Source organism: Streptomyces diastatochromogenes, from assembly GCF_002242805.1.
In the GTDB taxonomy this organism is placed as follows: Bacteria; Actinomycetota; Actinomycetes; order Streptomycetales; family Streptomycetaceae; genus Streptomyces; species Streptomyces diastatochromogenes.
The window spans coordinates 55,685-113,355 of record NZ_MCGQ01000007.1; the positions used below are offsets into that span (position 1 = coordinate 55,685).

Genomic DNA, 57,671 nt, shown 5'->3' on the forward strand with positions numbered 1-57,671 from the left:
AACAGCACGCCGCGCTCCTGGAGGTTCGTCATCGCGAACGCGGTGACGGCACCGGCGCGGTCGGCGACCAGCGAGCCGTTGTTACGGGTCTGCAGGGTGCCGAACCACGGCTCGAAGCCCTCGTGGATGGAGTGGCCGATACCGGTGCCTCGGGTCTGGGTCAGGAACTCGGTACGGAAGCCGATCAGACCGCGGGACGGCACCACGAACTCCATGCGGACCCAGCCGGAGCCGTGGTTCGACATGTTGTCCATCCGGCCCTTGCGGACACCCATGAGCTGGGTGACGGCGCCCATGTGCTCCTCGGGCACGTCGATCGTCATGCGCTCGACGGGCTCGTAGGTCTTGCCGTCGACCTGCTTGGTGACGACCTGGGGCTTGCCGATGGTCAGCTCGAAGCCCTCGCGGCGCATCTGCTCGACCAGGATGGCGAGCGCCAGCTCACCACGGCCCTGGACCTCCCAGGCGTCCGGGCGCTCGGTGTCGAGCACGCGCAGCGACACGTTACCGATCAGCTCGCGGTCCAGGCGGTCCTTGACCTGGCGGGCGGTGACCTTGCGGTCCTTGACGGCCGACTTCGCGTCGGCGCCCTTGCCGGTGCCGCCACGGCCGACCAGCGGCGAGGTGTTGGTGCCGATGGTCATGGAGATCGCGGGCTCGTCGACCGTGATCAGCGGCAGCGGGATCGGGTTCTCGGTGTCGGCGAGGGTCTCGCCGATCATGATGTCCGCGATACCGGCGACGGCGCAGATGTCACCCGGGCCGGCCTTCTCGGCGGGCTTGCGGGTGAGGGCCTCGGTCATCATCAGCTCGCTGATGCGGACATTGCTGATGGACCCGTCGCGCTTGATCCAGGCGACCGTCTGGCCCTTGCGCAGCTCGCCCTGCTCGACGCGGAGCAGCGCGATACGGCCGAGGAAGTTGTCGGCGTCCAGGTTGGTGACGTGGGCCTGGAGCGGGGCCTCCTCGTCATAGGTCGGGGCCGGGATGTGCTCCAGGATCGTGGAGAAGAACGGCTCCAGGCTGGTGGAGTCGGCCGGGACCGTGCCGTCGTCCGGCTTGGTCAGCGAGGCGATGCCGTCGCGGCCGCAGGCGTAGACGATCGGGAACTCGATCTGCTCCTCGTCCGCGTCCAGGTCGAGGAAGAGGTCGTAGGTCTCGTTGACGACCTCGTCGATGCGCGAGTCCGGGCGGTCCGTCTTGTTGATGCACAGGATGACGGGCAGGCGCTGCTGGAGCGCCTTGCGCAGCACGAAGCGAGTCTGCGGGAGCGGGCCCTCGGACGCGTCCACGAGCAGGACCACACCGTCGACCATCGACAGACCGCGCTCGACCTCGCCGCCGAAGTCGGCGTGGCCGGGGGTGTCGATGATGTTGATGGTGATCGGTTCCCCACCGTCCTTGGGGTGGTACTTGACCGCCGTGTTCTTGGCGAGGATCGTGATGCCCTTCTCACGCTCCAGGTCGTTCGAGTCCATCATGCGGTCGTCGACGCCTTCGAGCTGGTGCGCGGCGAAGGCGCCGGCCTGCTTCAGCATGCCGTCGACGATGGTCGTCTTGCCGTGGTCGACGTGGGCGACGATGGCGACATTGCGGATGTCGTGGCGCGTGGCCATATTGCGACGTACTCCCGGGATGTGAGGAAGGCCCTCTCGTACGTCCGTGTGACGCGGGCCCTGCCGGGCTTGACATGCCACGGCCTCACCCCATGTTACGTGGCCCCGAGCGGGTCGGCCTCCTCAGGGCCACGGAGGTCTCAGCTGGCGGACGGGCTGGGCGAGACCTTGGCCCCCTTCTTCAGGAAGCCCATGTCCTCGTAGACCGGTGTCTGGAACCCGAAGGCACCCGCGTTGACCAGGTTGTTCCGTGCGCCGACCAGCTGCGGCCGCTGGTAGAGCGGAAGGGATCCCGCCGCCGCCCAGATCCGGGAGTCCGCCTTGCGGATCAGGTCCCGTGCCTCGTCCTCGTCCAGCGTCGAGGCGGCCTGGTCGAAGAGCTGGTCGACCTGGTCGGTGCCGACCCGGGTGAAGTTCTGCTCGACGTTCACCGAGCCGTCGGCGGCCGGGACCGGCTTGGCGTAGATCGGCCGGGCGTCGGTCGCGGGGAAGGCGGAGGAGGGCCAGGAGTACAGGGCGAGGTCGTAGTCGCCGGCGGCGACGTGGTCCTTGAAGTAGCTCTCGTCCGAGACCTTGGTGATCGTGGTGCGGATGCCGACCTTCTCCAGCATCGCCGAGATCCGCTCGGCGACGGAGTTCAGGGTCTCGGAGCCGGGCCCCGAGGGGAGCACGAAGCGCAGGGCGAGCGCCTTGCCGTCCTTGGCCAGCGGCCCGGTCACGGCACCGGCCGGGGCGGCGGTGCCCTTCGGGGCGTAGGCGCCGGGTGCGCCGCCCTGCCCGCCGGAGTACTGCTTGCCGTCCCGGGACAGATGCTTGCCGCCCTCGTCGCCCTTCTCCCCCTTCTCCGCCTTCTCCGTCTTCTCCTCGGCCGACTCGTGGTGCTTGCCCTTGTCGTCCCTGCCCTTGTCGTCCTCGCCGACGATGTACTGGCCGTCGTCGCCGCCGTCGGACTGGTCCTCCTTCTTCTTGGTGCTCTCGGCGCCGGCCGCCTTCTCGGCCTTCTTCTGCTCCTTCACCGGGCCGCCGAGCACCCAGCCGGCGTCCGCGAGCAGCGCGGCGGCCTCCTTGGTGTCCGGGCCGCCCAGGGCGCCGCTGTTGTCGGCGTAGTCGGCCTGCCCGGACAGGGCGAGGTGGCTGCCGACCGGGACGGCGGGCAGGCCGAGCGGGGTCAGTACGAGCTTGGCCAGTTCCGTGCGGTCGATCGCGCGGGCGACGGCCCGGCGGACCCGCTCGTCGGTGAGGGGGCCCTCGGCGCCGTTGAGGGCGAGCTGGGTGTAGGCGGGCTCCAGCGACTTGCGGACGTCGAAGGCGTGCAGCTTCTCCTGCTGCTCGAGGTACCGGGTGATGGCCCGGCGCAGCTTCTTCTTGCCGACCTTGACCTCGTCGGCGTCGAAGCCGTGCGCGAGCGCCCAGGAGCGCAGCTTCTTGGCGGAGGTCTTGCCGGCGCCCTGCAGCGGGGTGCCGGTGCCGCCCTGGCGGGAGGCGAGGTTGATCCGCTCGGCCTCGGCCGGGTCGATGTCGGCGAGGTCCACGGTTCCGTCGGCGAGCGCCGCCGCCCGCTTGTCGCGGTCCACGGCGTGCAGCACGATCTCGTTCAGCTTGGCCGGCTTGCCCCACCAGCGCGGGTTGCGGGTGAGGACGATGTCCTTCGTGGCGGTGTCGACCTTCTCGACCTTGAAGGGGCCCGCGGTGACGTTCAGCTTGCGGCGGGCGCCGTCGTTGAAGGCGTCCGGGGTGCCCATGACGTCCTTCGGGTACAGCGGGGAGAACAGGGACTTCCAGTCGGCGTAGGGGCGGGAGAAGGTGACCCGGACCTGGAGGTCGTTCGCGCCGCGCTCGATCTTCTCGATGCGGTCGTAGCCGGCGTTGCGGGCGGTCCAGTAGGCGCTGTCCCGGCCGGACAGGGCGCGCCACTGGGCGACGAAGTCGGCAGCGCCGATCTCCCGGCCGTCGCTCCAGACGGCCTGCTGGTTCAGCTTGTACTGCACGACCTGGCGCGGCTCGGTCTCGATGACCTTGGCGGACTCCAGGTAGGCGGGGTTGGCCACCGGACGCCCGGCGGCGTCGAGACGGAACATCGACGGCAGCACGGCCTGGGCGACCCGGGTGGTGCCCGCGTCGGCATCGGCCTGGAAGGTGTTCAGGGTCTCCGGTACGGCGTCCACGGCCCACTTCAGGGTGCCGCCCTCGGCCACCTTGTCCCGGGCGACGAGGTCGATGTCCTGCCCGGCCAGCGGACGGCTGGCCTCCTCGTCGGAGCCACAGCCGGCGAGCAGGGAGACCGCGAGGGCGCCCGCGGTGAGGAAGGCGGCCGAACGCAGGACCGCGCGCGAACCGACGCCGTCGTGGGACATCTCTGCTACCTCCGGGAAGCCGCGGGCGTTATGATCACTTTTGGCCGTATATGGAGCTGATCAGATCTATGCGCCCAGTGAAGAGGAAAGGATCCGGCAACAGCGGGCGACACGGCGACGACGCAAAGTAAGCCACCCGTGCGGCGCAACACACCCGGAGATGCACCCGTGCGCCTCGGCCAATCGGTGCACATGTCTTCACAGCGACAGGTGTGACGCGCAACACTCCAAGGCGCATGAACGTTGCCGCCCAGGGCCCGTAGGACCCGTGGAAGTGAGGGCAAGTCATGTCCGTGCACGACGAACTGACAACCGTCCAGCGCAGCCTCGACGATCTGTACCGGTCGCTCGGGCGCCTGGAGAAGCAGCTGGGCAGCGGTGGCCTGGAGATGCGCCGGGTCCGGATGGACGCCGACCATCTGCGCGAGAGCCTGGCGCTGCTGCGGGACGCGGCCAGCAGTCCGGCCGCCCCGAACCGGCCCGACCTCGTCACCATCTCCGACACGCCGTACGACATCAGCCTGTGGACGGACTCGGACGACGAGGGCCTGGGCGCCCGCGACCGGCACGCACCCTGAACCGACCGGAGTCCTCCCTTGGCGACTGGTACGGAACCCCAACAGAACAGCGGCGGCGTACGGTCCCGTACGCGCGCCGCGATCGCCGCACCGCATCTGCGGACCGACCGCTGGTGGCTGGCGCCCGCCGTCACCGCGGCCGGTCTGTTCGCCTTCGTCGTCTACTCGACCTGGCGGGCCTTCGCGAACGCGCACTACTACGCGGCGCCGTACGTCTCCCCGTTCTACTCGCCGTGCCTGGCGCAGAACTGCGCGACCATGCACGCGGGGCCGAACGCCGACCTCTTCGGGAGCTGGTGGGCGATCTCCCCCGCCATCATCATCCTGATCTTCCCGCTCGGCTTCCGGCTGACCTGCTACTACTACCGCAAGGCGTACTACCGCAGCTTCTGGGCGTCCCCGCCCGCCTGCGCGGTGGCCGAACCGCACCGCACGTACACCGGTGAGAGCCGCTTCCCGCTCATCCTGCAGAACATCCACCGGTACTTCTTCTACGCCGCCCTGCTGGTCGCCGGCGTGCTGAGCTACGACACCGTGCTGGCCTTCCGTGACCAGCACTACCGCTGGGGCCACATGGGCCTCGGCACCCTCGTCTTCCTGGTCAACATCGTGCTGATCTGGGCGTACACGCTCTCCTGCCACTCCTGCCGGCACATCGTCGGCGGCAAGCTCAAGCACTTCTCGAAGCACCCGGTGCGCTACCAGGCCTGGCAGTTCGTCGGAAAGCTCAACGCCCGGCACATGCAGCTCGCCTGGGCCTCGCTGCTGAGCGTGGCGTTCGCCGACTTCTACGTCTATCTCGTCGCGTCCGGTGTCTTCGACGATCCGCGCTTCTTCTAGTGAGTCAGTGAGGACTGATAGATGTCCGTGGTGGACCGGCAGGAGTGGGACGTCGTCGTGGTCGGTGCCGGCGGCGCCGGGCTGCGGGCCGCGATCGAGGCGCGCGAGCGGGGCGCCCGTACGGCGGTGATCTGCAAGTCGCTGTTCGGCAAGGCGCACACCGTGATGGCCGAGGGCGGCATCGCGGCGGCCATGGCCAACGTCAACGAGCACGACAACTGGCAGGTCCACTTCCGCGACACCCTGCGCGGCGGCAAGTTCCTCAACCAGTGGCGGATGGCCGAACTGCACGCGCAGGAGGCCCCGGAGCGGGTGTGGGAGCTGGAGACCTGGGGCGCGCTGTTCGACCGTACGAAGGACGGGAAGATCTCGCAGCGCAACTTCGGCGGCCACGAGTACCCGCGGCTCGCCCATGTCGGCGACCGTACGGGGCTCGAACTGATCCGCACCCTCCAGCAGAAGATCGTCGCCTTGCAGCAGGAGGACTTCAAGGAGACCGGGGACTACGAGTCCGGGCTGAAGGTCTTCCAGGAGTGCACGGTCACCCGTGTCCTGAAGGACGGTGACCGGGTTTCCGGGGTCTTCGCCTACGACCGCGAGTCCGGCCGCTTCTTCGTCCTGGAGGCGCCCGCGGTGGTCGTGGCGACCGGCGGGATCGGCAAGTCGTTCAAGGTGACGTCCAACTCGTGGGAGTACACCGGCGACGGGCACGCGCTGGCGCTGCTCGCCGGGGCGCCGCTGCTGAACATGGAGTTCGTGCAGTTCCATCCGACCGGCATGGTCTGGCCGCCGTCGGTGAAGGGCATCCTCGTCACCGAGTCGGTGCGCGGCGACGGCGGGGTGCTGCGCAACTCCGAGGGCAAGCGGTTCATGTTCGACTACATCCCCGACGTCTTCAAGGAGAAGTACGCCGAGTCGGAGGAGGAGGGCGACCGCTGGTACGAGGACCCGGACCACAACCGGCGTCCCCCGGAACTGCTCCCCCGCGACGAGGTGGCCCGGGCGATCAACTCCGAGGTGAAGGCGGGCCGCGGCTCCCCGCACGGCGGGGTCTTCCTGGACGTGTCGACGCGCATGCCGGCGGAGGTCATCCGGCGCCGGCTGCCGTCCATGTACCACCAGTTCAAGGAGCTGGCGGACGTCGACATCACGGCGGAGGCGATGGAGGTCGGGCCGACCTGCCACTACGTGATGGGCGGCATCGCGGTCGACTCCGAGACGGCGGCGGCGCGCGGGGTGCCGGGGCTGTTCGCGGCCGGTGAGGTCGCCGGCGGTATGCACGGCTCCAACCGGCTGGGCGGCAACTCGCTCTCCGACCTGCTGGTGTTCGGGCGCCGGGCCGGCTGGCACGCGGCCGAGTACGCGGCCGGCGTGGCCGAGCGTCCCGAGGTCGCCGAGGACCAGGTCAACCTGGCGTCCGCGGAGGCCCTGCGGCCCTTCGCCGCGGAGACGGAGGGCGAGGCGGGCCCGCCGGAGAACCCGTACACCCTGCATCAGGAACTCCAGCAGACCATGAACGACCTGGTCGGCATCATCCGCCGCGAGGGCGAGATGGAGCAGGCCCTGCAGAAGCTGGCCGAGCTGCGCGTGCGGGCCCGGCGGGCGGGTGTCGAGGGGCACCGCCAGTTCAATCCGGGCTGGCATCTCGCCCTCGACCTGCGGAACATGCTGCTGGTCAGCGAGTGCGTCGCGCGGGCCGCGCTGGAGCGCAGCGAGTCGCGCGGCGGGCACACCCGCGAGGACCATCCGACGATGGACCGCGCCTGGCGCAACGTGAACCTGCTGTGCTCGCTCGCCGATCCCACCGGAGGCCTCGCGGCGACCGATCCCGCCCGCGGCCAGATCCGGCTCACCCGCGAGACCACCGAATCCATCCGCCCGGACCTGCTCGCCCTCTTCGAGAAGGAGGAGCTGGTCAAGTACCTCGCCGAAGAGGAGCTGTACGAGTGAGCAGCTACGAGGCCCGCTTCAAGGTGTGGCGGGGCGATGTGCAGGGCGGTGACCTGGAGGACTTCAAGGTCGAGGTCAACGACGGCGAGGTGGTGCTGGACATCATCCACCGGCTCCAGGCGACCCAGGCGCCCGATCTCGCCGTGCGCTGGAACTGCAAGGCGGGCAAGTGCGGTTCGTGCTCGGCGGAGATCAACGGGCGTCCGCGGCTGATGTGCATGACGCGCATGTCGGTGTTCACCCGGGACGAGACGATCACCGTCACCCCGCTGCGCACCTTCCCGGTGATCCGCGACCTGGTGACCGACGTCGGCTTCAACTACCAGAAGGCCAGGGAGGTTCCGGCCTTCGTACCCCCCGCGGGACTGGGCCCCGGCGAGTACCGCATGTTCCAGGAGGACGTGGACCGCTCGCAGGAGTTCCGCAAGTGCATCGAGTGCTTCCTGTGCCAGAACACCTGCCATGTCGTGCGCGACCACGAGGAGAACAAGCAGGCGTTCGCCGGGCCGCGCTTCCTGATGCGGGTCGCGGAGCTGGACATGCACCCGCTGGACGCGGCGGAGGAGACCGGCCTGGACCGCAAGCGCACCGCCCAGGACGAGTACGGCCTCGGCTACTGCAACATCACCAAGTGCTGCACAGAGGTCTGCCCGGAGGACATCAAGATCACGGACAACGCGCTGATCCCCCTGAAGGAGCGCGCGGTCGACCGCAAGTACGACCCGCTGGTGTGGCTGGGGTCGAAGATCAGGAGGCGGTCTTCGTAGCGTCGCGGCCGGGGCGCTGGGCGCGGACCTGGATGATGAATCCGGCCAGGAAAAGCGCCAGATAGCCGAAGAACGCGACGCCGCCGATCCCGGCGTCCTCGAACGGGCCCAGCAGGAGGAGCAGGCTCAGCCCGAGCGCCGTCACCAGGGTGCCGTACCCCCACAGCCGCGGCCGCACCACCCGGCGGCGGGCGGGCCACGGCACCCAGTCCGCCACGACGGACGTGAGGCCGGCCGCCACGAGCAGCGCCACGGCCAGCCATGCGGCCACCACCAGGTACATGTGCATGCCGGTCATCGTCCCACCGGAGTGCATGCCGGGGAAGTCGTCCACCCAGTCCTTCCGGTACGCCCGCCAGTCCCCCTCCGTCGCCGCGAAGTCCACGTACAGGGCGACGCCGAAGCGGGTGCGGTCGGCGTCGGTGCGGGACAGGCCCAGACGGACACCGCGTACGGAGGCCGGGACGGTCTCCGCGTGGGCCCAGTGGCCGAAGCGGTTCTCGTGGTAGAAGGGCAGGCCCATCAGGAGGTCGGTGGTGTCCGGGGTGACCTCCAGGGCGAGGCTGGTCTGCTGGGCCACATAGCCGCCGTACAGGCTCTCCAGCGGCTGCATCGTGTCGTACGACATCACGGCGATCTGGTCCACACGGCGGGCCACCTGCCCGAAGTAGGCCTGAGACCACCACTTGGGGTGGCCGGTGGTCGCGCCCCAGAAGGAGTGGAACGCGGGGAGCGGGTCTATCTGGTGGGCGGCGACCGAGAGCAGGGCGTGGTGGGCGTGGGTGAGGGCGCGGAGGTCGTCGAGGAGGGAGAGGTAGTCCTGGTCGCCGGAGTGCAGGGGCTCCAGGTCGAAGTGGGCGCCCTCGAAGCCGGCGGCGAGGATCCGGCGGGCCGAGGCGACGACGGCGGTCCGGGTGGCGGCACGCTCCAGGTGCAGGCCGTCGGGGCTCTCGCCGGCGAGCTTGTCGCCGAGCCAGGCCTGGACGCGGATGCCGGGCGCCGCGCTGTGCAGGGCCGATATCAGCCAGCGTGCCCTGGGGTAGGCCGACGCCGGGAGCGTGCCGTCGTGCTCCAAGGGACCCGCGTGGACGTACAGGTCGCGGATCCCGGTGTCCTTCAGGCGGTGGGCGAGGGCCTTGACGTCCTTGTCGGTCTTACGGCCGTCGACCCAGGCGTGACCGAGCCAGAGGGCGTCACGGTCGCGGGTGTGCGTGCCCGGTGCGGGGGCGCCGGTGTAGTTGAGGCGGAGGGCCGTTTCCGCGGTGAGGACGGGGAGGAGCAGGAGGGCGAGACCGACGAGGGCATAGCGAAGGAAGCGCCGGGTACGCCCGGGTGGCTTCCTGCTCTCCTCATCCTTCTTGGTCTCCTCGCTCTTCTCGGTCTCCTCGTTCATTTCTGCCCCCTGTCTTCCTCGTCCCCCAGCCGTATCCGCCCCACTCGCGAAGGCGCCTACCTGCCCATACGCTCCAAAATGTGACGTCTTCCCTGATCCGGAGCCGGCCCCGGCGTGCCAAGGCGCACATACGGGTGCGGGTGGCGCATGCCGTGCTGGGTGCGCTCGTGGGGGCCGGGTGGCTGGTGTTGCCGGTGATGACGGCCGGTGAGCATGATCCGGTTCCCGTCGTCCCGGCCGGGCCGGTCGCGAGCGCCGCCGCGCCGGAGCAGGACGGGACGTCGGTCACCGACCTCCTCATGCCGCTGGTCGCCGTCGGTGCGGCCGGGGCACTGGCCGGATACGGGTATCTGCGGCGCACCCGGCGGGCCCGGACCCGGACGACGCCGGGCGTGGTGTCGGCCGCGCCGCCCGTGCCCACGCCGGTCGAGACCGAGCGGCAGGCGCGCGCCGCGCTGGTCCTGGCCGACGACTGTGTGCGCGGCAGCGGGGAGGAACTCTCCTTCGTCGAGGAGTTGTTCGGGCGCGAGGCGGTCGAGCCGTTCACGCATGCCCTGCGGGCCGCGGAGACCGAGCTGTCGGCCGCGTTCGCGATATGGCGGCGGTACGAGGAGGGGGTTCCCGGGGACGCGAGTGCCCGGCGGCAGGCGCTGGTGGGGGTGGTCGGGCGGTGTGCCGAGGCGGGACGGCGGCTGGACGGCGAGGCGGAGGAGCTGGACCGGCTGCGGGGGCTGGAGCAGGGGGTGGGTGCGGCGCTGGAGGTCGCCGAGGCGCGGTTCCGTGAGCTGGCCGCACGGACGGCCACGGCCCAGGCCACGGCGGCGGAGCTGCACCAGCGGTACGCGCCCTCGGCCGGGTCACCCGTCACCGGGTATGTCGAACAGGCCAAGGACCGGCTGGTGTTCGCCACGGCGCAGCTCAACGAGTCCCGTCAGGCGGCCGATACGGGAGACCGGCGGCGGGCGGCCCGCAAGCTGCGCGCGGCCGAGGGCGGTGTCGCCCAGGCCGGTGTGCTCGTCGGCGGGGTCGAGCGGCTCGCGGCGGACCTGCGGGAGGCGGCCGAACTGGTGCCGGCCGCGCTGACCGGCGCAGAGGCAAAGATCGCCGAGGCGCGGCGGGACGGCGCGCGAGCCCTTCTGGCCCCAGGTGAGCTGCACGCGCGGATCGCCCACGCCGACGGGGTGCTGGCCGCCGTACGCGCGGAGCTGACCACCGGCCCGTACGACCCGCTGGACGCGCTGCGGCGCATCGCCCGGGCCGTGGAACGGCTGGAGGTGGGACGGTCCGGGGTGGTGGAGGCGGCCGCGCGGCTCGTGTCGCGCAGCGCGGTCGGCGGAGCGGAGGACTTCGTCTCCGTGCACCGGGGAGCGGTGGGCGCGGAGGCACGGGCCCGGCTGGCGGAGGCGGAACGGGCACTCGGCTCGGATACCGACCCGGACGTACCCGCCCGAGAGGCCCGCGACCTGGCCGAACGCGATGTACGCGCCCACGGCAACCCGTACGCCGACGGTCACGCCACCGGCCTCGCGGGCGCCGTCCTCGGCGGCATCCTCCTGGCCGAGGACCCGGACGGCGGCCCCCCGACAAGCTTCGGCGGCCCGGAGACGCGGGGCCGCCGCCATCTCCCGTAACCGCGGCCCCGGCGAAGGTCACCTACGACAGTGCCCTTCCAGCCGACCGAGTCGGGTGGATGGATGGGAAACGGGGGTCTGGGGGCGGAGCCCCCAGGTCGGGGCGTCAGAAGAGGCTGAGCAGCGCCTCCGCCGGGTCGGTGAGACCGTTCTCGCCTCCGGGAAGCGGGAGTTCGAACCAGACCGTCTTGCCGCGCGGCGTACGGCGCGAGCCCCACGCCGCGCTGAGCAGACCGACCAGCTGCAGACCCCGACCCCCCTCGTCGGTGTCCCGGGCACGCCGCCGACGAGGCTGCACCAGCCCGGAGTCCCAGACCTCGCAGACCAGAGTCCGGTCCAACAGCAACCGCAGCCGGATCTCACCCTCGCCGTACCGCAGCGCATTGGTGACCAGCTCGCTGACCAGAAGTTCCGTGGTGTCGACCAGCGGCTCCATGTCCCAGCTGAGCAGCTGCGCACGGGCGTACTCCCGGGCCCGCCCCACACTGCGCGGCTCACGCGGCAGCGTCCAGTCGCCGACGGACTCGGCCGGCAGCCCCTGGACCCGGGCCATCAGCAGGGCGATGTCGTCCTCGCCGTGGTGGGTGTCGAGGGTGTTGAGGACGTGGTCGCAGACGTCCTCCAGGGGACGGGAGGGGTCCGTGAGCGCCCCTACGAAGGCCTGGAGTCCCTCGTCCAGGGGATGGTCGCGGGACTCGACCAGGCCGTCCGTGTAGAGGGCGAGCAGCGCGCCCTCCGGGAGTTCGACCTCCACCTCCTCGAAGGGCTCGCCGCCCACGCCCAGCGGCATCCCGGGCGGCACGTCGAGCATCAGCGCCGCCTCGCCGGGTTCCACCAGCACCGGAGGCAGATGGCCGGCGTTGGCGAACGTACAGCGTCTGGTCACCGAGTCGTAGACCGCGTACACGCAGGTGGCGAGGTAGACCTCGGAGAGGTCGGCGTCGCGGGGCTGGCGGGCCGCCCGGGTGGCCTGCTGGACCCCGCCGGGCGTGCCGAGGCCGCGGGCGATCTCGTCCAACGCCGAGAGGACCTCGGCCGGTTCGAGGTCCAGCAACGCAAGCGTCCGTACCGCCGTACGGAGTTCGCCCATCGCGACCGCCGCGCGCAGACCGCGCCCCATGACGTCGCCGACGACCAGCGCCGTACGGTGACCGGGCAGTTCGATCACGTCGAACCAGTCACCGCCGACCTCGGTCGCCGCGTTGCCGGGCAGATAGCGGCAGGCGATGTCGAGACCGGACGCCTCGGGGTCGCCGGGCGGGAGCAGGGACCGTTGCAGGATCAGCGCGCGCTCGTGCTCGCGGCGGTACAGGCGGGCGTTGTCGATGCAGACGGCGGCCCGCGCGGCCAGCTCCACCGCGAGGTCCCGGTCGCGGTCGCCGAACGGCTCGCTGCCCTTCGTACGGGCGAACTGGGCGATGCCCACGACAGTGTCGTGGGCGACCATCGGCACCGCCAGCGTGGACTGCACGAGACCGCCGTCCTCGGCGGGGACGTGCTGCGGGCGGGCGGTGCGCAGGGCGTCCGCGCAGGGCGAGTTGAACGGGAAGTGGTGGACCGCGCCGACCGCGACGGGTTCGCCGGAGCCGCCGAAGGGCGCGTCGGAGACGGCGCTGGCGAAGGCGACACGGCGCAGTTCCGCACTGCCGTCGGCGAGGCCGGGCGGGGTCTCGTCGCCGGCGAGCAGGCCCTGGTAGAGGTCGACGGTGGCGAGGTCGCAGAACCCGGGGACGACGACGTCGAGGAGTTCGCGGGCCGTGGTCTCCAGGTCCAGGGAGTTCCCTATGCGGGCGCCGGCCTCGTTGAGCAGGGCGAGGTTGCGCCGGGCGGCGGCCGCCTCGCGGGCGGCGGCGCGGCGGGCCGTTATGTCGGTGCCGAGCCAGGCGATACCGATGGGCCGGCCGCTGCCGCTGTGCACCCGGTAGAGGTTGACGGACCAGTGCCGGCGCTCCTCGGAGCCCGGGACGAAGCCCGTGACATGCATGTCGGTGATGGAGTCGCCGGTCTCCAGCACCCGGCGCAGGGTGGCCGAAACCCGCTCGGCCTCACCGCGCGGAAGGTAGTCGTGAACTCCCTTGCCGCGGTGGTCGTCCGGGCTTCCGCCGAAGATGGAGGCGAAGCGCATGTTGGCGCGGCGCACCCTGAGGTCGATGTCGATCAGCAGGAAGCCGAACGGGGATTGACCGAAAATCGCCTGCGAGGCGGCGAGGTCGGTCTCGATGCTGCGCAGGGTGCGGACGTCCACCACTATGCAGACGGCGGCCTTGTCCCCCCCGTCGGTCCGGGTGGGCATCACATAGACCTCGGCGAGCCCCTCCTCGCCGCGCAGCCCGTCCGGCCGGTCCGGCATCCGGAAGGGGACCACTCCGGTCCACTCCCGCCCGTCGAGGATCTCGGCCATCTTGTGCTGGCCGCGCTCGCGCAGATCGGGGTCGATGAAGGCCTCGATCGGGTCCATGCCGACGGCGCGTTCGGCGGGGATGCCGAAGAGTTGCTCGGCGCGCAGGCTCCACTGGTCGACCACCCCGCCGGGGCCGATGGAGAAGGACGCGACCCTGATGTAGTCGTAGATCGAGCCGGGCGGACTGCTCTGCCACATGGCGTCGCCGGGCGCCGCGGTCTGTGCGGCCTGGTTCCTCGCGCCGCCCGACGGGTCCTCGGACTCCGTGGCCTTCGCTGGTATCTCGCTCACGCGAACCGTCCCCTCCAGCTCACCGCGCCCGGCACCGGTCACCGGGGGCGGCTGCCCGCAGTATCCAGCACTACGGCGCCGCACGACACGGTGTTCACGATCACAGCTCGGTCCAGGCGTTTTTCGGACCGGACTGCGACAACACATCCAGTCTTCTAACCAGGGAACACGCCCTCGAATCACGCATCCCCATCCCCACCCCGGGCGCGCATCGCTGCATGGACGGCGCACGGCGGCCTGTACACCGGCTCACCCGGGCACCGCCAGTTCGAACCAGACGGTCTTTCCGGTGCCGCCGGGCCTGGTGCCCCAGCGGCGCGAGGAGCCGGCGACCAGTTGCAGGCCGCGGCCGCTCTCGTCCTCGGGGTGGGCGACACGCTCGCGCGGCGGGTCCGGGAGCGGGTCGGAGACCTCGACCAGCAGCGTGTCACCGAGCCCGGCGGGGCGTACCAGCCGTACGCCGATGGGTCCGGTCGCGTGCCGCAGGGCGTTCGTCACCAGCTCGCTGACCAGCAGCGCGGCGAGATCGGCGAGGCAGTCGAGGTCCCAGCCGTGCAACTGGCCCCGGACCGCGGCGCGGGCGGCGCGCACGGCGCCGGGTTCCGCGGGAAAGGTCCACTCGGCGCAGTCGCCTTCGGTGTCGATCACGCCGATCACTTCCCAGGCCAACGAGCCCACCCATGTCCGGTTTCGTGGGGTTAATGGGGACATACCCGGTATCTGGGAAGCATTACCGTGCGGAAGGGCGCACGGTGGCACGAACGGCGTACGAGGCGCTCCGCGCAACTGACGTGACCGCCGGGCTATGCCCAGCCGGGGAGCACGGCCAGAGTCTCAATTTCCCGCACCGCCGCCACATCCTGGTCCAGCCACGCCACGTCCCAGAGCTCGTCCGGCGTCAGCCAGCGCAGGTCGTCGTGGTCCTGGAGGGGACGGGGGGCGGCGGAGCCGGGGCACAGACGGGCGGTCCACACCTGCAGGACGTAGGGGGATCGCAGGGGCCACTCCCCCGGCACGCGCTCGACCGCCTCGGTCTCGACCCCGAGTTCCTCGCGCAGTTCGCGCACCAGGGCGTCCTCGGGCCGCTCGCCGGTCTCGACCTTGCCGCCGGGCAGCTCCCAGCGCCCGGCCAGCTCGGCGGGCGCGCTGCGCCGCGCGGCGAGCAGCCGGCCGGCGTCGAGCAGGGCGGCTCCCACCACCACGATCCGTTCGGTCATGGGGCGGAGCCTACGGGAGCGCGCCAGTGGTCAGTTGAGCGCTCCGAGGGTCAGTTGTGGGTGCCGTCCCCGTTCTGGCCGATGCGTTCGACCCAGTAGAGCTGTTTGTGGCCGTGGTCGTCGAGGCTGTCGGCGATCTTCTGGGCCTCGGCCCGGGTCGCGTACCGTCCCACGCGGTAGCGATTGCCGTTGTCGTCCTGCCTTATGACGATCCAGGGCAGGGCGACCGTGCCCTCACTCATCGCCCCCACCGTTCCTTCTCGCACCGCCCCACCCGCTTCCCCTCTCGGGCCCCCACCGTGCCCCGCCTAAGGAAACCGCAATCCGCATATGCCCGAGCGTACGCCCTACCTTCACGGAGCGAATACGCCTTTTCACAAAGAGGTACGCAACCAGCCAGAACACGGGGGGCGCACGATGGCGAACGCGCCGTCTTACCCGCCTCTGTCGTGGGTCGGGGGCATTTCGGACGGACCCTGGATCACCTGGGAGAACGGCCGGATTGCAGCGTGCCGCCGGGGGCCGGGAGCCGGGTTGTGGGGTGAGGGCGGCCGCCCGGGGGGCGTGCCGGGGTGTGCGCTACTTCACGGGCAGGTGGTACGCGACCCGGTAGCGGTCGGCGGGGATCACGACGTCGGCGGTCTCCACGGGGCGGCCGGAGGCGTAGTAGGTGCGCTGGATGACGAGGACCACATGCCCGGGGACGCCGCCGAGGACGTGCAGTTCCTCGGCGAGGCCGGGGCGGGCGCCGACCTCCTCGGTGACGTTGTCCACGATGACGTCGATGGCCCGCATGCGCTCGACGACGCCCATGCCGCCGAGCGGGCCCTCCTCGGGCAGCATCACGGGCGTGCGACCGGTGACGGCGAGGGGTTCCCAGGAGGTGGAGAGCATCATCGGCTCCCCCGCCTCCCGGAACAGGTACCTGGTGCGCATGACCCGCTCGCCGGGTTTGAGGGAGAGCCGCTCGGCGATGGCGGCCCCGGCCTCGGCCTGCTCGCTGCTGGACTCCCAGGTCCCGCGCACCGAGGCGTCGGCCTGCTCCTGCCGGAAGGGTGTGGCACCGGAGGGCGGCCGGAACCCGGAGCGGGCCACGCCCCGGGGCACCGGGCGCTCGCGCACATACGTGCCGGAGCCGGAGCGGCCCTCGACCAGGCCCTCGGCCATCAGCACCTTGCGGGCCTCCAGCGCGACCGTGTCCGAGACGCCGTACTCCTCGCGGATGCGGGCCTGGGAGGGGAGCCGCGTGTGAGGCGGCAGTGAACCGTCGACGATCTTCTTGCGGAGATCACCCGCGACACGCAAGTACGCCGGCTGCTCACCGAAAGTCACTGGCCGCTCCCATCAGGTTGTACAGACAGCAACAGCCTGGCAACCGTGGGTTGTGCCATGCAAGCAAAGGCCAGAGAATCACTCGATGTGATGACATGGGGCCCGGGAGGGCTTTACCCAGGCACTTTCTCTCCGTTATAGCCCTGTCCACACCTCACCGCGATCATGCCCTGCGCGATCACACCGCCAGGGCGCCCCCGCTCCCGCCGCCGGAGTCACCCGAGCCGCTGTCACCACCGTCGCCGCTGCCGTCCGGGGGCGGGGTGGTCTCCAGGCCCAGGGCCTTGCGCGCGGGGACCGCCTTCTTCGGGTCGAGCAGTTTGAGCCCGGTGTCGTAGTGCTGGTAGAAGGCGTCCAGGCCCTTCGCCTGCGCGGCCTTCGCCCACTCCACCCGTGCCTTGTCCAGGTCGGACGTGAGCACGCTGATCCGCCCCACGGCGTCGGCGGACCAGCCGTTCGCGCGCAGCATCCGGGCCTGTTCGGCCAGCGCGGCCGACACCCGGCCCGCCCACTCCTTGTGCCCCGGCAGGTCGTCCTCGACGTACTCCGTGTCGGGGGCGGTGGCGAGGGCCGCGTTGAGGACGTGAGCCGCCTTCAGATAGGCGACCTGGTCGGCGTCCAGGACCGTCTCGTCGTTGCGCAGCGAGCCGGTGAGGTTCCCGCCCTCGGTCACGCTGCCGAAGACACAGGTGACCTCCCGGTCCCCGGCCGACCAGCTGTCCTCGGTGGGCGTGAGGTAGTACACGTCGACGTCGTCGGGCACGGCCCAGCCGTCCATCGCGTAGGAGTCCTGGAGGCCGTAGCAGCGCTCGTCGGCGGTGTCGCCGACCTTGTCGTCGCCGGGGTAGGACCCGTCCTTCAGCCGGAAGGTGGCGAACACCTCGCCGTCGTGCTCGCCGGAGCAGGGGACCTTGTCGACGTCGTACGTCTCGCCGCTGAGCTGTCCGCCCGGCGCGTCGAAGCACTCGCCCTTGACCAGCGAGATGCTCGCGCCGTCGCGTGCGCCCTCCTTGACGCCCTCCCAGAAGTCGGACGCGCCGCCCGTGGCGAGCATCAGCACCCACACCGCGAGCCCGAGCCCGGACAGCACCGAGCCGCTGATCGCCAGCCCCTTGCCGCGCTCGCCCCGCCGGCCGATCTGCCGCAGCGCGACCAGCCCGAGCACCAGGCCCACACCAGGCAGGCAGCACAGCACGCCGAACACGAGGGAGGCGATGGCGAGGCCGTTGACGGGCGCCGGCCGGTTGTAGGGGCTGTAGCCCTGCGCCCAGGGCTGGTACGGCCCGTAGGGGTTCTGCGGGCCCTGTGCCTGCGGGTACGGCGGCGGCCCGTACGGCCCCTGCGGGTACTGCGGGGGTGGCTGGTACGGCCCTTGCGGCTGGTGGGGGTCGGGGGGCGGGGGTATGGACACCGGTACCGTGCTCCTGGGTCGGGCGGGGGGAATGGTTCAGACGGGCCCTGGGGCCGACGACTGGACCGACGTACGACTGGGCGCATGGTAAGCGGGGCACGAGTGGGGGCGGAATGAGGGTGGAACACCGGGCGGACAGCCGGGTGGGGAACGCCACCGTGGGTGCGGTGAACGGGCTCACCGCGCGGTGGGCGGCGGCAGCGGCACCGGAGGGTACGGCGTTCTCGGCGGCCGGGGTCTGGCCCCTGCTGGCCTTCCTGGCGGACGGCGCGACGGGCGCCGCGCGGGCCGAGCTGGCCCAGGCGCTCGGCGTGCCCGCGGAGCAGGCGGCCGCCGCCGCACGGGAGTTGCTGGCCGCGCTGGAGCCGGTGTCCGGCCTGGACGCGGCGCTCGGCCTGTGGACGCACCGGACGCTGCAGCTGCGCGAGGAGTGGCGGGCCGGGCTGCCGGCCGGGACGCACGGGGTGTTCGGGGAGGACCTGGTCACCGCGCAGGAGCGGCTGGACGCCTGGGCGGCCGAGCGGACCGGCGGGCTGGTGGAGCGCATGCCGGTGACGCTGACGCGGGAGGCGCGGATGGTGCTGGCCAGTGCGCTCACCCTGCGCACGGACTGGCGGCAGCCGTTCACCGAGACCATGCTGCGCCCGGACTCCGGTCCCTGGCAGGGCCGTTCGCTGCTCGGGCTGCACCGCCGGAGCGTGCGGCCGGACCGGGTCGGCGTGACGAGCACGCCCGACGGCTTCGTGACCGCGCTGACCGTGCCCGGCGACAACGGCATCGACGTCCATCTGGTGCTCGGCGAGGAGCGGATGACACCGGGGCAGGTCCTCACCGCCGGGGTCGGGGTCGTGCAACGCGCGCTCGCGGTCACCGGGGGCGGGCAGCTGCCGTTCGGGCATGTCGGCCCCGGCCTGCACGTCGAGCAACAGCCCGCCCTCGCGCCGGAGCCGATCACGCTGGACGTGCGGACGGTGGCGTACGAGGTGCGCGCCGACCACGATCTGCTGGCGCTGCACGCCCTGTTCGGGCTCACCACGGCCCAGGACGACCGGCAGGGCCACTTCCCCGGCGTCAGCGCCATGCCGCTGGCCGCGGGGGCGGCCCGGCAGTCCGCCCTCGCCCGGTTCGGCGCGCTGGGCTTCCGGGCGGCGGCGGTGACGGCGGTCGTGCCGTACGGCGCCGGTGGCGTCCCGCAGTACCGCTACGAGACCACGGTCGTGCGGGTGGCGTTCGACCGCCCCTTCGGGTTCCTCGCGGTCGACCGCGAGTCCCGGCTGGTGCTGATGGCGGGCTGGGTGACGGATCCGGCGCCGTATCCCGCCATGGGCCGTTAGGAGCGCGGCACCTGGTGGACCTCGGCGGCGGTTCCGAGGACTCCCGCCAGGGGCGGGGTGGTCAGCGGGGCCGTGCGGGGGCGGGTCAGGGTGACGTACGCGGGCACGGGCAGGGCCAACGACAGGTCCAGGCGGGCCGCGTTGAAGTAGATCCGGTCGTGGGCCAGCAGGGCGGTGTCGACGACCAGTTCCAGGTCCGGGTGGAAAGTGAACGGCACGACGCAGCCGCTCACGCAGCCCGACAGTCTTTCGGCCACCTCCCGTGCGGCGAAGGCGGCGTCCGTGCCGCCGTACAGCTCGCACACCCGGGTCATGTCCAGACGGCGGTCGCCGGGTACGACGGCCAGGACGTAGCGGCGGCTGCGGCGGCCGGTGCTCACCCGCACCACCAGGCACTTGGCCGCCTGGTCCAGCGGATGCCCGCGCAGCTCGGACGCGAGGTCCGTACGGCCCTCGGGTGCGTGCGGGATCAGGCGGTAGGGGACGCGGGCGTCGTCCAGCAGCGACAGCAGACGGTGGGAGGTGTCCGGGGGCAGCAGGTCGAGGTCGCGGGGCACGGTGAGGCCTCTCTGTGAAGGACGGGCGGCGCTCTCACCGTGCCGGGGCGGCCTATATTTCTCCGCTGCGCTCCCTCACCACGCGGTTCCCCGTGCGGCCGGCTCCCCGGCGATAACCCGCCAATAACGCCCCTCTCTAGCTTCGGAAACCGTAGAGATGGCTGGCCGCACCAGAAGGGGGTGGTGTCCCATGGAGTTCCGGGTCCTTGGGCCAGTGGAGGCGTGGCGAGGGGGTGAGCGCGTTGCCCTCTCCGGTTCGAAGATGCACACGGTGCTGGCGACGATGCTGCTCGCACAGGAGCGGGTGGTGTCCGACAGCAGGCTGAGCGCGCTGCTGTGGGGGTGGGAGCCGCCGGCGACGGCGAGCGCGCAGATCTACACGTACATGTCGCGGCTGCGCAAGCAGCTCGGCGAGGAGGTCGAGATCGTACGGCGGCCTCCCGGGTACGTGCTGCGCGCCCCGGGTGCCGTCGTGGACCTCGTGGAGTTCCGCCGACGGGAGCGGGACGGGCGGCGGGCGCTGGCGGAACGGCGCTTCGAGGAGGCCGCCGACCTGCTGCGCGAGGCACTCGGGCAGTGGCGGGGAACCGCGCTGGCGAACGTCACCGAGCACATGCTGGACGCCGAGCCGGCACCGCTCGAGGAGGAGCGGATGCTCGCCCTGGAGTCGCGCCTGGAGGCGGACCTCGAGCTGGGGCGGCACGAGCAGGTGATGGCCGAACTGACCGCGCTGGTCGCCGAGTTCCCGGTACGGGAGCGGCTGCGGGCCCAGCTGATGACCGCGCTGTACCGGTGCGGCCGGCAGGCCGACGCGCTGCACACGTACTACGAGGGCCGCAAGGTCCTGGCCGAACAGCTCGGCATCGACCCCGGTGAGGCGCTGGGCTCCACGTACCAGGCCGTGCTGGGCGGTGAGTTGGGGCTCGGGCCGCGGCGCGGTACGCCGCCGGCCGGGCGGCCCGTGCCGTCGATGCTGCCCGCCACGGACGGCGAACTCGTCGGCCGGGAGCGCGAACTCGAGGCGCTGCGGGGGCGTCTCGGCCAGGGCGGCGGCGCGCCGCGGCGGATCCTGGTGACCGGCATGGCCGGCCTCGGCAAGACGGCGCTCGCGGTGCGGGCCGCGGCCGAGAGCGGCGGGCTCTTCCCCGACGGGCTGCTCTTCGCGGAGCTGTGCGGTCTCGACGGCGCCCCGCGGGCCCCGCGTGCGGTGCTCGCCCAGTTGCTGCGAGCCCTCGGCGAGAGCGACCACGCGCTGCCGGCCGGCGATCTGGACGAGCTGGTACGGCTGTACCGGGCGCGCACGGCCGAACGGCGGCTGCTGCTGGTGCTCGACAACGTCAGCGGCGACCGGCAGCTCGCGCCGCTGCTGCCGGCCGGTGACTCGGCCGTGCTGATCACCAGCCGGAGCCGGCTGGCGCGGGTGGCCGGCGGGGACACGCTGGCGCTGCCGCTGCTGGACGACGAGGCGTCGCTGGAGCTGCTCGCCGCGCGGGCGGGCCGGCAGCGGCTGGACGACGACCCGGACGCGGCCGACGATCTGGTGGCGTACTGCGGCGGGCTGCCGCTAGCGCTGTCCATCGCCGGCGCCCGCCTGGCCGCCCGTCCGCACTGGACCGCGGCCCGGCTCGCGGCCCGGCTCGCCGACCCTGCCGCACGGCTCGCCGAACTCTCCTTCGGCGACCTGGACCTGAGCCGGGTCCTGCGCTCCTCCGTCGATCCGCTGCCGCCCGCGGTGCACGACGTCCTGGCCGGTCTCGCGGATCCGGAGCTGGGCGGCGAGCCGTTCAGCGCCCGGCGCGCGGGAGAGTGGCTGGGGCTGACCGAGGACGCGGCGGAGAACGCCCTGGAGACCCTGGTGGACACCGCCCTGCTGGACCTGTCGGGCCTGGACGACCAGGGCCGCCCGCAGTACCGCTGCCACGAACTGGTACGGCTGCTCGCGGCGACCCTCGACGGCTCGGGCCTGCCGGCCGTGCGCGCGGGGCGGTGAGGAACCCCGTTTCCCACCCGCCCACCCGTCTCGGTAACTCGAGAAGCCGGACTTGAAAGGCCAAGCAATGCCGAAACGCCGACGCCCCGCTTCGCCGCCCGCCCAGTCGGGTGGGCGGGTCGGCCTGGCCGTACCGGTGCGAACACCATGCCCGACGACCCCGGCCTGTCGGCCGTCCTCGCTGGGCGGTGAGAGGGCCGCGCCGGTGTGGTCACCAGGAGCCGCGGGCGCGGGCGTAGGCCTGGCCGGCCGGGGCGATGATCTCCTGGGCCACCGCCCAGGCGTCGGAGACCACGCGCTCGCGCGGCGGGCGCGGGGACTGGGCGACGGCCTGTGCGGTGACCGCCCAGACCGCGGCGACGGCGGCGGTCGCGCGTACGTCCACGGTGGGGCGGGCGGGGCGGACGCCGTTGCCGCAGACCTCCAGGCGCAGCCCGAGCGCGGCCGCCGTCGCGTCGCGCACGGTACGGGCGACACGGGCGTCGGGGTGCGCGAACACCCGGGACGACAGCGGGTGTTCGTAGGCCTGACGGACCCAGGTGCTCAGCCGCAGCCGTTCGCGGGCCTCCCAGCCGCCCGGGGCGGAGGGGCCGGGGTCGATGCGGTCGACGGCCTCGGCGAGGGTGTCGAAGTAGGCGATCAGGTCACGGGACGTGAGCAGAGGCGCCGCGGCGGGGGCGGCGACGGTCTGTGCGGTCATGGTGGGCTGATTCCTTTTCTGGTCGGTGAGTTGACTCGGGGACGACGCCCGGTGGCAGCTCAGGAGGGCGGGTGCGGGTGCATGCGTCCCCGGGTTCAGACGGGTGGGTGCAGGTGTACCGCTCCTCGGGAGGCCGGGCCCGCAGGACGGGCCAGGGCTACCGCGAGGCGGTCGGAGAGGTGGAGGTCCTGGACGGTCCAGGCGGTGGCGTGGTCGTCGGTGTGGTGGGTGACGCGGACCCGGCCGGTCCGGTCGGGGCGTGTCTCCAGGCGGCCCAGGTCGGTGCCGGCCAGGCCCACGCCGACCGCCTTGACGACGGCCTCCTTGCGGGTCCACACGCGGTGGAACGCGCACTGCCGGGCGGTACCCTCCGGGACGTCGCGCAAGTGGCCGCGCTCGGCCGCGGTGAGCACCGTGTCGGACAGCAGCGCCTCCCGCACCGGCCGCAGCGCCTCCGCGTCGACGCCGATGGCGGTGCCCGCGCCGACCGCGAAGACACCCCAGCCGGCCGTCCGGCTCAGGCTGATCGCGAGCGGTACGGCGGGGCGCAGCACCTGCGGCGGGCCGTGGCCGTCCGAGCCGCAGCCCGGGCAGCGCCGGCGGCCCAGGTCGACGTCGGCGGCGGCGGTGCCGAGGAGTTGACCGAGCGCACGCCGGGCACCGGCCCGGGTGTGCACGAACTCGGCCGCGTCCCGCTCGGACAGCATGCCGAGCGCACGCCGGAACTCCCCCGTGGCCAGCAGTCGCAGATCGGCCGGGTCGACCCGGCCGGGTGAGCGCCACCACCACACATGGGCCTCGCCCCGGGCGATGAGCCGGTCCACCTCGGGATACACCTTTTCCTCGCCTCCTTGACGCATCAGCACCACTCCCGCGTTTTCTCAGAGACGTCGGACGGACGCCGTCCGGAACATGTGTCGGACTTCTGCGGGGCCAGGTTCCGCCCGCCCGCTATTGCCGCCCTATACAGCGTTTACGGCCCTTTTCCATAGGGCCGCGATAGGCGCTGCCCGGAAGCTTTTCCGAGCAATGCCGTCGACCTGAGGACAACGCTGTGACGCAGATAGAGATTCTGGCTCCAGCCGCCGAGAGCACGGTGACCGCGCACGAACTCACCGCGGCGGAGAGAAACGGCCTCATCACCGTGGCCGGCCGGCTGACCGGCCCGGCGCACCCGCTCATCGACTCCCCGGACTGGCTGGGCGCGGCCCGCGAGGCGACCTCGCTGCTGCCCCGGCAACTCCTCGGCACCCTGCGCGCGTTCCGGCACGATCCGGGCGCGGACGGGGTGCTGCTGCTGCGCAACCTGCCGGTGACGGCGGGCGATCCGCTGCCGCCGACGCCGGGCGTGCCGAATTCCGTGGAACGTGTTCCGACCACGGCCGCCTCCGTCATCGTCTCGGTGATGCTGCAACTCGGTGAGGTCATCGCGTTCCGTAACGAGAAGAGCGGTGCCCTGGTGCAGAACGTGGTGCCGGTTCCCGGAAAGGAGGATTCCCAGAGCAACGCCGGTTCCGTGCTGCTGGAACTGCATGTCGAAAACGCCTTCCACGACAACCGTCCGGATTATGTGGGCCTGTTGTGCATGCGCGAGGACCCGACCGGGGACGCCAAGCTGTGCACCTCGTCCATCCGTCGGGCGCTGCCGCTGCTGTCCGAGGCGACTCGGCGGGTGCTGGCCGAGCCGCGGTTCCTGACCGAGCCGCCGCCCTCCTTCGGTTCCCTGGGCGGGGTCCGCTCGGCGCACCCGGTGCTGCAGGGCGACCTGGACGACCCCAACGTCCTGGTGGACTTCGCCGCCACGCATCCGCTGGACGAGCGGGCGAAGGCGGCGATGGCCGAGCTGCGGGAGGCGTTCGTGGAGACCATGGCCGCGCACCGGCTGCGCGTGGGTGACCTGGCCGTGGTCGACAACCGGGTCGCGGTGCACGGCCGTACCTCCTTCACCCCGCGCTACGACGGTGAGGACCGCTGGCTGGAGCGGGTGTACGCCCACCTGGACAACCGGCGCAGCCGGGTGGACCGACTGGGCGGCGGCGCCGTCCTCAACTGACGGACACCGCAGACCGGTTGAAGGGCCGGCCCCCACGAGGGGCCGGCCCTTCAGGTGTGGTCACCGGTCACTGCCGGGAGCCGATGACGTCCGCGGGACGTCCGGTCAGCGCCAGCCGGCCCGGCACCACGGTGGCCAGCAGGGCCAGCAGCCCGCCGAAGCCGAGGACGGCGAGATAGGTCCCCGGTGCCACGGAGGGCGCCGCCGAGCCGGTCATGCCGATGCTGAACGCGGTGAGCACGGCGTAGGCGATGCCGGTGCCGAGCGCGGCCGCGACCAGGACGACGATGCCGGCCTCGATGCGCAGCATGCCCATCACCTGGCGGCGGGTGGTGCCGACCAGGCGCAGCAGCGCGAACTCGCGGAGCCGGTCGGAGACCGACATGGCGAGCGTGTTGACGACGGCGATCGCGGTGAAGGCGATGATCAGGCCCATGGCGACGTAGTTGACCTCGGCGTTGTTCTGCTGCACCTCGGCCTGCAGGTCCTCGACCTGGGCGCGGTCGAGCACCCCGATGCCGGGGAACTGCCCGACGGCCTTCTGCAGTTGCTCGCGGCCCGCCTTGCCGTCACCGCTGGTGCGGACCAGGACGGAGGAGGCGAGCGGGTTGTCGACGTGCCGGGAGACCAGCGCGTGGCTCATGGTGAGGTCGCCGAAGCCGAGGCCGCGGGAGTAGACCGCGGTGACCTTCAGGTGGACGACGGTGCCGTCGCCGAGGGTCACCTTGAGGTCGTCGCCGACCTTCTTGCCGAGGTGGTCGGCGGCGACCTCGCTCATCGCGACGCTGCCGTCGGCGAAGCCGTTCAGCGTGCCCTTCCGCACGTCCGGGTCCCAGGTCTCGCGCAGCCCCTGGGTGGACAGGCCCTGCGCCGGGTACTTGTCGAGCCCGATGCGCACGGAGGTCCGTACGACCTCGGTGACGGCCGTGACGCCGGACGTCTGCCGCAGGGCCGCGGTCGCCCCCTCCGGCACACCGGGGCCGGCCGAGGCCACCACCCAGTCCGCCTTGTTGCCCTCGCGGGCCTGGGCGGTGGCGGCGTCGCCCATCGTGGTCTGCACGAAGAACACCGTGCAGGCCATGCCGATCAGCAGCGCCAGCGGGGTGATCGCGGAGGCCATCCGCTTGGTGTTGGCGCGGACGTTGGCGGTGGCGAGGTGGCCGGCCACGCGCGAGGCACGCAGCGGGATGCCGAGCAGGGCCACGGCGACCCGGGCGATGAGCGGGCCGAGCAGCGAGACCGCGACCGCGAGCACCACGACCGACAGGAACGTCACCGGCGTGGACGCGGGCTCGGTGTCCAGCACGCTGAGCACCACGAGCAGCACGATCCCGCCGGCCAGCGTGAGGATGCCGGCCAGCGTCCGGCCCCAGGCGAACCCGGGCCGCTCGACCGCGGACTCGGCGAGCGCCTCGGCGGGGCGGATCCGGGCGGTGCGGCGGGCGGAGATACGGGCCGCGGCCCACGCGCCCAGCAGGGCCGCGCCGACGGCGGCGAAGAACGGGAAGACGCTGAAGGTCACCTGCAGCGTGTCCGGGATCGCCTTGAAGTCGACGAACTTGCGGTGCAGCCAGTACGCGATGGGCAGTCCCAGCAGCGATCCGGTGAGTCCGGCGAGCAGGCCGACGATCAGCGCCTCACGGCCGATCAGCTGCCGCACCTGCTTCGGGGTGGCGGCGATGGCGCGCAGGAGGGCCAGCTCCCGGTAGCGCTGCTGGATCGACAGCGCGAAGGTGCCGACGACCACGAGGATCGCCACGAGCAGCGAGGTGCCGCCGATGGCGCCGCCCATGGAGACCAGCTTCACCCGGGCCTTGGCCGCGTCCAGGAACTCGACCGGGCCGCGGTCGCCGCCGGTGGCCACCTGGGCGGTGGTGCCGGAGAGCGCCTTGCGCACCTGGTCGGCGAGTTCGCCGGTGGACACGCCCTGCTTGGGCAGCACGCCGATCGCGGACACCTGTCCGTCCCGGCCCGAGAGCCGCTTCGCCTCGTCGGCGGAGAAGAACAGCGAGGTCTGCTGCTTGAGGTCGCCGTCGGCGGGGGCCGCGATGCCGGTCACGGTGTAGCTGCGCGGGGCGTCGGTGGACTGCACGGTGAGCTTCGCGCCGGGCTTGAGGCCGGTACGGGAGGCGAGTTCGCGGTCCACGACGACATCACCGGCGGCGCTGGGGGCGCGGCCGGTGACGAGCTTGAACGGGGTGAGGGCGGCGGAGGTCCAGGCGTGCCCGTAGGAGGGCTTGCCGTCGACTCCGGGGACGACCTGTCCCTTGGGGCTCACCGCGTAGGCGGGGAAGGTGACCTCGGGCACGACGGACTGCGCGCCGGGCACGGAGCGCAGCTTGTCGACCGTGGCGGCGGACAGCCACACGCGCTCGGCGAGCGGCTTGGCCTTGTGCTTGACCTTGGTCTTGCCCTTCTTGTGCTTGACGGTGGTCTGGTGGACGTTCTGGTCGCCGCCGACGACGACCGGCGCGGCGGCGTACCGCTCGGTGCCGATGGTGCCGCGCAGACCGGTCTCCAGGAGGATGCCGCACGCGGTGACCAGGGCGGCGGCGCACATCAGCGCGAGGAACGCGCCGATGAAGCCGCCCTTGCGGGCCTTGAGGGTCTGGAAGGCGTAGCGCAGCATCAGGCCCACGCTCCCAGGTGCGTCATCCGGTCGGCGACGCGCTCGGCGGTCGGGGCGTGCATACGGTCGGCGATGCGGCCGTCGGCCAGGAACAGGACGGTGTCGGCGTAGGAGGCGGCGACCGGGTCGTGGGTGACCATGACGACGGTCTGGCCGGTCTCGTCCACGCAGTTGCGCAGCAGGGAGAGGATCTCCTTGGCGGTGACGGTGTCGAGGGCGCCGGTGGGCTCGTCGCCGAAGATGACGTCGGGGCGGGTGATCAGGGCGCGGGCGATCGCCACGCGCTGCTGCTGGCCGCCGGAGAGTTCGGACGGGCGGTGGGCCGCGCGGCCGCCGAGGCCGACGCGCAGCAGGATGTCCTCCAGCCACTGGCCGTCCAGCCGGGAGCCGGCCAGGCGCAGCGGCAGCTCCACGTTCTGCCGGACGGACAGGGCGGGTACGAGGTTGAACGCCTGGAAGACGAAGCCGATGCGTTCGCGGCGGAGCTTGGTGAGCTGGGTCTCGTTCATGCCGCCCAGCTCGGTGTCGCCGATGTAGGCCCGCCCGGAGGTCGGCTTGTCCAGGCCGGCCGCGCAGTGCAGGAACGTGGACTTGCCGGAGCCGGAGGGCCCCATGACGGCGGTGAAGGAGCCGCGGGCGATGTCCACGGAGACTCCGTCGAGGGCCCGGACACCCCGGCCACCGCGGCCGTAGACCTTGGTGACCTCCTCCAGACGCAGGGCGTGGCTCCGGGCTCCCGTGCCGCTGCGCGGCTGTGTGTTGGTCCTCTCGGTCCTCATGCGTGACCAGTCCTCTCCATCCATCGTCGTGGGGGTCGGGACGAACGTGGCCGGACGATCTATATCGGGGCTATGGTCGCGGAGGAGAGCGGGAGTTGAGGGGTGAATTTCGGCCGAGCTGCGACCGGGCTCGCTAACGGCGGCGCAGTCGGCGGTGGACGAGGGCCGCCGCCGTCGCCGTGAGGCACAGGGCGTACGCTGCCACGACCCAGGTGGCAGGGGTTCGGCCCGCCGTGAGGCCGTGGATCACCGCGGTCAGCCAGCCGGCGTACGACGCGCCGTGGAGGATGCGGAACGGGCGGATCCAGCGCCGGGTGGCGAAGACGCCGCGCCAGACGCCGGTGGCCACGGCGAGAAGGAACAGGTAGCAGGCCAGGGTGCCGAGACCGACCAGCGCGTCCCCGCTGCCCCAGCCGAGCGCGGCGGCCGTCGCGGCGACCCGGCCGCCGGCCACCTTCACGCCGATGTGCAGCAGCAGGAAGCCGACTCCGAGCACGCCGAAGGCCCGGTGCAGGTGCTGGGCCGCGGTCCGCGCACGGGGCGGCAGCAGACCGCGCAGCGCGGTCGCCAGCCCCAGCATCACCGCCACCGACAGCGCGACCAGCGCCACGACCCCGGCCATCCGGTCGAGAAACCCCCGCAGCGCCCCGCCCGCCAGCCCGCCGCTCACGAGCACGCCCCCGGCCAGGACGACCCCGGCGACCACGGCGACGGGCCGGGGCGGCGGGGTGTGCGGCGGCCCGGTGCGGACCACCGGTGGGACGGACGCGGTCTCGTCGCGGACTCCCGCGAGGGCCTCGGCTTCGGGGGTGGCCACGGTTCCGTACGTGCTGGGTCGGCTCATGTGTGCTCCCTGGCTGTGGAGGGCTTGTGGCCGGATATGGGGCGGTTCCCGGCCTCCGCCGGGGAGGGCCGGGGGCCGGGAACCGCGTCTCTCGGCGGCCGAGGGGGGATCGGCGCCGAGGGTCTGGGGGATTGCCGTCAGGCCGGGGCGTGGAGGTGCACCGGGCCCAGCGGGGTGGCGGACGAGGGGCGGGCCAGGGAGGCCGACCAGGGACCGTCCAGGTCCAGGTCCTCCACGTGCCAGGTGGTCGTACGGCCTTCGTGGATGTGGGTCACCGTCAGCGGGCCCTCCTGTCCCGGAGCCACGTCCAGGGTGTTCAGGGGCATCCCCAGCAGCCCCAGGCCCACCGCCTTCATCACCGCCTCCTTACGGGTCCAGGCGCGGTGGAAGAGGGACGTACGGGACGGGCCCTCGGGCAGGGCGAGGATCCGCTCGGTCTCGTCGGGGGTCAGGACCAGCTGGGCCAGGGCCTCCGACTCCATCGGGCGGTACGCCTCCACGTCCACGCCCACCCAGTCGCCCGCCCGCACCGCCAGCACCCCGCACCCGTCGGTACGGGACAGGCTGATCGCCAGCGGGACCGGCGGCCGGACCACGGCGGGCGGACCGTGGTCCGCGTCGCCGCAGCCCGGGCAGATGCGCCGGCCGAAGCGCACGGTGTGGGCCGGTACGCCCAGCAGCCCGGCCACCGCGCGCCGCGCCCCCGCGCGGGTCGTCGTGAACGCCGCCGCGTCCCGTGGCGCGTGGAAGCGCCGCATGCGAGCCCGTTCCTGCTCGTCCAGCAGCACGAAGTCCGCCGGATCGGTCGCCTCGCCCAGCGGCCACCACCACACGTGGACCGCACCGCTCTCCCGCAGCCGCGCCACCACCGCGCGTGCCGTCTCGGGTACGTACACCTCGCCGACGTCCGCCGCGTGGTCGATGTGCGCGGCGGCCGTGGCCGGTCGCGTGGTCATCCGTCCTCCTCTCTCTCGTCACGGCCGGTCTCAGGCCAGTCCGTTGAGGCGCAGGAGCAGCTCCTTGACCTCGGTGGCGTGGTAGCGGTCCCGTTCCTGGGCCGGGTCCGAGCACAGCAGCAGCGGCCCGTCCCGGTCCTCCGACGGCAGCCGTCCATGGCTGCCCCTGACCAGGCCGGGATCGAGCGGCACCACGGTCAGCGGTGCGCGCATCCCGGCCTTCTTGCGCAGCACGGTCCACGCCGCCTTGGCCTTCACCGCCGGGATCGACGGGTCGAAGAACAGCTCGGCGGGGTCGTAGCCCGGCTTGCGGTGGATCTCGACGCCGCGCGCGAAGTCGGGTGCGCGGTCGTCGTCGAGCCAGTAGTAGTAGGTGAACCAGGCGTCCGGTTCCGACACGAGGACCAGCTCGCCCGCGTTGGGGTGGTCGATGCCGTAGGCCTCCTGCTGGGTTCGGTCCCAGATCTCGTCGACGCCGTCGACCGCCTTCAGCACGTCCCGCACCCGCGGGATGTCGACGGGGTCGGCGACGTACACGTGCGCGGCCTGGTGGTCGGCGACGACGAACGCCCGGGAGGTGTACGGGTCGAGGTACTCCATGCCGCGCTGGGTGGAGACCTCCAGCAGTCCCGCGCGGCGCAGTGCCCGGTTGATGTCGACGGGCCGGCTCACCGGCGTGATGCCGTACTCGCTGAGCGCCACCACCGTCGTGCCCCGCTCGCGCAGATCCGCGAGCAGCGGGGCGAGCGCGGCGTCCGTCTCCCGGGCCGCGCGCACCGCCTGCGGGCTGTCGGGGCCGTAACGCTGCAGGTCGTAGTCGAGGTGCGGTACGTAGACGAAGGTCAGGTCGGGGCGACGGCGGTCGACGACGTAGCGGGCGGCGCCGGCGATCCACCGGGTGGAGGCGATCGACGCCGTCGGACCCCAGTACTGGAACAGCGGGAACTCGCCCTGTGCCGCGGTGAGTTCGTCACGCAGTCCGGCGGGCACGGTGTAGCAGTCGGGGGACTTGCGGCCGTCGTAGTGGTAGACCGGCCGCGGGGTGAGGATCGTGTCCACGTCGGCGCCCATCGCCCACCACCAGCACAGGTAGGCGGTGGAGTGGTCCGGGTCGCGGTCGCGGGCCGCCTGCCACACCTTCTCGCCCCGCACCAGGGCGTTGTGCTGGCGCCACATCATGACCTCGCCGTGGTCGCGGTGGTACCAGCCGTTGGCCACCGCCCCGTGCTCGCGCGGCAGCAGCCCGGTGGTCAGGGTGGCCTGCACGGTGGCGGTGACGGCCGGGAACACCGTGTCCAGCCGGGCGGTGAAGCCCTGCTCGCCGACCGCCCTCACCTGCGGCATGTGCTCCAGCAGCCGCGGGGTCAGGCCGACCGTGCACAGCACCGCCGTCCGTGTCGTCGTACGACCGCCGCTCATGACGTCTCCCGCCGCAGCCCGAGGGCCGTCAACTCGTCGCGCAGCCAGGTCAGTTCGGCGGCCAGGCCGTGGGCGAGGGTCTCGTCGCGGTGGCCGGGGAGCACGGACCAGGTGTACGTCTCGATCTCGATGTGGTCGGTGACCGCCCGCTCCCCCGCGAGCAGGGCCCGCAGGGTCTCGCGCAGCACGGGCCGGGTGCTCGCCAGCGGCGGACGCGGGTCCTCGTGCAGGGGCACGTGGTAGTGGATGCGCCAGGGCCGGTCGCCGGGCAGCGCGCCGGAGAGCGCGGGGCCGAGGTCGTCGGTGCCCATCAGCCGGCCGCCGGCGGACGGCTCCCGGGTCTGGTGCAGGAAGCGGGGCTCGGCGAAGTCCGCGAGCAGCTCCCGTACGGCCGGGTCGGCCGGGTCGGCGACCTCCAGCGCGGTGGCCGCCTGGAGCTTGACGACCGGGATGCCCGCCTCGCGCAGCAGGCCCAGCGCCTCCATCGGGTCCTCGTGGGCGACCGCGAGGTGGCAGGCGTCCAGGCACACGCCGATCCACTCGGAGTCGGTGCCGGCCAGCGCGTCGACGGCCTGCTCGGTGCGCTCCACGACGCAGCCGGGCTCCGGCTCGATACCGACCCGGACCGTACGGCCGGTGTCGGCGGCGATCTGCTTCAGCCCCTCGGCGAGCGCGTCCAGCTGGCGGGCGGCCATGGCGCGCTGGGCGGACGTCCACACGGTGCGCCAGGCCAGCGGCAGGGTGGAGATGGACCCGCGGGCCCCCTCCGGCAGCAGCCCGGCCAGCACCCTCGCGAGGTCCAGCGTGTACTCCAGGCGGGCCGGTTCCGACCAGTCCGGGTAGTACACGGCCCGTTTGACGACCCGGGCGTGGAAGCCGCGGTAGGGGAAGCCGTTGAGGGTGACCGTCTCCAGGCCGCGCGCGGTCAGCTCGCGGCGCAGCCGGGCCACGGCCGCCGGGTCGGCGGCGAGCCGGCCCGCGGTCTCGGCGGGCAGCCACAGGCCGACGCCGATCCGCTCGGCGCCGGCCGCGACCCGCACCGGCTCGGCGTAGGCGGCGAGCTGGCCGATGATGCCGTCGAGGGTCTCGGCGGGGTGCACATTGGTGCAGTACGCCAGATGGACGGTGCTGCCGTCGGGGTGTCGCACTCGCATGACTGCTCCTCAGCTCCCGCCGCGGGCGATGGAGTTGCCCGCGAACAGGCCCGCGGCCTGGGTGTCGTTGTAGCCGTCGAGGTCGAGCCGGCCGGACTGGCCGTAGAACGCGACCGGGTTGCGCCACAGCACACGGTCCACGTCGTCCTCGTCGAACCCGGCGGCGAGCATGGCCTCGGCGGTGGCCCGGGTCAGCAGCGGGTCGCTGTGGCCCCAGTCGGCGGCCGAGTTGACCAGCATGCGCTCGGTGCCGTGACGCCGGAGGATGGCGACCATGCGCTCGGGGGTCATCTTGGTGTCGGGGTAGATGGAGAAGCCCATCCAGCTGCCGGTGCCGGCCACCTCGTCGACGGTGACCTCGTTGAGGTGGTCCAGGACCACGTACGCCGGGTCGATGCCGGACTCGCGGATCACGTCCAGGGAGCGCTGGGTGCCGCCGGCCTTGTCGCGGTGCGGGGTGTGGACCAGGGCGGGCAGCCCGAACTCCACGGCGAGGGCGAGCTGCGCGGCGAAGGCGTGGTCCTCGGCCTCGGTGACGGTGTCGTAGCCGATCTCGCCGACCGCCACGACGCCGTCCTTGGCGAGGTAGCGGGGCAGTTCGTCGAGGACGGGGGTGCAGCGCGGGTCGTTCGCCTCCTTGGGGTTCAGGCCGATGGTGCAGTGGTGGCGGATGCCGAACTGGGCGGCGCGGTACGGCTCCCAGCCGAGCAGGGAGTCGAAGTAGTCGGTGAAGCTGGCCGGGGAGGTGCGCGGCTGGCCGAGCCAGAACGCGGGCTCGACCAGGGCGCGGACGCCCGCGGCGTGCATCGCCTTGTAGTCGTCCGTCGTACGGGACGTCATGTGGATGTGTGGATCGAAGATGCGCATGGCCGGGGCTTTCCGCTCGGGAGTGGGTTGCGGGTTCGGTCAGTTCTTGGGGGTGGCGATGAGCCACAGGTCGGCGGGAACGGTGCGGGACGCCGCGCGGCGCTCGGCGGCGAAGCCCAGGGCCATGCGGGCGAGTTCGGCGTCGCGGCGTTCGCGCAGGCCGGCGACCGTGCGCAGGGGGATGCCGGTGAACAGGCACTTCAGGACGGCCTGGCGCCAGCGGTACTGGTCGAGGTGGGTACGGGCGTAGGGGCCGAGGGCGGCTGCGATCAGGCGGGTGTCGTTGGTGCGGAGGGCGTCGTCGGTGAGGGGGAGGCCTGCCGCGCCGATCGGGAGGAACGGGAGGGCGCGGAGCACTCCGCGGCGCTCGGCGGCGTCGCCTTCCCAGTAGCGGGCGGCTGCTTCCTCCGCCAGCTCCTCTCCGTTCAGTCGGAGCTTGGTGAGCAAGAGGGCACGGATGCCGTCCTCCACGTGCCAGTCGGCCCAGCCGGGGAGGGGGCCTCGGCCGTAGTGGCGGCCGGCTGCGGGGAAGCGGGGGTCGAGGGCCTGGGGGCCCTGTTCGGCTGTCGCCGCGGTGTCTTCGGCGAGGCGTTGGCGCTGTTGCTCTGTCAGGACGGAGAGGAGGGATTCCTTCAGGGTGCGCAGGGTCAGGGCGTCGTGGACGGGGGCGGGGGCGAGGGTGGGGGCGAGGGTGGGCGCGGTCATATTGGGGCGACCTCCTTCGGGGCGAGTGCGGGTGGTGTGTGGGCGGGCATCCGGCCTTCGGCCGGATCTGTGTTCCCACCCGCACCACCCGTGCGGCTTTCGTGGTCGAGTGCGGGTGGCCCCTGTGGGGCGGGAGCGCCGTCGGCGGGTGCGGGGAGTGGGTGGGGCGTGCGGCTTTCGTGGGCGGGTGCCGGTAGCCCCTGACGGGCGAGAGCGCCGTCGGCGGGTGCGGAGAGTGGGTGGGACGTGCGGCTTTCGTAGGCGGGTGCCGGTAGCCCCTGACGGGCGGGAGCGCCGTCGGCGGGTGCGGGGAGTGGGTGGGGCGTGCTAGAGGCGTGGGTGGGTGCCGGTGGCCCCTGAAGGGCGGGAGCGCCAATGGTGGCCGTGCGGTGCAGGAACTCGATGCTCTGGTGGGCCGTCGTCGCGGCCGCGTGGCTGTGGCGGGGGAGTTCCACCGAGACCAGGCCCTTGTAGTGGGCGGCGCGCAGGGCTTCCAGGATCGGTGGGAAGTCGATCTCTCCCTCGCCGAAGGGCAGGTGTTCGTGCACCCCGCGGCGCATGTCCTCGATCTGCACGTGGGCCAGTCGGTCGGCGGCCAGCTCCACGCAGCGTGTCTCCGGCCATGGCTCCAGGCAGCGGCAGTGCCCTATGTCGAGGGTGAGCCGGAACCGCTCGTGGCCGCCCAGGGCGCGCAGCAGGCGGCGGTACCCGGCGAGGTCCTCGACGAGCATGCCGGGCTCCGGTTCGAAGGCCAGGTCGACACCGGCCCGCTCGGCCTCGGCGAGCGCCTCCGCACAGCCCTCCTCCAGCCGCTGCCAGGCCTGCTCCCGGGTGGTGCCGGGGTCGGGGGTGCCGCTCCAGAAGTGCACGGCCTCCGCCTCGAGTTCGGCGCCGACACGGATGGCCCGGCGCAGCAGCTCCAGGCGCGCGGCGCGTCCTTCGGGTTCGGCGCTGAGCAGGGTGGGGCGGTGTTTGCGCAGCGGGTCGAGCAGATAGCGCGCGCCTGTCTCCACGACGACGGCGAGGCCGGCCCGGCGCAGGTCCCGGCCGACCCGGCGGACCCGGGGGGCGAGGCGGGGGGCGTAGGGGTCGAGGTGCTGGTGGTCGAGGGTCAGGGCCACGCCGTCGTAGCCGAGCCCGGCGAGGACGGAGAGGGCGTCGGAGAGCCGGTGATCGGCGAAGCCGTTGGTGCCGTAACCGAAGCGGAGGCCTCCGGCGGTCATGTCGGGGACACCTTCCTGGCGAGTCGGGCCGCCTGCGGGAGGCCGGCGGCGAGGACCACGGCGAGCTTCGGGGCTCCGGCCCGCGCGACCAGGGCCGCCTGGAGGGGCAGCAGCGCGTGGATTCCGGCGCCGACCGCGGCCCGGATGCGTGCGGGGTCCGTCGAGTTGCGGAGGGCGGCCCATTGGGGGCGGGCACAGGTCGTGGCATAGAGGGCGGAGGCGAGGAGGGGGAAGGCGAGGTCGGGGGTCAACAGGTTTCGGGGAGAGCCGAGTTGGGCGGCGCCGGCAGTTGAGGCCACATCGCTCGTGCCCAGCGCAGTCACCGCCGTGACCGCCAGCGACACCAGCGGCTCGTACCCCGCCTCGCCGTTCACCTCGTGGTGGCTGAGACGTGTCACCGCCCAGGTGTGCAGGCCGACCGTGGTCGCGGCGCGCAGTGCCGGGGTGGCCGGGGCGGGGCCCGTGCCGTGCAGGACGTCGAGGGCGCGGGCCGCCGCCATGGCCAGGGGGCCGAGCGGGGTCCGCTTCAGGCCGAGGTCGTACGCCCAGACGGTGGCCGCGAGGGGCAGGGTGCGACGCAGCAGTACCCGCCGCCCGCCGGCCAGCGCACCCAGGCCGAGGCCCGCCGCGGTGAGGCCCGCGGCGATGCCGAGCGCGGTCCCGGCGCCGATCCTGCCCGAGGGCACGGGCCGCTCCGGGCGCTCCGCCGCGTCCTCCTCCCGGTCCGCCCAGTCGTTGAGCGCCATGCCGGCCCAGTACAGGCTGACGGAGGACGCGGCCAGCAGCAGCGTCCGCCCACCGGCGGGACGCCCCACGGCCAGCGCCCCGGCGAGCACATCACCGGGCACGGTCAGCGCGGCGGGCGCCCGCACCAACTCGGCGACGTCACGGGCATGTTGGCGCAGGGCGACGGAGCGGGGGCGGTATCCGGTGTCGTACGGCCGGCCCCGGCGAGGGCCGGCTGCGGCGGAGGCACTGCCATCGGTATCGGCATCGGCATCGGCTACAGCTCCGGTGGGCGCGTCGACGCCGTTACGTTCAGGGGCAGACGCACCCGCACTGCCGCGGGTCGCCCGGAACGCGCTCCCCGCCGCCCGCGCCGCCTCCCTGGCCGCCCGGGCCAGGTCGGCGAGCGGCCCGCGGGGCCCGGGGGCCCGGGGCGAGGAGGCGGAGGTGGCCGTCGTGCGGGGCGATGCGGCGGCGGAGCCGGTCGGGCGCGCCGGGCGGGCCACCGTCACGGTGCTCGCGACGGCCCGCCCCAGGGCGGCCACCGTCACCGCGGTCACCACGGCCCGGCCCAGGCCGGCCGTCCTGACCCCGTCGGCAGCGACCCGCACCCAGCCGGACGCCCGCACCCCGCTCACCGCGCCCCCTCGGGCAACCGCGTGCGCTCACCGGCACCGGCCCAGGCGACGAGATCGCCGTACTGGAGTGTCAGGTTGTGCTCCGTCGAGGCCACCGGGTCCTTGAAGAAGAAGCCGAGGGCGGGCAGGGCGCCGGACTCGCCGCGGCGGTGGGCCAGGGCCGCAAGGCGGACGAGGTCGAGGATCAGGGGCGCGGCGAGGGCCGAGTCGCAGCCCTGCCAGGTGAACTGCAGGGACATGCGGACGCCGAGGAAGCCCTCGAAGGAGATGTGGTCCCAGGCCGTCTTCCACTCGCCCATCTCGGGCACGTTGTCGATGTGCACCTGGCCCTCGACCGCGTGCCCCACGGTCTCCTCCAGGGACCGCTGCTTGGACTCGGTCTTGCTGCGCGCGGCCGCCGGGTCGGCGAGGGTCGCCCCGTCGCCGCCGCCGAGCAGGTTGGTGCCGGACCAGGAGCGCACGCGCAGCGCGCGCTGCGCGAACATCGGGGCGAGGGCGCTCTTGACCAGCGTCTCGCCGGTCTTGCCGTCCCGCCCCGCGTGCGGCACCCCGCGCAGCCGGGACAGCTCCTCCAGGGCGGGCAGCGCGGCACCGGCGGACGGGGTGAAGTTGACGTAGGCGCAGCCGGCGTGGAAGGCGGCGTACGCGTAGAGGGAGCTGGGCGGAAGGAGAGTGGTGCTGGTCGCCAGTGCCTTGTCCAGGTCGGCCAGGTCGAGGAAGGCGGGGTCGGGGTCGGGCAGGGCCTCGGTGGAGGAGACGTTCACGACCACGACCTGCTCCAGGCCGTGCCGGGTGCGGAAGTCCGTGATGTCGGCGGCGAGCCGGCGGGCGGTCGTGTACTGGGGTTCGCCCTCGCGCGGGGAGCCGTCGCGGATCTCCCGGTCGGCTGCTTCCAGGGCGGGCCGTACGGCGGCGGCGACGCGGGCGGGGAGCACGCCCGCGTCGGCCAGGAGGCCGGCCCTCGCCGGCAGCGGCACGTCGACGATGTCGTGGCCGCCGAACACGAGGTCGGCGAGGGCCGGCAGGGATGCGCCACGGAAGACGGGGGACTCGGTGACGCATCCGGTCGGGGAGGCCAAGTCAGCGGCGATCGCGGCCGTGCCGGCGACCACGGTGGTCGCGACCGAGCCACGGGCGCCGACCAGCCAGACGCCGACGCGGGGGGAGGTTCCGGGGGAACGGTCAGTGTCCTGCATGGTGAGCTTGCCTCCTGCTGGTGGTGCCGTACGGAACGAGGGCTACTTGCCGAGGTCGGCCGGGAACGGGGAGATGTCGAAGGCCGCGTCCAGCTCGTCGCGGTCGCGGCGCAGCCACTTGTGGGTGATGTGGCGGACCGTGTGCTTCGGCAGGTGCGGGTTGTCGTCGTGGTCCGTGATCGGCTGGGCCAGCGACTGCAGCTCCCAGGCGGCGCCCGCGAGCCGGTTGACGTGGGTCCACCAGCGGGGCTCGATGCCGAGCAGCACGAAGCCGGCAAGGAACGGGTGCCAGCGGTGGTAGGCGTGCGTGGGCTCCGGCGGCGTGTAGTTCATCATGTGCACCTTCTGGCCGACCGGGCGGCGCGGGTCGAACAGCGTGCCCTGGCCGAACTCCTGGAAGGCGAAGACGAGTCCGCGCGGGTCACGGCCGTAGAACTGGTCGTAGACCGCGATCTGGTTGCGCGAGAGGACCTCGAAGGCGTCCTTGTTGGGCTGGATCAGCTCCAGGAAGCTGCGCGGGTAACGGCCGCTCTTGCGGGTGGCCAGCCAGGCGTCGTACGTCTTGGTGAAGCCGCCGAACGGGGTGGTGATGGCGGCGACGGCGTCCTTCATCTCCTGCGAGGGGGTGTAGTAGGACATTTCGTCGTACTGGTACCAGAACTCGTTGGCCCAGCGGTCGCCGACCATGCCCGGCACGTCCGGCAGGGAGGGGTGGCAGCGCTTGGGGCTGGCCGAGGCCGGTGCCGCGCCGATCAGCGTCGCGGCGGCGGCCGCGCCCGCCACGCCGAGGGCGGCCCGCAGCGCGCCCCTCCGGTCCAGGGTGTTGAGCGACATGGGTTCTCCTTACGAGGGGCGGATCACGAAGTGCGGTTGCGAGGGGCGAAGCGTTTCCGTCGGCGAGGGCCGAAGCGTTTCCTTGCTACGACTTTCGGGGTCCGCCCTATCGGCGGCCTATACCGGGAAGCCGCAGGTCAGGACGGGCTTTCGGACTCGGGGTAGGGGGCCTTGCGCAGCCCCGGGGAGAGCAGGGCGCAGACGGCCGTGAGGGCCATGACCGCGCTGAGCGCGAGCACCGAGCGGACCGGGCCGGTGGCCTCCAGCAGGAAGCCGGCGGCGACCGGTCCTGCCGCCATGGCGCCGGAACCGACCAGGTTGGCCAGGGAGTTGGCGCGGCCGCGCATGTGGTCGGGGGCGGCCCGCACCAGCAGGACACCGCCCGCCACGTTGAAGACGCCGCCGACATAGCCGCTGGCCGCGAACAGCGCGCCCAGCAGCACGGGCATGTGCAGGGCGGCGGCGACCGGGGCCATGAGCGCGGTCCAGGCGAGCAGTCCGCCGAGCACGAGGGTGCGCAGCCGCAGCCGGTGCTGCCACCAGCTGCCGGTGAGGGCGCCGACCAGTCCCCCGGCGCCGCTCAGCGAGAGCACCAGGCCCACCTCGAACTGGGTGCCGTGGTGGTCCTGGATGCCGGTCATCACGGCCAGGTTGAGGCCCTGGAACAGGACGTTGGTGACGGCGACCGCGGTCATCACCGCGCGCAGGAAGGGCTGCCGCCACATCCACACCAGACCCTCGCGGATCTCGGTCCCGATCCGGGCCGGCGGCGCGGCCCGCTGCTGCTGGAGCCGCCCCCGGACACCGAACAGGCAGAGCACCGAGGCGAGTTGCGCGACGGCGGCGGCCGCGTAGGGAAGGGACGCGCCCAGCCCGACCAGTCCGCTGCCCAGTGGCTGTCCGGCGATGGCCGCCCCGCGGGTGCGGGCCTCGTTTCCGGTCAGCGCGGCCGGCAGCTGTTCGGCGGGGACCACGCTCGGTACGGCGGCCCGCTCGGCGAGCTGGTGCAGCACCCCGAGCGTGCCCTCGGCGAACGCGGCGACGAGCAGCGCCCACAGCCAGGTCCGCCCGCTGAGCAGCAGCGCCATGACCAGCCCGGCGACGAGGGCCTGCCCGAGCCCGGCGGCCACCATGACCCGCCGCCGGTCCCACCGGTCCACGAGGGCGCCGCCCGGCAGCTGCATCACCAGCTGCGGCAGCAGCAGCGCGGTGCCGACGAGCCCGGCGTCGCCCGGCGACCCGGTCGCCCACAGCACGGTCAGCGGATAGGCCACGGCGGTGGCCCGCCCGGCCAGCAGCGAGAGCCCGGCCCCGCCCCACAGGAGACGGAAGTCCCGGTTGTGGCGCAGGGGTTGGACAGCGGGGTCGGCCACCGTCACGGCACCCTCACCCTCGCCCTTGCCCTCCTCCGCCAGGAGCCACGGCACCTCCGCCGGATCCGCCGCCGCCCGGCGTGTCGTACCGCTCATCGGACGGCCAGCGGAACCGGTGCCGGGGCGTGGACGTGTTCCAGGACCGCCATGGCGCTGTGCATCTTGTTGGTGGCCTGGGCGAAGGCGATGCTCATCGGGCCGTCCAGGACCTCGGCGGTGACCTCCTCGCCGCGGTGCGCGGGCAGGTCGTGCATGAAGACGGCGCGCGGGCTGGTCCGCCACAGGTCCTGGGTGACCTGGAACGGGGCGAAGATCTCCGGCCAGTTCGCGTCCGGCTTGCTGGTGCCGGTGGTCTGCCAGCGGGTGGTGTAGACGACGTCGTACGACCCCTCCAGCGCCGCCATGTCGTGCCGCTCGGTGATCCGGGCGCCGGTGCGGGCCGCGTTCGCCCGGGCCCGGTCCAGGACGGAGGCGGTGAGGCCGTAGCCGGGCGGGGTGCGCAGCTCGAAGTCGACGGCCGGGAACCGGGTGAGCGCGAGGGCGAGGGCGGCCGCGGTGTTGTTGCCCTCGCCGACGTACAGGACGCGCAGGCCCTCGATGCGGCCGAAGTGCCGCAGCAGCGTGGTCAGGTCGGTCAGCGCCTGGGTGGGGTGCTCCTCGGCGCTCATGGCGTTGACCACGGCCATCCGGTGCTGGCTCGCCCAGCCGCGCAGCTCGGCCTCCGGTCCCGCGGTCCGGGCGACCAGCACGTCGAGCATGCCGGAGAGCACCCGGCCGGTGTCCTCGGTGCTCTCACCGGTGTTGAGCTGCAGGTCGCCGGGTCCGTAGGCGATGAGGGAGGCGCCGAGCCGCAGCGCGCCCGAGGAGAAGGCGGTCCGGGTGCGGGTGGAGGTCTTGGCGAAGTAGATGCCCGCGACCAGCCCCGCCAGCGGCCGGACCGGGCCCGCGAGCCCGGCGGAGAACTCCGCGCCGCGCTCCACGACGTGGTGCAGTTCCAGATCGGTGAGGTCGTCGATGGAGACGAGATGGCGCACGCGGCGCCCGTCCGTACGGACGTCCATGAGGGTCAGCCTTCCCTGTTCGAGTCGTGCTCGTCGTTGGCGCGCTCGTCCAGCGCGGCGGCCAACCGGGCGATGGTGTGGTGGCGCAGTGCCGTGGGCAGATCCAGCGCGAGTCCCGCCCGCCGCGCCGCCACCAGCAGCGGCGGCACCAGCAGCGAGTCCCCGCCCAGGTCGCGGAAGTCGTCCTGGATGCCGACCTGTTCGAGACCGAGCACCTCGGCCCACACCTCGGCGAGCCGGTGCTCGGTCGGGGTACGCGGTGGGGCGTAGGGGTGGACGGCGGCCGCGGTGGCCGCGCGGTCGGCCAGGGCGCCGCGGTCGCGCTTGCCGTGGGTGGTGAGCGGGAGGGTGTCGACGATCGTGACGGTGGCCGGGACGAGGGCAGCGGGCAGGACCGTGCGCAACCGGTCGCGGAGGGCGGCGACCTCCACCTCGTGCCCGTCCGCCGGCACCACCCAGGCGGCTAGGCGCCGGCCGCCGTCGGCCGCCGGTACCGCGCTGACCAGCGCGTCCCGTACGGCGGGGTCGGCGGTGAGCGCGGCCTCGGCCTCGCCGGGCTCGACCCGGTGGCCCCGGATCTTGACCTGCTGGTCGGCGCGCCCGGCGAACTCCAGGCCGCCGTCGGCGAGCCGGCGGGCCAGGTCACCGGTCCGGTAGAGGCGGGTGCCGGGGAGGCCGTAGGGGTCGGGCACGAAGGCGAGGGCGGTGAGGTCGGGGCGGCCGGTGTAGCCGCGGGCGAGCCCGTCGCCGCCGAGCCAGACCTCGCCGGTGACGCCGTCGGGCACGGGCCGCAGTGCGCTGTCGAGGACGCGGACCAGGACGCCGGGCAGCGCCGAGCCGAGCGGTACGAGCGTGCGCCCGGACCGGGGTCGTACCCGGGTGAAGGTCGCGGCGACGGTGGCCTCGGTGGGCCCGTACTCGGCGGCCAGCTCCATGCCCCCGCCGGCGGCCCGGATCCGTGCGGCCACCCGGTCGGCCTGGGCCGTCGGGTAGGCGTCGCCCGCGCACACCGCGAGCGCGGCCAGACCGGCCAGCTCACGGTCGCCCAACTGGTGCTCCAGCAGGGCGAGATGGCCCGGGGTCAGGCCGACGAAGGAGTACGGCGCCCGGCTCAGCAGCAGCGGCCCGAAGTCGGCCGTCTCGTACAGCTGCGGCAGCACGTGCACCGGCTGCCCGGTCATCAGCGGCGCGTACAGCGCGGGCATCCCGAGGTCGAAGCCGACCGGGGTGAACCAGGGTGCTCCCCCGTTCCCGGCGGCCGCGTACTCGCGCACGGCCCAGTCGAGGTAGTGGGCGAGCGCCCGGTGGGACACCTCGACGCCCTTGGGGGTGCCGGTGGAGCCGGAGGTGTGCAGGACGTAGGCGAGCCGGTCCGGATCGTGCCGCAGACCGAGCGGCGAGCCGTCGCCGTCGTGGACCGCCTCCTCCGCGAGCACCAGGTCGCGGGCGGGCAGCCGGTCCGCGTACGACGCCTGCGTGACGGCGAGTTCGATGCGGGCCGTGGCGATGCGCGCGTCGGGGGTGCACGGGTCGACCGGCACCTGGACGGCGCCCGCCTTCCACACCCCGAGCAGCGCGGCGACCAGGTCGGGGCCGCGGTCCAGGAGCACCGCGACGCGGGTCTCCGTGCGGGCGCCGAGGGCGCGCAGCCGGCGGGCGACGCGGTTGGCGCGGGCGTCGAGGTCGCCGTAGGACACCGTGAACCCGGTGCCGTGCAGGGCGGTCGCCCACGGGGTGCGGGCGGCCTGGGCCTCGAAGGCGGCCAGGGTGTCCGCCGGGGTGTCGGGGTGGGGCAGGGCGGGCGCCTTGAGGCGGGCGCGTTCGTGGGCGTCCGGGAAGGCGCCGGTGCTGTCGCCGTCGGCGCCCGCGCGGGCCATCTCGGTCAGCACGGCCTGGTACAGCCTCAGCAGCCGGTCGGCGGCGGCACGGGACAGGGTGCCGGTGCGGGAGGCGAGGGAGAGGTGGCCGCGGACGGGGGTGCCGACGACGACCGGGAACTCGTTGGGGCTGTCGTCGCGGCTGGCCATGATGTCGATCAGCTCGGTGTCGACCTGGTGGAAGTCCAGGTAGTGGAAGAGCACGTCGATCAGGTGCCGTTCGCCGCCGGGCACCCGCATCGCGGGCATCGGGAACCGCCGGTGCGGCCACAGCGCCACCTCGTGCGCGAACACCTGCCGGGCCAGTTCGCCCCAGCTGCGGGCACCCCGCTCGTAGGGGAAGGGCACCGAGTTGAGGTACATGCCGGAGACCGTCTCGGCGCCGGCCTGTTCGGGCCGGGCGTCGGCGACCATGCCGCCGCGGAACGCCCGGGCGGGCGTGAGCAGCGACAGCACCTTGCTGTGCGCGGCGTGCAGCACGCTCTTGTACGGCACCTCGGCGGCCGTCGCCAGCGCCCGCAGCCCCGGCTCCAGTTCGTCGAGCGGCAGGTCGAGGCGGTAGCGCTCGTCGGGGCCCTCGGGGTCGCCGGTCCAGCCCGCGGGCACGGTGAACTTCTCGTACCCCTCGACGATCCCGCGCCAGTACTCCTGGTCGGCGGGGTCGGCGAGGGAGCGCAGTTCGGCGGCGATGAAGTCGGCGTAGCGGACGGCGGGCCGGGGCGGTGCGGGGGCGGGTGCGCGGCCCTGGCGCAGGTCGTTGTAGGCGCGCAGGAGTTCCATCAGCTGGGAGTGGTAGCTCCAGCCCTCGATGACGGGGTGGCACTCGGTGATGGACAGCCACCAGCTCTCGTCGTCCAGCAGGTGCACCGCCATCCGCATCAGCGGCGCCCGGGTCAGGTCGAACAGCTCGGCCCGGTCGCGGTCGGCGAACTCCCAGAGCACGGACTGCCGTTGTGTCTCGGGCAGGTGCCGCAGGTCCTCGTGGACGACGGGCATGCTCGCGGCCGCGTGCACCAGCTGGAGGGGCTCGGAGTAGCCGGACAGGGCGAAGGAGGTGCGCATCACCTCGTGCCGCTCGGTGATCAGGTCGGTGGCGCGGCGGAAGGCGTCCGGGTCGAAGGGCAGGTCGTCGCGGATCCGGAAGGAGGTGATGTTGTGGTAGCGGTTCTCGCCGCTGCCGCCGTGCATCTCGATCAGCATCCCGGCCTGGATGCGGGAGATCGGGTAGGCGTCGGTGACGTCGGCGGGCAGCGCGGCCCGGTCGGCGGCGCCGATCATGGCGAACGGTTCGACCGGCTCGAAGCCGCCGGTGCCCGGGGAGGTGCTGCGGGGCACCGCGGCGCGCAGCCGGGCCACGGTGCGGTGCTCGAAGACGTCCCGCACGCTGGTCTCCCAGCCGGCCGCCCGCAGCGCCCCGACCAGGGCGACCGCGCGCAGCGAGTCCCCGCCGAGGTCGAAGAAGTTGTCGTGCACGCCGACCGTGTCGAGGCCGAGCACCTCGGCCCAGACGGCGGCCATCGCCCGCTCGTCGGCGTCGCGGGCCTCGACGTGTTCGCCGACGGCGGTCGCGGCCCGTCCCGGGGCCGGCAGGGCGCGCCGGTCGAGCTTGCCGTTGCCGGTCAGCGGCAGCGCGTCGAGGCGCAGGTAGGCGGTGGGCACCATGTACGGCGGCAGGGTCTCGCCGAGCCGGTCGCGCAGCGCGGCCGGGGCGAGCGTGTCCTCGTCGGCGTCCTCGGCCGGCACCAGGTAGGCGACGAGCTGCTGGTCGCCCGGGGTGTCCTCGCGGACCAGCGCGACGGCCTCGGCGACGGCGGGGTGCGCGGTGAGGGCGGTCTCGATCTCGCCGAGTTCGATGCGGTAGCCGCGCAGCTTGACCTGGTGGTCGACGCGGGCGAGGAAGTCCAGGTTGCCGTCGGGCAGCACCCGGGCCACGTCGCCGGTGCGGTAGAGGCGAGTGCCGGGCGGGCCGTAGGGGTCGGGCAGGAAGCGCTCGGCGGTGAGGCCGGGGCGGCCCGCGTAGCCGCGGGCGAGCCCGATGCCGCCGATCCACACCTCGCCGGGCACGCCGACGGGCAGCGGGCGCAGCCGCTCGTCGAGGACGTACATGGTGGTGTGCGGGATGGCACGCCCGATGGACACGAGTTCGCTGACCACGGGTCCGTCGCCGGCCGGGGCGAGGAAGTACGCCGAGTTGCCGACGGTGATCTCGGTGGGCCCGTACTCGGCGGCGAGCCGGGTGCCGTACGGCCCAGCCGCCCGCGCCCACCGCTCGGCGAGCCGCGTGGTGAAGGAGTCACCGGCCGCGATGACCAGACCGGCCAGCGCTCCGATCTGCTCGTCGGTCAACTGCTGGGTGAGCAGGTGCAGATGGCCCGGGGTGAGCTTGATGAAGGCGTACGGGCCGCCCGCCGCGAGCTGGGCGCCGAGGTCGGCGGTGTCGAGGTCCTGCGGCAGCAGGTGCACGGCCTGCCCGGTCATCAGCGGCGCGTACAGGTCGGGCACGCCGAGGTCGAAGGCGACCGACGAGAACAGCGGCGCTCCCCCGGTGCCGGCGCTCGCGTACGCCTGCACGGTCCAGCCCAGGTAGTTCGCGAGCCCGCGGTGGGTGATCTGCACGCCCTTGGGCTTGCCGGTGGAGCCGGAGGTGTAGATGACGTAGGCGAGCCGGTCGAGGTCGTGGTTCTGCGGGAGCACCGCGTCGGCGGCCTCGATCGCTTCCCGCTCGGCGGGGTCGTCGACGACGATCCGGCGCACGCCCTGGAAGCGTTCGGCGTGCCGGGACTCGGTGACCACGACCGTGGTGGCGGTCTGGTCGAGCATGTAGGCGATGCGGTGGTCCGGGTAGGCCGGGTCGATCGGCACATAGGCCGCTCCGGCCCGCCAGATGCCGAGCAGTACGGCGACCAGGTCGGGGCTCCGGTCGAGCAGCACGCCGACGGTGGCCTCGGGGCCGGCGCCGAGCGCGGCCAGGCGGCGGGCGAACCGGTCGGCGCGGGCGTCGAGTTCGGCGTAGCTGACGGCGGTGTCCGCGTACCGGATCGCCACGGCGTCCGGGGTGGCCGCCATCTGGTCGCCGATGGTCTCGATCACCGGGCGCAGGGCGGCGAGGTCCAGGGGGCTGTCGGTACCGACGGGCTCGGCCGGGCCGTCGAGAAGCAGGGCGCGCTCTGCGGCGGAGAGGAAGTCCAGGTCGGCCACCGGGGTGCCGGGCGCCTCGGCGATCGCGGCGAGCAGCGCGCCGTAGTGGGCGGTGATGCGCTCGGCGGTCGCGGTGTCGAAGAGGGCGGTGGCGTACTCCAGGCTGCCGTGCAGCGAGCCGTCGGCACGCTCGGCCAGGTGCAGGGTGAGGTCGAAGCGGGCGATCCGGCTGGACGCCGGGACCGGGGCGGCGACCACGCCGGGCAGTTCGGGACCGTCGACACCCTCCCCGCCGACCAGGTCGAACATCACCTGGAAGACAGGGGTGGTGGACAGGTCCCGGTCGGGCTCCAGCGCGTCGGCGATCCGGTCGAACGGGGTGTCCTGGTGATCGAAGGCGTCCAGGACAGCACCGCGCCCGGCGGCGAGGAAGTCCCGGAAGGGCACCTCGGGACGCCAGCTCGCCCGCAGGGCAAGCGTGTTGTACGCGTATCCGGCCATGCGTCGCAGCTCGGGCCGGGTGCGGGCGCTGGCGGCGGTGCCGACGCACACGTCGGTCTTCCCGGCGTACCGGCCGAGCAGCAGCTGCCAGGCGCCGAGCAGGGCCATGAAGGGGGTCGCCCCGGTCTCCCGGGCCAGGACCCGCACCCGGTCGGCGACGCCGGCATCGACATCGAACCCGACGGCGGCACCGCCCCCGTCCCGTACGGCAGGCCGCGGCCGGTCGGTCGGCAGCCCGAGCGGACCGGTCCCGGCCAGCCGCTCCCGCCACCACTCCAGGCCTCGCTCGGCGGCGGCCCCACTGTGCCGCTCGGCCAGCCAGGCCGCGTAGTCGGCGTACTGCACGGGAGGCGCGGGCAGCTCGGCGACCGGGTCACGTCCCGCCACGGCGGCCGCGTAGAGGGCCGACAGGTCCTCCAGGAGCAGCGGCCGGGTCATCGCGTCGCAGGCGATGTGGTGGACGACGGCCACGAGTACGTGATCGTCATCGGCGAGCCGCAACAGCCGTACCCGCAGGGGGTGTTCGGCGGCGAGGTCGAAGGGCCGGACGGCCTCGGCCTCGGTGAAGGCGATGGCTACGGCATCCCGATCAGCGAACCCGCCGTCGGCGAGGCCCGCAGTCCGCAACCCCGCGCCGGCGCTCTGCCCCAGGTCGAAGGGCCGTACGGCCTCGGACTCCGCGGGGGCGCCCGCAGCGGCACCACGCTCCACGGACCCGCCCTCGCCGAAGCCCGCAGCACCCAGCCGCGCGCCGGTGCTCTCGGCGTCGGCGACGGCCGCGGTGGCCCACTCCCCCGCCTCGATCACGGCGAAGTCCGCCGTCCCCGCCGGGTCGACCACCTGGCAAGGTTCGGTGCCGTCGAGGGCGTACCGGGTCCGCAGGATCTCGTGGCGGGCGGCGAGGGCGTCGGCTGCGCGGCGCAGGGCGTCGGCGTCGAGGGTGCCGCGCAGCCGGTACGCCATGGGCAGCAGGTACTCCGGGCTGTCCGGGTCGAGCTGGTGCAGGAACCACAGCTGGCGCTGGCCCGCGGACAGGGCGAGCGGCCGGGTGCGGTCGGCGGGCGGGATCGCGGCCGGCTGCGGCCGGGTGGTGCCCTTGCGGGCGGCGAGCCGGCGGCGCAGCAGTTCGGCCCGCAGCTCTTCCTGGGTGGGCGCGGTGGGTGCGGTCACGGCTGGAACTCCCGGTGGGCGTGGGCCAGTTCGGCCTCGGTGAGCGATTCGATCTCGGCGCGTACGGCCTCTTCGACGGCGGTGGCGAGGCCCTGGACGGTGGGCCGCTCGAACACGGCCCGCAGGGGCAGCTCCACGTCGAACTCCTCCTGGATGCGGGCGATGACCCGGGCCGCCTTCACGGAGTTGCCGCCGATCCGGAAGAAGCCCTGGCGGGCGCCGACCCGGCGGGTGGCACCGGGGCCGTACAGCTCCTCGGCCCAGATCTCGGCGAGCGCCTCCTCCACCGGGCCCTCGGGCGGGCTGTACGGCTCGTCGGCGAGGGCCGCGGCCAGGTCCGGCACGGGCAGCGCGGCGGTGTCGACCTTGTTGTGACGGGTGAGCGGCAGCCGCTCCAGGCGGACCAGCAGCGCGGGCAGCATGTAGTCGGGCAGCCGCCGCGCGCAGTGGTCGAGCAGCTCGCTCTCGGCGGGCCCCTCGGTGCCGGGCGCGGGTGTGAAGTAGCCGATCAGCGCGGCCTCGGAGCCGCCGGTGTGGACGGTGACGAAGGCCTGGGCGACGGCGGGGTGCTCGGCGAGCACCGCCTGCACCTCGCCGGTCTCCACCCGCCGGCCACGGATCTTGACCTGGCCGTCGGCGCGCCCGGCGAACTCCAGCGTGCCGTCGGCCCGCATCCGCGCCCGGTCGCCGGTGCGGTAGAGACGCGCGCCGGCGGCCCCGTACGGGTCGGGCACGAACGCGGCCGCGGTCAGTGCGGGCCGGGCGTGGTAGCCGAGGGCCAGGCCGGCGCCGCCGACGCAGAGTTCGCCGGTGACGCCGTACGGCACGGGCCTGAGGTCGGCGTCGAGGACGCGGGCGGTGACGTGCGGGTAGGGGTGGCCGACGGGGACCGCGGTGGCGGTGTCGTCGGCGTCCCAGCGGGTCGCGGCGATGGTGGTCTCGGTGAGCCCGTACTCGTTGATGAACCGCATCAGCCGGCGCGACAGCTCGCGGGCGAGCACCGGCGGGCAGGGCTCGCCGCCGGTCTGGCCCACGACGGGGCGGTGGCCGAGGCCCGCGTCGATCAGCATCTGCCAGTGCGGAGGGGCGACCTGGAGGTGGCTGACCTCGTGCAGGTCCATGAGCCGCAGCTGGGCCGCGTGGTCCTGCTGCTCCCGCTCCCGGGCCAGGACGACGCGGCCGCCGGCGACCAGCGGCATGAACAGTTCGGTGCAGGAGATGTCGAAGGTCACCTGGGCGAGCGCCAGCCAGGCGTCGTCCGGCCCCTGCCCGAAGTCGAGGTGGGCCTGGGAGGCGCGCAGCATGGCGAGCAGTGAGCGGTGGGCCACGGCGACACCCTTGGGGCGGCCGGTGGAGCCCGAGGTGTACATGATGTAGGCGAGGCGGTCGGGGTCGTCGTACGACTCCGGTACGACGGCCACGGCGGCGTCGAGCCCCGCGTCCACGGCGGCGGCGTCGAGTTCCGTGTCCACGGCGAGTACGGCTGTCTCGTGGCGCCCCGCCAGCCGCTCCGCGCCCGCGCCGTCGGTGACGAGCACCCGCGCGCCGGAGTCGGCGAGGACGTGGAGGTTGCGCTCGTCGGGGGCGGCCGGGTCCAGCGGGACGTAGGCGGCGCCCGCCTTCCAGACGCCCAGGAACGCGGCGACCAGGTCGGCGCTGCGGCCCAGCATGACGGCGACGACCGTGTCGGGGCCGGCGCCAAGACCCCGCAGCCGGGCGGCGAACTCCCCCGCACGGCGCTCCAGTCCCGCGTACGTCCAGCTCTCGTCGCCGCACACCAGCGCGGTGTCCCGCGGTGCCCGGCGGGCCGAGGCCGTGATCGCCGCGTGCACGGTGGTGCCGACGACGGCGTCCGCGCCCGGTTCCGGCCTGCCCCGGCCGCTGGCGAGCAGTTCGGCGCGCAGCGGTGCCGGCAGGATGTCGGCCTCGTGCAGGCGCCGCGCCGGGTCGTCCGTGACGGACTCCAGCAGCCGGATCCAGCAGTCGGTGAAGCGCTCGACGGTGGCCGCGTCGAACAGTGCGGTGGCGTACTCGGCGAGGCCGAGCAGGGAGCCGTCGGCCTGGCGCTGGAGCACCAGGGTGAGGTCGGTGCGGGCGGTGCACCAGGCGCCGCGGAAGGCGTCCGCGTCGGCGGCGCCGACCGCGGTGCCGGTGCGGCCCTCCTCGTGCACGTCGAACATGACCTGGTAGAGCGGGGTGCGGGCCGGGTCGCGGGTGTCGTCGAGTTCCTCGACGAGCCGGTCGAAGGGCAGTTCCTGGTGGGCGAAGGCCTCCCGGGCGGTGTCGCGCACCCGCACCAGCGCGTCCCGGAACGGCGTGTCGGCGCCCGCGTCGCAGCGCAGCACCAGTGTGTTGAGGAAGTAGCCCGCCACGTCGGCGACTTCGGTTCCGGTCCGGCCGGCGACGGGCACCCCGACCGGGATGTCCCAGCTGCCGGTGTACCGGGCGACCAGCGCGGCGAAGGCGGTGAGCAGGGTCTGCTGCAGGGTGGCCCCGCAGCTGCGGCCGAGGGCGGCGGCCCGCTCGGCGAGCGGGGCGGGCACGGTGAACACGTGGGCGGCGCCGGCCGCGTCCCGGGTGGCCGGCCGGGGCCGGTCGGCGGGCAGCTCGACCGGCACGAGGCCGCCCAACCTGCCCTTCCAGTACTCCAGTTCGGTGCCGACGAAGTCCTCGGTGAGGCGGCGGCGCCGGTGCACGGCGTGGTCGGCGTACTGCACGGGCAGCTCGGGCAGCCGGGCGTCGGTGCCGGTGTGGGCGGCCTCCGCAAGGGCTCTGAGGTCGCGTTCCAGCACGACGGAGGTCCAGCCGTCGCAGGCGATGTGGTGAATGCTCAGGACGACGGTGAGCGTGCCCCGCCCACGCACCGCCAGGGCCCGCCGTACCGGACCGCGCGCGAGGTCGAAGGGGAGCGTGAACTCCTCGGCGACCAGGGCGTTCAGCTCGTCCGCGGTGTCGGCGTGCGCGGTGCGCAGCTCCCACTCGGCGGGCAGGTCGGCGATCTGCACCGGCTCGGCGCCGCGCAGGGCGTAGCGGGTGCGCAGGATCTCGTGCCGCTCGGCGAGCGCGGTCAGCGCCCGGCCGAGGGTGGTGTCGTCGTAGACGGCGGGCAGGGTGAGGAAGACGGGCGCGTTCCATTCGGCGCTGCCCGGGCGGAGCCGGTCCAGCAGCCACATGCCCTGCTGGCCCGGGGAGAGCGGCAGGCCCTGCGGGTCGCGCGGCACGGGTCCCACGGGCTCGTCGGCGGCCGGTGCGGCGCCCTCGGCCCGGGCCGTGAGCAGGTCGGCCTGCTGCTCCACGGTGGTCGCGGTGAGCAGGGCCGTCGCCGGGATGGTGCGGCCCGCGGCCTGGGAGAGGCCGGCGGCGAGCTTGTTGAGCATCAGCGAGGAGCCGCCGAGCTGGAAGAAGTCGTGCAGCGCGCCGATCTCGTCGGCCGGGGTGCCGATCAGCCGCGCCCACTCCTCGGCCACCGCCCGCTCGGCGGGGTTGCGCACCGGTATGTGCGCGGTGTCGGCGGGCGTGTCGGCGGGGTCGGGCAGCGCGGACCGGTCGATCTTGCCGTTGGGGGTGAGCGGGAACTCGGTGACCGGGACGTAGGCGGTCGGCACCAGCGGGTCGGGCAGCGAGCCGCGCAGGAAGGCCCGCAGCTCCTGCGGGCGCAGGGCCTCGCCGCGGGACTGCACCCAGGCGACCAGCCGGTAGCCGCCGGTGCCGTCCGGTACGGCGGCGGCGACGGCGGCCCGCACCCACGGGTGGGCGGCGAGCGCGGCCTCGACCTCGCCGGGCTCGATGCGCACGCCGTTGACCTTGACCTGGTGGTCGAGGCGCCCCAGGTACTCCAGCGTGCCGTCGGCCCGCCAGCGCACCCGGTCGCCGGTGCGGTAGAGGCGCTCGCCGGGGCGGTGCGGGTCGGGCACGAAGCGCTCGGCGCTCTGGCCGGGGCGCCCGAGGTAGCCGAGGGCGAGCCCGACACCGCCGGCGTGCAGTTCGCCGGGGACGCCGACCGGGACGGGCCGCCCTGCCTGATCGAGCACGACCACCCGCATGTTGCCGATGGGCCGCCCGATCGGCACCGCGCCGGTGTCCTGGGCCGGGTCCCAGCGGTGCTCGGTGATGTCGACGGACGCCTCGGTGGGTCCGTAGGTGTTCCAGATCTCGGCGCCGGGGGCGCGCTCGGCGATCGCCCGGCACAGTTCGGCGTGCAGCGGCTCGCCCGCGCTGAACAGCAGCCGCAGGCCGCCGGCCCGCTCCCAGCCCGCCTCCTCGACGAGCCGCCGGTACAGCGACGGCACTCCCTGCAGGATCGTTACGTCCCGGTCGCCCACCGTCCGCAGCAGCGCCGCCGGGTCACGCTCGGCCCCCTCGGGGGCGAGCACGACCGCACCCCCGGAGACCAGCGGCGCGAACAGCTCAAGTCCGGCCGCGTCGAAGCCGATCGTGGTCTTCAGCAACATGCGGTCACCGGCGCCCAGCCGGTGCCGGTGGGCCAGCCAGCGCACCCGGTTGGCGATGCCACCGTGCGGCACGAGGACGCCCTTGGGACGCCCGGTGGACCCGGAGGTGTGCAGCACATAGGCGGGCCGGTCGCTGTCGGCCGCGAACTCGACTCTCTCGTAAGCCCCTTCCCGCTCCACGGACTCCACGGCGATCCGATGCCGTACGGATGCGGGCAACCGATCCTCGGTGGCGCGCTCGATGAGCACGACCGGATGGGCGGTGTCCTCCAGCACGGCCTCCAGACGGGCCGCCGGGTGCTGCGGGTCCAGCGGCACATACGCGCCGCCCGCCTGCCACACGCCGAGCAGCGCGGCGAGCAGCTCCGGGCCGCGCCGCAGGCAGACGCCGACGAAGTCGCCGGGCCGCACCCCGGCCGCCCGCAGCCGGGCCGCGATGCGCCCGGCCAGCTCGGCCAGCTCGGCGTAACGAACGGCGCTGCCATCGGCGCGCAGGACGGCGGGCGCGTCCGGGGTGCGCCCGGCCTGGGCCGTGAACAGCGCGGGGATCAGCAGACGGCCGGGGACGCGTCCCGACTTCGCAGGCTCGTTCACGATCTCTCCTCCATCGGGATCTTCGGGGTCGGCATCGAAAGGGGCTCGGCGCGGAGTCCTTCGCCTCAGGCCGCCGTAGCCTCGGCCTCGGCCATACGGCGGCGCAGGCTCAGCGGCCGCATGTCGGTCCACACGGCGTCGATACGCGCCAGGCACTCCTCACGCGCCCCCTCGGTCCCCTCGGCCTGCCACCCGGCCGGCAGCGGACGGTCGGCCCACCAGATCGAGTACTGCTCCTCGTCGTTGAGCACCACGCGGTACACGGCGTCGTCGCTCGCCTGTTCGACCATGGGACGTCCCTTCTGAGTGGTCAGGTTTGGCCCATGGTTGAACTCGGCGCTATCAGGGGGGTATTGGGTGTCTATACGCGCCGGAGCATGCGCACTTGCGCGCTGCTGCGACGGGGGACGACGAGGGGCCCCGCCGCCGGTGGCGGGACGCTGTTGGCTGGTTCGAGGTGGGTGACGCCGGAAGCCCAACGGCCTCGCCCACGCCCACAACATCGAGATGCCGATCACCGGCATCTTCGCCGCGCTGCTGCACGAAAAGGTCACCCTCGCCGAAGCCGCCGCCGCGCTGATGCAACGCCCCGCGAAGCCCGAGCGCTGACCCCGACGCCCACCTGGGGCGCCCACCCGTCGAGCGCGGAGGACAGGTCGGCGTGCTCCGCCCCGCCGGTCCAGCACTCGGCGTGGCCCTCCGGCGCCGGGGCGACCACGACGTAGGTGAACTGCCGCCCGCAGCTGAGGGGAGGAACGCCGGCCCACAGCGGAGGCGGTTGTGGCGGACGCCGCGCGTTCACCTTGTGCTTTCTCGTGTACAACCCTTCGTTCATCACGCGTGTCGTACGTCGCTGAAGCCTCGGTTCACTGACAGGAGCATGACCTTGCGCATACGTACCTTCGCCGTTGTGGTGGCTGCCGCCCTGGCCTGTGCGGGGCTGGGCGCTCCCAGTGCCGGTGCGGCGCCCTCCGGGCTGTGGGACGACTTCAACGGTGACGGGTATCGCGATCTGGCCATCGGCACGCCCAAGGCGAGCGGTGGCACGGTCACCGTCCTCTTCGGCTCGTCTTCCGGCGTCAGCCCCGCCCGGTCGGTGAACATCACCCAGGACACCCCGGGCGTTCCCGGGACCTCGGAGCCCGATGACCAGTTCGGCAAGAGCGTCACCAGCGGTGACGTCAACGGCGACGGCTACGCCGACCTGATCGTCGGCGCACCCTACGAGCGGATCACGGGTAAGGCGAACGGCTCGGTGACCATCGTCTGGGGCGGAGCGAACCCGTTCACCTCCGGCGGCACCATGCTCACCGCCCCGAACGCCGAGTCCGGCGGGTTCGGGACGGGCGCCGCGTTCGCCGACCTCGACGGCGACGGCACCGGCAACCTGGTCGTCGTCGGTGGCAACACCTTCTGGTGGTACGCCGACGGGAAGCCCACCCAGGACGGCGCGCTGGCACCGGAGGTGGGGTTCCTGCCCGAGGGCGTACGCCTGGACGGGATCGTCGCCGGGCACTTCTCCGCCACCGACGGCAGCGACTTCGTCGTGCACGGCGGCCGCGCCGACAGCACCGGCGCCACCCACGGTTACGTGGGCCTCCTGCGCGGCGGTCCCGGCGACATCGGCTCCGGCTACACGGTGCTGGCCGACGGCACCGGAGCGGGCGGCACCGCCTGGGACCAGGCCGTCGCGGCGGGCGACATCAACGGCGACGGATACGACGACCTGGTCACCGGCAACTCGGAGATCGGTAAGGGCGGTTCGTTCACCGTGCGGTACGGCAAGGCCGCCGGACTGCCCGCCACGGGTACCCGGTACACCCAGGACAGCGCCGGTGTACCGGGCATCGGCGAGGACTACGACGGCTTCGGCGCCGCCGTCGCGGTGGGCGACGCGACCGGCGACGGCTACGCGGACATCGCGGTCGGCGCCCCGTACGAGGACGTGGACAGCCACCGAAACGTCGGCAACATCGATCTCCTCAAGGGCAGTTCGGCCGGACTGACCACAAGCGGGGCCCAGTCCTTCCACCAGGCCACGCCGGGCGTACCGGGCGCCGCCGAGGGCGGCGACCACTTCGGCTCCTCGCTGCGGCTGGGCGACATCAACGGCAACGGCAGGGCGGACCTGGCGATCGGCGCGTTCGGCGAGGACGTGGTGCCCGGGGGGTACGACGACGGGGCGGCGTGGGTGCTGCGCGGCACCACCTCGGGCCTGACGACGTCGTACGCGACCGCCTTCAACGCGACGGACTTCGGCTATCCGGTGGTCGAGGGCCGCAAGTTCGCGGATGTCTTCGCCCACTGACCACACCGGTTCACCCCGATTGCCTTGAGTACCACCAGGAGAAACGGCAACGATGCGTAACAAGATCCTCTCCGCGACGGTGATCTGCGCGGCGACCCTGCTGGGCGTTACCGCGCCCACCGCCGCGCAGGCCACCGACGCCGCCGCGCCGCAGGGAGACTTCAACGGCGACGGCTACCCGGACCTGGCGGTGGGCGTGCCCTCCGGGCAGGTCGGCAACCAGGCCAAGGCCGGCTATGTGAACGTCGTGTGGGGTGGCCCGGACGGACCGGGCAAGTACGGCTCCGTACGGATCAGCCAGGCCACGAGCGGAGTGCCGGGCACCCCCGAGGCGGGTGATCTCTTCGGCTCCGCGGTCACCGCCGCGGACGTCGACGGCGACCGCTACGCCGACCTGGTCGTGGGCGCCTCCAGCGAGTCGCTCTCCGCCGACAAGTCCGCCGAACACGGCACCGTCACCGTGCTGCGCGGCTCTGCCTCCGGCTTCACCAGCGGGGGCTACACGGTCGCGCAAGGTGCGAGCGAGTTCTCCCGGATCGGCGCGGTGATCGCCGCCGGGGACGTGACCGGCGACGGCCTCACCGACCTGGTTCTCAGCCGCAGCGGCGAGGAGCACGGCGGCGCTGTGCTGCGTCCCGGCCCGCTCACCGCCGACTCCCCGGACACCCTGAGCGGGGAGATCGCCGGGGCGGACTTCGGCGGCGTGACGGCCCTGACCACCGGCGACTTCGACGGCGACGGCGACGACGACCTCGCGGTCTCGGTCAAGGCGACGGAGAGCAGATTCGTCCGGATCTACCGCTGGCAGGACGGCGCCCCGGTGCAGCTGTGGAGCACCACGGCCTCCGCAGCCTCCCTCGCCGCCGCCGACTTCGACGCGGACGGCACGGACGACCTGGCCCTCGGCTACTGCTCCCCGAACTACGAGGACGACGCTCCGGACTGCGCGGACTACTCCACGGGTCGTGCCGAGGTGTTCAAGGGCGGTCTGGTGAAGGTGGCGTACGGCTCGACGTCCGACGGCTTCGGCGCCCGCACCCAGGAGATCCAGCAGGACACTCCGGGCATCGCCGGCACCGCCGAGTCCGAGGACCGCCTCGGCGCGGCGGTCGCCGCGGGCGACATCGACGGCGACGGCTACGCCGACCTCGCCATCGGCGACGCGTACGAGGCGGTCGGCTCGCGGCAGAACGCGGGCACGGTGGTCCTCGTCCACGGCACCGCCACCGGCCTGCTGTCCTCCGGCGGTACGGCGACGAGCGTCGGCTTCACCCAGAACAGCGGCGGCGTCCCGGGCACCGCGGAGACGAGCGACCGGTTCGGCGCATCGGTCCGCCTTCAGGACTACGACGCCGACGGCTACGCGGACCTCGCGGCAGGCACTCCCGGCGAGAACTCCGCCCAGGGCGGCGTCTGGCTGCTGCCGGGCACCGCGCAGGGCACGACGGGGACGGGTTCCAGAGCCCTGACGCCGAAGGGCCTGGGGCTCCCGTCGTCGACGAGCGCCCTGGAGTACGGGCTGGTGATCGGGCGCGGCTAGGGAGTCCCCACGCCCGTCGGCCCCCGGCGCCGGTGACGGCATCGGGGGCCCTGGGGATGTCGGTCAGGCGGCGTTGTCGCCGGACATCTCGTCGTACAGGCTCTGCTCGACGTCGTGCGCGAGGATCCAGGACACGTCGGCGGCCTGGTCCCGTACGCCCTTGCCGGGGCCGCGTCCGCCGCCGTCCCGCGAGCCCAGCTGCACGCGGGTGGTGTGCGGGCGGCGTACCGCCTCGTAGCGGGCCAGCGCGGCGGCGATGCCGTCTCCGCCGGGGGCCGCCTCGGCGAGGCAGACGGCGAGGGCGACGCCGTCCTCGATGGCCTGGTTGGCGCCCTGGCCGTGGTGCGGCAGCATCGGGTGGGCCGCGTCGCCGAGCAGCGTGGTGCGGGCGGTGCTCCAGCGCCGCAGCGGCGCCCGGTCGTACAGCGCCCAGCGCCGCACGTCCCGGGCCGCACCGACGAGCCGGCGCACCTGCGGCGCCCACCCGTCGAGCGCGGCGGACAGGTCGGCGTGCTCCGCCGCGCTGGTCCAGGACTCGGCGTGGCCCTCCGGCGCCGGCGCGACCACGACGTAGGTGAACTGCCGCCCGCCGCTGACCGGATAGACCAGGACCCGTGCCGTCGGACCGGCGAACATGTACATCTGCGTGGGATCGAGTCCGGGCACGCCGGCCGCGTCCACCAGGCCGCGCAGCGCGCTGTTGCCCGAGTAGAGGGGCTGTTCGTCCCCGGCGAGCGAGCGCCGCACCACCGAGTGGACCCCGTCCGCGCCCACCAGTGCGGAGGCCCGGGTCGCGGTGCCGTCGGCGAAGCGCAGGGTGACGCCCTTGCGGGTCTCCTCGTACGCCACCAGCTCGCGCCCGGTGTGCACCCGCGCGGCGGGCAGCAGGGAGGCCAGCATCCGGTGGAGGTCACCGCGGTGCACGGTGAGGTACGGCGCCCCGAACGCGCGCTCCCAGGCCGTGCCCATCTCCTGCCGGGCCACCAGCGAGCCGTCGTGGAAGGCCCGCACCTCCAGCGCCTCGGGCCGTACGGCGGCCCGCTCCAGTTCGCCGGCCAGTCCGAGCCGGTGCAGCAGCCGGGTGCCGTTGGGCCCCAGGTGCATGCCGACGCCCTGTTCGCGCAGGGTGTCACCGCGCTCGTAGACGTGCACGTCGATGCCCCGGCGGTGCAGGGCCGCGGCGGCGGCCAGGCCGCCGATTCCGGCGCCGATCACCGCGATCGTGGTGGTGGTCGTCATCATCGGTGGTCCCAGGCGTTCTCGAAGGATTCGA

39 protein-coding genes and 2 pseudogenes (2 of these 41 running past the window's edge) are annotated in these 57,671 nt (G+C 73.4%); 10 read left to right on the top strand and 31 right to left on the bottom strand.

All coding sequences use genetic code 11. From position 1 onward, the window contains the following. Both typA and BEK98_RS04875 read right to left on the bottom strand, forming a co-directional pair. Positions 1 to 1,616, bottom strand: partial view of a translational GTPase TypA gene (gene typA / locus BEK98_RS04870; protein ID WP_094215130.1) — the 5' portion only. Its footprint begins 292 nt before the window's first position; 1,616 of the gene's 1,908 nt are visible here — the first part of the coding sequence; its start codon is at positions 1,614 to 1,616; its stop codon lies off the left edge, out of view. 140 nt (positions 1,617 to 1,756) lie between these two features. Continuing rightward, entirely contained in the window at positions 1,757 to 3,970 is a 2,214-nt protein-coding gene (locus tag BEK98_RS04875; RefSeq protein WP_094215131.1) for an ABC transporter family substrate-binding protein, read from the bottom strand. A gap of 287 nt (positions 3,971 to 4,257) precedes the next feature. Between BEK98_RS04875 and BEK98_RS04880 the strand changes: the two genes are divergently transcribed. The 4 genes from BEK98_RS04880 to BEK98_RS04895 are packed head-to-tail and all read left to right on the top strand — an operon-like array spanning position 4,258 to position 8,105. After that, a complete protein-coding gene (locus BEK98_RS04880) occupies positions 4,258 to 4,548 on the top strand; it encodes a hypothetical protein (protein ID WP_094215132.1) in 291 nt (96 codons plus the stop codon). A gap of 18 nt (positions 4,549 to 4,566) precedes the next feature. After that, entirely contained in the window at positions 4,567 to 5,388 is an 822-nt protein-coding gene (locus BEK98_RS04885) for a hypothetical protein (RefSeq protein WP_094215133.1), read from the top strand. A gap of 21 nt (positions 5,389 to 5,409) precedes the next feature. Continuing rightward, positions 5,410 to 7,338, top strand: coding sequence for a fumarate reductase/succinate dehydrogenase flavoprotein subunit (locus tag BEK98_RS04890; protein WP_094215134.1), 1,929 nt, complete (start codon positions 5,410 to 5,412; stop codon positions 7,336 to 7,338). Further along, positions 7,335 to 8,105 (top strand): succinate dehydrogenase/fumarate reductase iron-sulfur subunit, encoded by a 771-nt coding sequence (locus BEK98_RS04895; protein ID WP_094215135.1) that lies wholly within the window; start codon positions 7,335 to 7,337, stop codon positions 8,103 to 8,105. Before BEK98_RS04890 ends, BEK98_RS04895 begins: the two co-directional genes overlap by 4 nt. A gap of 331 nt (positions 8,106 to 8,436) precedes the next feature. On the opposite strand, the pseudogene BEK98_RS04900 reads toward BEK98_RS04895, so the two are convergent. Beyond that, a pseudogene (locus BEK98_RS04900) lies at positions 8,437 to 9,498 on the bottom strand (glycoside hydrolase family 18 protein); the annotation flags it as partial. Positions 9,499 to 9,578: 80 nt separating this feature from the next. Between BEK98_RS04900 and BEK98_RS04905 the strand changes: the two are divergent. Next, on the top strand, positions 9,579 to 11,129 hold the full coding sequence (locus BEK98_RS04905) for a hypothetical protein (protein WP_094215136.1): 1,551 nt from the start codon (positions 9,579 to 9,581) through the stop codon (positions 11,127 to 11,129). 106 nt (positions 11,130 to 11,235) lie between these two features. On the opposite strand, the gene BEK98_RS04910 is transcribed toward BEK98_RS04905, so the two are convergent. The 6 genes from BEK98_RS04910 to BEK98_RS04935 all read right to left on the bottom strand — a co-directional run bounded on the left by BEK98_RS04910 (position 11,236) and on the right by BEK98_RS04935 (position 17,781). Beyond that, positions 11,236 to 13,821 (bottom strand): SpoIIE family protein phosphatase, encoded by a 2,586-nt coding sequence (locus BEK98_RS04910; RefSeq protein ID WP_094215137.1) that lies wholly within the window; start codon positions 13,819 to 13,821, stop codon positions 11,236 to 11,238. Positions 13,822 to 14,070: 249 nt separating this feature from the next. Continuing rightward, positions 14,071 to 14,499: an ATP-binding protein gene (locus tag BEK98_RS04915; RefSeq protein WP_094215138.1), complete on the bottom strand. Its 429-nt coding sequence runs from the start codon at positions 14,497 to 14,499 to the stop codon at positions 14,071 to 14,073. 125 nt (positions 14,500 to 14,624) lie between these two features. Further along, on the bottom strand, positions 14,625 to 15,038 hold the full coding sequence (locus BEK98_RS04920; RefSeq protein ID WP_094215139.1) for a (deoxy)nucleoside triphosphate pyrophosphohydrolase: 414 nt from the start codon (positions 15,036 to 15,038) through the stop codon (positions 14,625 to 14,627). Positions 15,039 to 15,088: 50 nt separating this feature from the next. Continuing rightward, positions 15,089 to 15,280: an SPOR domain-containing protein gene (locus BEK98_RS04925; protein WP_094215140.1), complete on the bottom strand. Its 192-nt coding sequence runs from the start codon at positions 15,278 to 15,280 to the stop codon at positions 15,089 to 15,091. A 337-nt stretch (positions 15,281 to 15,617) separates the two neighbouring features. After that, positions 15,618 to 16,370 (bottom strand): GntR family transcriptional regulator, encoded by a 753-nt coding sequence (locus BEK98_RS04930; RefSeq protein ID WP_094215141.1) that lies wholly within the window; start codon positions 16,368 to 16,370, stop codon positions 15,618 to 15,620. A 178-nt stretch (positions 16,371 to 16,548) separates the two neighbouring features. After that, positions 16,549 to 17,781 carry a DUF4190 domain-containing protein gene (locus tag BEK98_RS04935; protein ID WP_094215142.1) on the bottom strand — a complete coding sequence of 411 codons (1,233 nt, stop codon included), beginning with the start codon at positions 17,779 to 17,781 and terminating at the stop codon, positions 16,549 to 16,551. A gap of 113 nt (positions 17,782 to 17,894) precedes the next feature. Between BEK98_RS04935 and BEK98_RS04940 the strand changes: the two genes are divergently transcribed. Continuing rightward, positions 17,895 to 19,115: a serpin family protein gene (locus tag BEK98_RS04940; RefSeq protein ID WP_094215143.1), complete on the top strand. Its 1,221-nt coding sequence runs from the start codon at positions 17,895 to 17,897 to the stop codon at positions 19,113 to 19,115. Here the strand turns inward: BEK98_RS04940 and BEK98_RS04945 are convergent. Further along, on the bottom strand, positions 19,112 to 19,672 hold the full coding sequence (locus BEK98_RS04945) for a YbaK/EbsC family protein (RefSeq protein ID WP_425276588.1): 561 nt from the start codon (positions 19,670 to 19,672) through the stop codon (positions 19,112 to 19,114). The two genes, BEK98_RS04940 and BEK98_RS04945, sit on opposite strands and share 4 nt — an antisense overlap. A gap of 262 nt (positions 19,673 to 19,934) precedes the next feature. On the opposite strand from BEK98_RS04945, the gene BEK98_RS04950 reads away from it, so the two are divergent. Beyond that, on the top strand, positions 19,935 to 21,662 hold the full coding sequence (locus tag BEK98_RS04950; protein ID WP_244201748.1) for an AfsR/SARP family transcriptional regulator: 1,728 nt from the start codon (positions 19,935 to 19,937) through the stop codon (positions 21,660 to 21,662). Between the two features lie 211 nt (positions 21,663 to 21,873). Here BEK98_RS04950 and BEK98_RS04955 read toward each other — a convergent pair whose 3' ends face one another. Together BEK98_RS04955 and BEK98_RS04960 are read right to left on the bottom strand one after the other, a co-directional pair. Next, positions 21,874 to 22,362, bottom strand: coding sequence for a hypothetical protein (locus BEK98_RS04955; RefSeq protein ID WP_208643008.1), 489 nt, complete (start codon positions 22,360 to 22,362; stop codon positions 21,874 to 21,876). A gap of 95 nt (positions 22,363 to 22,457) precedes the next feature. Beyond that, positions 22,458 to 23,222, bottom strand: coding sequence for a 4'-phosphopantetheinyl transferase family protein (locus BEK98_RS04960; protein ID WP_094215145.1), 765 nt, complete (start codon positions 23,220 to 23,222; stop codon positions 22,458 to 22,460). 194 nt (positions 23,223 to 23,416) lie between these two features. Here BEK98_RS04960 and BEK98_RS04965 point away from each other — a divergent pair, with 194 nt between their 5' ends. Beyond that, positions 23,417 to 24,415 carry a TauD/TfdA family dioxygenase gene (locus tag BEK98_RS04965; RefSeq protein WP_208643009.1) on the top strand — a complete coding sequence of 333 codons (999 nt, stop codon included), beginning with the start codon at positions 23,417 to 23,419 and terminating at the stop codon, positions 24,413 to 24,415. Positions 24,416 to 24,482: 67 nt separating this feature from the next. On the opposite strand, the gene BEK98_RS04970 is transcribed toward BEK98_RS04965, so the two are convergent. From BEK98_RS04970 to BEK98_RS05050, 17 genes and pseudogenes are all read right to left on the bottom strand, one after another. Beyond that, on the bottom strand, positions 24,483 to 27,044 hold the full coding sequence (locus BEK98_RS04970; RefSeq protein ID WP_244201749.1) for an FtsX-like permease family protein: 2,562 nt from the start codon (positions 27,042 to 27,044) through the stop codon (positions 24,483 to 24,485). Beyond that, complete coding sequence (locus BEK98_RS04975) at positions 27,044 to 27,823, bottom strand: ABC transporter ATP-binding protein (RefSeq protein WP_094215148.1); 780 nt, start codon at positions 27,821 to 27,823, stop codon at positions 27,044 to 27,046. The genes BEK98_RS04970 and BEK98_RS04975 overlap by 1 nt, the downstream gene beginning before the upstream one ends. Positions 27,824 to 27,956: 133 nt before the next feature. Then, positions 27,957 to 28,667 (bottom strand): ferric reductase-like transmembrane domain-containing protein, encoded by a 711-nt coding sequence (locus BEK98_RS04980; RefSeq protein ID WP_094215149.1) that lies wholly within the window; start codon positions 28,665 to 28,667, stop codon positions 27,957 to 27,959. Positions 28,668 to 28,804: 137 nt separating this feature from the next. After that, positions 28,805 to 29,623 carry a 4'-phosphopantetheinyl transferase family protein gene (locus BEK98_RS04985; protein WP_107428252.1) on the bottom strand — a complete coding sequence of 273 codons (819 nt, stop codon included), beginning with the start codon at positions 29,621 to 29,623 and terminating at the stop codon, positions 28,805 to 28,807. A 30-nt stretch (positions 29,624 to 29,653) separates the two neighbouring features. After that, complete coding sequence (locus BEK98_RS04990) at positions 29,654 to 31,042, bottom strand: alkaline phosphatase family protein (RefSeq protein ID WP_208643010.1); 1,389 nt, start codon at positions 31,040 to 31,042, stop codon at positions 29,654 to 29,656. Continuing rightward, positions 31,039 to 32,196 carry a metabolite traffic protein EboE gene (gene eboE, locus BEK98_RS04995; protein WP_094215151.1) on the bottom strand — a complete coding sequence of 386 codons (1,158 nt, stop codon included), beginning with the start codon at positions 32,194 to 32,196 and terminating at the stop codon, positions 31,039 to 31,041. Before eboE ends, BEK98_RS04990 begins: the two co-directional genes overlap by 4 nt. 9 nt (positions 32,197 to 32,205) lie before the next feature. After that, complete coding sequence (locus tag BEK98_RS05000) at positions 32,206 to 33,063, bottom strand: TatD family hydrolase (RefSeq protein ID WP_094215152.1); 858 nt, start codon at positions 33,061 to 33,063, stop codon at positions 32,206 to 32,208. A 39-nt stretch (positions 33,064 to 33,102) separates the two neighbouring features. Then, positions 33,103 to 33,768, bottom strand: a complete 666-nt coding sequence (locus tag BEK98_RS05005) for an EboA domain-containing protein (protein ID WP_094215153.1) — start codon at positions 33,766 to 33,768, stop codon at positions 33,103 to 33,105. Positions 33,769 to 34,073: 305 nt separating this feature from the next. Continuing rightward, positions 34,074 to 34,991, bottom strand: a pseudogene (locus BEK98_RS05010) (sugar phosphate isomerase/epimerase family protein); the annotation flags it as partial. Beyond that, positions 34,988 to 36,355, bottom strand: coding sequence for an SCO3242 family prenyltransferase (locus BEK98_RS05015; protein ID WP_244201750.1), 1,368 nt, complete (start codon positions 36,353 to 36,355; stop codon positions 34,988 to 34,990). The gene BEK98_RS05015 and the pseudogene BEK98_RS05010, both read right to left, overlap by 4 nt. Beyond that, complete coding sequence (locus tag BEK98_RS05020) at positions 36,352 to 37,551, bottom strand: inositol-3-phosphate synthase (RefSeq protein ID WP_094215154.1); 1,200 nt, start codon at positions 37,549 to 37,551, stop codon at positions 36,352 to 36,354. The genes BEK98_RS05015 and BEK98_RS05020 overlap by 4 nt, the downstream gene beginning before the upstream one ends. 42 nt (positions 37,552 to 37,593) lie before the next feature. Further along, complete coding sequence (locus tag BEK98_RS05025) at positions 37,594 to 38,385, bottom strand: Tat pathway signal sequence domain protein (RefSeq protein ID WP_094215155.1); 792 nt, start codon at positions 38,383 to 38,385, stop codon at positions 37,594 to 37,596. Between the two features lie 137 nt (positions 38,386 to 38,522). Beyond that, positions 38,523 to 39,854: an MFS transporter gene (locus tag BEK98_RS05030; RefSeq protein ID WP_094215156.1), complete on the bottom strand. Its 1,332-nt coding sequence runs from the start codon at positions 39,852 to 39,854 to the stop codon at positions 38,523 to 38,525. Further along, positions 39,851 to 40,819 (bottom strand): ornithine carbamoyltransferase, encoded by a 969-nt coding sequence (locus BEK98_RS05035; protein ID WP_094215157.1) that lies wholly within the window; start codon positions 40,817 to 40,819, stop codon positions 39,851 to 39,853. Before BEK98_RS05035 ends, BEK98_RS05030 begins: the two co-directional genes overlap by 4 nt. A 5-nt stretch (positions 40,820 to 40,824) precedes the next feature. After that, on the bottom strand, positions 40,825 to 47,505 hold the full coding sequence (locus tag BEK98_RS05040) for a non-ribosomal peptide synthetase (RefSeq protein ID WP_167444090.1): 6,681 nt from the start codon (positions 47,503 to 47,505) through the stop codon (positions 40,825 to 40,827). Beyond that, the gene (locus tag BEK98_RS05045) at positions 47,502 to 52,550 is read right to left on the bottom strand and encodes a non-ribosomal peptide synthetase (protein ID WP_094215159.1); all 5,049 of its coding nucleotides are present in this window, start codon (positions 52,548 to 52,550) and stop codon (positions 47,502 to 47,504) included. The genes BEK98_RS05040 and BEK98_RS05045 overlap by 4 nt, the downstream gene beginning before the upstream one ends. 65 nt (positions 52,551 to 52,615) lie before the next feature. Continuing rightward, a complete protein-coding gene (locus BEK98_RS05050) occupies positions 52,616 to 52,840 on the bottom strand; it encodes an MbtH family protein (RefSeq protein ID WP_094215160.1) in 225 nt (74 codons plus the stop codon). 596 nt (positions 52,841 to 53,436) lie between these two features. Between BEK98_RS05050 and BEK98_RS05055 the strand changes: the two genes are divergently transcribed. Continuing rightward, on the top strand, positions 53,437 to 54,858 hold the full coding sequence (locus BEK98_RS05055) for an FG-GAP-like repeat-containing protein (RefSeq protein WP_244201751.1): 1,422 nt from the start codon (positions 53,437 to 53,439) through the stop codon (positions 54,856 to 54,858). Positions 54,859 to 54,910: 52 nt separating this feature from the next. Then, entirely contained in the window at positions 54,911 to 56,398 is a 1,488-nt protein-coding gene (locus BEK98_RS05060) for an FG-GAP and VCBS repeat-containing protein (RefSeq protein ID WP_094215162.1), read from the top strand. Between the two features lie 63 nt (positions 56,399 to 56,461). On the opposite strand, the gene BEK98_RS05065 is transcribed toward BEK98_RS05060, so the two are convergent. Together BEK98_RS05065 and BEK98_RS05070 are read right to left on the bottom strand one after the other, a co-directional pair. Further along, a complete protein-coding gene (locus BEK98_RS05065) occupies positions 56,462 to 57,640 on the bottom strand; it encodes an FAD-dependent monooxygenase (RefSeq protein ID WP_425276589.1) in 1,179 nt (392 codons plus the stop codon). After that, a protein-coding gene (locus BEK98_RS05070; RefSeq protein WP_094215164.1) for a condensation domain-containing protein crosses the window boundary here: on the bottom strand, positions 57,637 to 57,671 show its final stretch. The gene runs 1,426 nt beyond the window's last position; the window shows 35 of its 1,461 coding nt (coding positions 1,427–1,461); the start codon falls outside the window, past its right edge — the gene reads right to left on this strand; it ends in the stop codon at positions 57,637 to 57,639. The genes BEK98_RS05065 and BEK98_RS05070 overlap by 4 nt, the downstream gene beginning before the upstream one ends.

Coding starts and splice junctions, on each gene's coding strand:
- BEK98_RS04980 (WP_094215149.1), bottom strand. CDS start 28,667: ATGAGCCGACCCAGCACGTACGGAACCGTGGCCACCCCCGAAGCCGAG.
- BEK98_RS04970 (WP_244201749.1), bottom strand. CDS start 27,044: ATGCTGCGCTACGCCTTCCAGACCCTCAAGGCCCGCAAGGGCGGCTTC.
- BEK98_RS05030 (WP_094215156.1), bottom strand. CDS start 39,854: ATGAGCGGTACGACACGCCGGGCGGCGGCGGATCCGGCGGAGGTGCCG.
- eboE (WP_094215151.1), bottom strand. CDS start 32,196: ATGCGAGTGCGACACCCCGACGGCAGCACCGTCCATCTGGCGTACTGC.
- BEK98_RS05025 (WP_094215155.1), bottom strand. CDS start 38,385: ATGTCGCTCAACACCCTGGACCGGAGGGGCGCGCTGCGGGCCGCCCTC.
- BEK98_RS05035 (WP_094215157.1), bottom strand. CDS start 40,819: ATGGACGTCCGTACGGACGGGCGCCGCGTGCGCCATCTCGTCTCCATC.
- BEK98_RS04890 (WP_094215134.1), top strand. CDS start 5,410: ATGTCCGTGGTGGACCGGCAGGAGTGGGACGTCGTCGTGGTCGGTGCC.
- BEK98_RS04920 (WP_094215139.1), bottom strand. CDS start 15,038: ATGACCGAACGGATCGTGGTGGTGGGAGCCGCCCTGCTCGACGCCGGC.
- BEK98_RS04940 (WP_094215143.1), top strand. CDS start 17,895: ATGAGGGTGGAACACCGGGCGGACAGCCGGGTGGGGAACGCCACCGTG.
- BEK98_RS04955 (WP_208643008.1), bottom strand. CDS start 22,362: ATGACCGCACAGACCGTCGCCGCCCCCGCCGCGGCGCCTCTGCTCACG.
- BEK98_RS05050 (WP_094215160.1), bottom strand. CDS start 52,840: ATGGTCGAACAGGCGAGCGACGACGCCGTGTACCGCGTGGTGCTCAAC.
- BEK98_RS04875 (WP_094215131.1), bottom strand. CDS start 3,970: ATGTCCCACGACGGCGTCGGTTCGCGCGCGGTCCTGCGTTCGGCCGCC.
- BEK98_RS05005 (WP_094215153.1), bottom strand. CDS start 33,768: ATGACCGCGCCCACCCTCGCCCCCACCCTCGCCCCCGCCCCCGTCCAC.
- BEK98_RS04950 (WP_244201748.1), top strand. CDS start 19,935: ATGCACACGGTGCTGGCGACGATGCTGCTCGCACAGGAGCGGGTGGTG.
- BEK98_RS04985 (WP_107428252.1), bottom strand. CDS start 29,623: ATGACCACGCGACCGGCCACGGCCGCCGCGCACATCGACCACGCGGCG.
- BEK98_RS04990 (WP_208643010.1), bottom strand. CDS start 31,042: ATGAGCGGCGGTCGTACGACGACACGGACGGCGGTGCTGTGCACGGTC.
- BEK98_RS05060 (WP_094215162.1), top strand. CDS start 54,911: ATGCGTAACAAGATCCTCTCCGCGACGGTGATCTGCGCGGCGACCCTG.
- BEK98_RS05020 (WP_094215154.1), bottom strand. CDS start 37,551: ATGCAGGACACTGACCGTTCCCCCGGAACCTCCCCCCGCGTCGGCGTC.
- BEK98_RS05000 (WP_094215152.1), bottom strand. CDS start 33,063: ATGCGCATCTTCGATCCACACATCCACATGACGTCCCGTACGACGGAC.
- BEK98_RS05065 (WP_425276589.1), bottom strand. CDS start 57,640: ATGATGACGACCACCACCACGATCGCGGTGATCGGCGCCGGAATCGGC.
- BEK98_RS04925 (WP_094215140.1), bottom strand. CDS start 15,280: ATGAGTGAGGGCACGGTCGCCCTGCCCTGGATCGTCATAAGGCAGGAC.
- BEK98_RS04880 (WP_094215132.1), top strand. CDS start 4,258: ATGTCCGTGCACGACGAACTGACAACCGTCCAGCGCAGCCTCGACGAT.
- BEK98_RS04975 (WP_094215148.1), bottom strand. CDS start 27,823: ATGAGGACCGAGAGGACCAACACACAGCCGCGCAGCGGCACGGGAGCC.
- BEK98_RS04960 (WP_094215145.1), bottom strand. CDS start 23,222: ATGCGTCAAGGAGGCGAGGAAAAGGTGTATCCCGAGGTGGACCGGCTC.